The 57671-nt window shown below is 29.2% G+C and carries 59 protein-coding genes, 1 tRNA gene and 1 pseudogene (2 of these 61 cut by a window edge); 26 read left to right on the top strand and 35 right to left on the bottom strand.

All coding sequences use genetic code 11. The features are described 5' to 3' along the window. A pseudogene (locus H9W90_RS00570) lies at positions 1-859 on the bottom strand (hydroxymethylglutaryl-CoA reductase, degradative) (its annotated part extends 410 nt beyond the left edge of the window); the annotation flags it as partial. Positions 860-1002: 143 nt separating this feature from the next. Here H9W90_RS00570 and H9W90_RS00565 point away from each other — a divergent pair. The 4 genes from H9W90_RS00565 (at position 1003) to H9W90_RS00550 (ending at position 6955) form a co-directional block, all read left to right on the top strand. After that, positions 1003-3225, top strand: coding sequence for a S9 family peptidase (locus H9W90_RS00565; RefSeq protein ID WP_187482552.1), 2223 nt, complete (start codon positions 1003-1005; stop codon positions 3223-3225). 6 nt (positions 3226-3231) lie between these two features. Continuing rightward, positions 3232-4773: a peptide MFS transporter gene (locus H9W90_RS00560; RefSeq protein ID WP_187482551.1), complete on the top strand. Its 1542-nt coding sequence runs from the start codon at positions 3232-3234 to the stop codon at positions 4771-4773. Between the two features lie 69 nt (positions 4774-4842). Beyond that, complete coding sequence (locus H9W90_RS00555; protein ID WP_187482550.1) at positions 4843-6399, top strand: peptide MFS transporter; 1557 nt, start codon at positions 4843-4845, stop codon at positions 6397-6399. 37 nt (positions 6400-6436) lie between these two features. Continuing rightward, the gene (locus tag H9W90_RS00550) at positions 6437-6955 is read left to right on the top strand and encodes a thioredoxin family protein (RefSeq protein ID WP_187482549.1); all 519 of its coding nucleotides are present in this window, start codon (positions 6437-6439) and stop codon (positions 6953-6955) included. On the opposite strand, the gene H9W90_RS00545 is transcribed toward H9W90_RS00550, so the two are convergent. The 5 genes from H9W90_RS00545 to surE form a co-directional block, all read right to left on the bottom strand. Beyond that, a complete protein-coding gene (locus H9W90_RS00545; RefSeq protein WP_187482548.1) occupies positions 6956-8974 on the bottom strand; it encodes a ComEC/Rec2 family competence protein in 2019 nt (672 codons plus the stop codon). It abuts the gene before it with no gap. Positions 8975-9046: 72 nt separating this feature from the next. Beyond that, positions 9047-9526, bottom strand: a complete 480-nt coding sequence (locus H9W90_RS00540) for a C40 family peptidase (RefSeq protein WP_187482547.1) — start codon at positions 9524-9526, stop codon at positions 9047-9049. A 4-nt stretch (positions 9527-9530) separates the two neighbouring features. Then, positions 9531-10646: a lipid-A-disaccharide synthase gene (gene lpxB / locus H9W90_RS00535; protein WP_187482546.1), complete on the bottom strand. Its 1116-nt coding sequence runs from the start codon at positions 10644-10646 to the stop codon at positions 9531-9533. 1 nt (position 10647) lies between these two features. Beyond that, positions 10648-10935 carry a hypothetical protein gene (locus H9W90_RS00530; RefSeq protein WP_187482545.1) on the bottom strand — a complete coding sequence of 96 codons (288 nt, stop codon included), beginning with the start codon at positions 10933-10935 and terminating at the stop codon, positions 10648-10650. Further along, positions 10923-11693, bottom strand: a complete 771-nt coding sequence (surE, locus tag H9W90_RS00525; RefSeq protein ID WP_187482544.1) for a 5'/3'-nucleotidase SurE — start codon at positions 11691-11693, stop codon at positions 10923-10925. Before surE ends, H9W90_RS00530 begins: the two co-directional genes overlap by 13 nt. Positions 11694-11966: 273 nt before the next feature. Here surE and H9W90_RS00520 point away from each other — a divergent pair, with 273 nt between their 5' ends. The 3 genes from H9W90_RS00520 (at position 11967) to H9W90_RS00510 (ending at position 15405) form a co-directional block, all read left to right on the top strand. Continuing rightward, positions 11967-14096: a carboxy terminal-processing peptidase gene (locus H9W90_RS00520; RefSeq protein WP_187482543.1), complete on the top strand. Its 2130-nt coding sequence runs from the start codon at positions 11967-11969 to the stop codon at positions 14094-14096. Positions 14097-14164: 68 nt separating this feature from the next. Then, positions 14165-14611 carry an acyl-CoA thioesterase gene (locus H9W90_RS00515; protein ID WP_187482542.1) on the top strand — a complete coding sequence of 149 codons (447 nt, stop codon included), beginning with the start codon at positions 14165-14167 and terminating at the stop codon, positions 14609-14611. Beyond that, a complete protein-coding gene (locus H9W90_RS00510; protein WP_187482541.1) occupies positions 14611-15405 on the top strand; it encodes a DNA/RNA non-specific endonuclease in 795 nt (264 codons plus the stop codon). The genes H9W90_RS00515 and H9W90_RS00510 overlap by 1 nt, the downstream gene beginning before the upstream one ends. A 43-nt stretch (positions 15406-15448) precedes the next feature. Here the strand turns inward: H9W90_RS00510 and H9W90_RS00505 are convergent. Next, a tRNA-Leu gene (locus tag H9W90_RS00505) sits at positions 15449-15530 on the bottom strand. A gap of 106 nt (positions 15531-15636) precedes the next feature. Between H9W90_RS00505 and H9W90_RS00500 the strand changes: the two genes are divergently transcribed. The 4 genes from H9W90_RS00500 (at position 15637) to H9W90_RS00485 (ending at position 20302) form a co-directional block, all read left to right on the top strand. Then, positions 15637-17025 carry a dipeptidase gene (locus tag H9W90_RS00500; protein WP_187482540.1) on the top strand — a complete coding sequence of 463 codons (1389 nt, stop codon included), beginning with the start codon at positions 15637-15639 and terminating at the stop codon, positions 17023-17025. Positions 17026-17258: 233 nt separating this feature from the next. Further along, positions 17259-17630, top strand: a complete 372-nt coding sequence (locus H9W90_RS00495) for a BlaI/MecI/CopY family transcriptional regulator (RefSeq protein WP_187482539.1) — start codon at positions 17259-17261, stop codon at positions 17628-17630. Continuing rightward, entirely contained in the window at positions 17627-19078 is a 1452-nt protein-coding gene (locus H9W90_RS00490; protein ID WP_187482538.1) for a M56 family metallopeptidase, read from the top strand. The genes H9W90_RS00495 and H9W90_RS00490 overlap by 4 nt, the downstream gene beginning before the upstream one ends. A 123-nt stretch (positions 19079-19201) precedes the next feature. Next, positions 19202-20302, top strand: coding sequence for a DUF4407 domain-containing protein (locus tag H9W90_RS00485; RefSeq protein WP_187482537.1), 1101 nt, complete (start codon positions 19202-19204; stop codon positions 20300-20302). A 162-nt stretch (positions 20303-20464) separates the two neighbouring features. On the opposite strand, the gene H9W90_RS00480 is transcribed toward H9W90_RS00485, so the two are convergent. Beyond that, positions 20465-21061 (bottom strand): PhnA domain-containing protein, encoded by a 597-nt coding sequence (locus H9W90_RS00480; protein ID WP_187482536.1) that lies wholly within the window; start codon positions 21059-21061, stop codon positions 20465-20467. A 247-nt stretch (positions 21062-21308) separates the two neighbouring features. Then, complete coding sequence (gene ade, locus H9W90_RS00475) at positions 21309-22931, bottom strand: adenine deaminase (RefSeq protein ID WP_187482535.1); 1623 nt, start codon at positions 22929-22931, stop codon at positions 21309-21311. A 78-nt stretch (positions 22932-23009) separates the two neighbouring features. Here ade and H9W90_RS00470 point away from each other — a divergent pair, with 78 nt between their 5' ends. Next, positions 23010-23732, top strand: a complete 723-nt coding sequence (locus H9W90_RS00470) for a peptidoglycan DD-metalloendopeptidase family protein (protein WP_187482534.1) — start codon at positions 23010-23012, stop codon at positions 23730-23732. A 6-nt stretch (positions 23733-23738) separates the two neighbouring features. Here H9W90_RS00470 and H9W90_RS00465 read toward each other — a convergent pair whose 3' ends face one another. The 3 genes from H9W90_RS00465 to H9W90_RS00455 are packed head-to-tail and all read right to left on the bottom strand — an operon-like array spanning position 23739 to position 24928. Beyond that, a complete protein-coding gene (locus H9W90_RS00465) occupies positions 23739-24287 on the bottom strand; it encodes a 5-formyltetrahydrofolate cyclo-ligase (protein WP_187482533.1) in 549 nt (182 codons plus the stop codon). Positions 24288-24305: 18 nt separating this feature from the next. Next, positions 24306-24557 (bottom strand): DUF3781 domain-containing protein, encoded by a 252-nt coding sequence (locus H9W90_RS00460; RefSeq protein ID WP_187482532.1) that lies wholly within the window; start codon positions 24555-24557, stop codon positions 24306-24308. A gap of 2 nt (positions 24558-24559) precedes the next feature. After that, positions 24560-24928 (bottom strand): MmcQ/YjbR family DNA-binding protein, encoded by a 369-nt coding sequence (locus H9W90_RS00455; protein WP_187482531.1) that lies wholly within the window; start codon positions 24926-24928, stop codon positions 24560-24562. 65 nt (positions 24929-24993) lie between these two features. Between H9W90_RS00455 and H9W90_RS00450 the strand changes: the two genes are divergently transcribed. Then, a complete protein-coding gene (locus H9W90_RS00450; protein ID WP_187482530.1) occupies positions 24994-25974 on the top strand; it encodes a CorA family divalent cation transporter in 981 nt (326 codons plus the stop codon). A gap of 234 nt (positions 25975-26208) precedes the next feature. On the opposite strand, the gene H9W90_RS00445 is transcribed toward H9W90_RS00450, so the two are convergent. The 5 genes from H9W90_RS00445 to ruvC form a co-directional block, all read right to left on the bottom strand. Continuing rightward, entirely contained in the window at positions 26209-27150 is a 942-nt protein-coding gene (locus H9W90_RS00445; protein ID WP_187482529.1) for an alpha/beta fold hydrolase, read from the bottom strand. Between the two features lie 3 nt (positions 27151-27153). Further along, positions 27154-27903 carry a cyclase family protein gene (locus H9W90_RS00440; RefSeq protein WP_187482528.1) on the bottom strand — a complete coding sequence of 250 codons (750 nt, stop codon included), beginning with the start codon at positions 27901-27903 and terminating at the stop codon, positions 27154-27156. Between the two features lie 89 nt (positions 27904-27992). Next, entirely contained in the window at positions 27993-29135 is a 1143-nt protein-coding gene (hemW, locus tag H9W90_RS00435; protein WP_187482527.1) for a radical SAM family heme chaperone HemW, read from the bottom strand. Further along, complete coding sequence (locus H9W90_RS00430) at positions 29135-30268, bottom strand: leucine-rich repeat domain-containing protein (RefSeq protein WP_187482526.1); 1134 nt, start codon at positions 30266-30268, stop codon at positions 29135-29137. Before H9W90_RS00430 ends, hemW begins: the two co-directional genes overlap by 1 nt. 3 nt (positions 30269-30271) lie before the next feature. Then, positions 30272-30826, bottom strand: a complete 555-nt coding sequence (gene ruvC / locus H9W90_RS00425; protein WP_187482525.1) for a crossover junction endodeoxyribonuclease RuvC — start codon at positions 30824-30826, stop codon at positions 30272-30274. 107 nt (positions 30827-30933) lie between these two features. On the opposite strand from ruvC, the gene H9W90_RS00420 reads away from it, so the two are divergent. Further along, positions 30934-31851: a hypothetical protein gene (locus H9W90_RS00420; RefSeq protein WP_254712509.1), complete on the top strand. Its 918-nt coding sequence runs from the start codon at positions 30934-30936 to the stop codon at positions 31849-31851. Next, positions 31848-32963 (top strand): glycosyltransferase family 2 protein, encoded by a 1116-nt coding sequence (locus H9W90_RS00415; RefSeq protein WP_187482523.1) that lies wholly within the window; start codon positions 31848-31850, stop codon positions 32961-32963. The genes H9W90_RS00420 and H9W90_RS00415 overlap by 4 nt, the downstream gene beginning before the upstream one ends. A 113-nt stretch (positions 32964-33076) precedes the next feature. Here H9W90_RS00415 and H9W90_RS15470 read toward each other — a convergent pair whose 3' ends face one another. From H9W90_RS15470 to H9W90_RS00405, 3 genes are read right to left on the bottom strand one after another with little or no spacing between them, the layout of a single operon-like run. After that, on the bottom strand, positions 33077-33208 hold the full coding sequence (locus tag H9W90_RS15470; protein WP_302849809.1) for a hypothetical protein: 132 nt from the start codon (positions 33206-33208) through the stop codon (positions 33077-33079). Between the two features lie 47 nt (positions 33209-33255). Beyond that, complete coding sequence (mnmC2, locus tag H9W90_RS00410; protein ID WP_187482522.1) at positions 33256-33918, bottom strand: tRNA (5-methylaminomethyl-2-thiouridine)(34)-methyltransferase MnmC2; 663 nt, start codon at positions 33916-33918, stop codon at positions 33256-33258. Positions 33919-33942: 24 nt separating this feature from the next. Then, a complete protein-coding gene (locus tag H9W90_RS00405; protein ID WP_187482521.1) occupies positions 33943-34452 on the bottom strand; it encodes a DUF4920 domain-containing protein in 510 nt (169 codons plus the stop codon). Between the two features lie 121 nt (positions 34453-34573). Here H9W90_RS00405 and H9W90_RS00400 point away from each other — a divergent pair, with 121 nt between their 5' ends. Together H9W90_RS00400 and H9W90_RS00395 are read left to right on the top strand one after the other, a co-directional pair. Then, positions 34574-35632 carry a branched-chain amino acid aminotransferase gene (locus H9W90_RS00400; RefSeq protein ID WP_187482520.1) on the top strand — a complete coding sequence of 353 codons (1059 nt, stop codon included), beginning with the start codon at positions 34574-34576 and terminating at the stop codon, positions 35630-35632. Between the two features lie 271 nt (positions 35633-35903). After that, positions 35904-36341, top strand: coding sequence for a BLUF domain-containing protein (locus H9W90_RS00395; RefSeq protein ID WP_187482519.1), 438 nt, complete (start codon positions 35904-35906; stop codon positions 36339-36341). A 194-nt stretch (positions 36342-36535) separates the two neighbouring features. Here the strand turns inward: H9W90_RS00395 and H9W90_RS00390 are convergent, their stop codons facing one another. Both H9W90_RS00390 and H9W90_RS00385 read right to left on the bottom strand, forming a co-directional pair. Beyond that, on the bottom strand, positions 36536-36922 hold the full coding sequence (locus H9W90_RS00390; protein ID WP_187482518.1) for a pyrophosphohydrolase domain-containing protein: 387 nt from the start codon (positions 36920-36922) through the stop codon (positions 36536-36538). A gap of 42 nt (positions 36923-36964) precedes the next feature. After that, a complete protein-coding gene (locus H9W90_RS00385) occupies positions 36965-37687 on the bottom strand; it encodes an SDR family NAD(P)-dependent oxidoreductase (RefSeq protein WP_187482517.1) in 723 nt (240 codons plus the stop codon). Positions 37688-37749: 62 nt separating this feature from the next. Between H9W90_RS00385 and H9W90_RS00380 the strand changes: the two genes are divergently transcribed. After that, positions 37750-38013 (top strand): hypothetical protein, encoded by a 264-nt coding sequence (locus H9W90_RS00380; RefSeq protein WP_254712508.1) that lies wholly within the window; start codon positions 37750-37752, stop codon positions 38011-38013. Between the two features lie 64 nt (positions 38014-38077). On the opposite strand, the gene H9W90_RS00375 is transcribed toward H9W90_RS00380, so the two are convergent. Further along, positions 38078-40108: a dipeptidyl-peptidase 3 family protein gene (locus H9W90_RS00375; protein ID WP_187482516.1), complete on the bottom strand. Its 2031-nt coding sequence runs from the start codon at positions 40106-40108 to the stop codon at positions 38078-38080. A 142-nt stretch (positions 40109-40250) separates the two neighbouring features. On the opposite strand from H9W90_RS00375, the gene H9W90_RS00370 reads away from it, so the two are divergent. Both H9W90_RS00370 and H9W90_RS00365 read left to right on the top strand, forming a co-directional pair. After that, entirely contained in the window at positions 40251-40745 is a 495-nt protein-coding gene (locus H9W90_RS00370) for a hypothetical protein (protein WP_187482515.1), read from the top strand. An 18-nt stretch (positions 40746-40763) separates the two neighbouring features. After that, entirely contained in the window at positions 40764-41111 is a 348-nt protein-coding gene (locus H9W90_RS00365; RefSeq protein WP_187482514.1) for a hypothetical protein, read from the top strand. A 103-nt stretch (positions 41112-41214) separates the two neighbouring features. On the opposite strand, the gene H9W90_RS00360 is transcribed toward H9W90_RS00365, so the two are convergent. Next, positions 41215-41775, bottom strand: a complete 561-nt coding sequence (locus H9W90_RS00360) for a DNA-3-methyladenine glycosylase I (RefSeq protein WP_187482513.1) — start codon at positions 41773-41775, stop codon at positions 41215-41217. A gap of 100 nt (positions 41776-41875) precedes the next feature. Here H9W90_RS00360 and H9W90_RS00355 point away from each other — a divergent pair, with 100 nt between their 5' ends. After that, a complete protein-coding gene (locus H9W90_RS00355; protein WP_187482512.1) occupies positions 41876-42307 on the top strand; it encodes a DUF6146 family protein in 432 nt (143 codons plus the stop codon). Here H9W90_RS00355 and H9W90_RS00350 read toward each other — a convergent pair. Then, positions 42275-42790 carry a dihydrofolate reductase gene (locus tag H9W90_RS00350; protein WP_187482511.1) on the bottom strand — a complete coding sequence of 172 codons (516 nt, stop codon included), beginning with the start codon at positions 42788-42790 and terminating at the stop codon, positions 42275-42277. The two genes, H9W90_RS00355 and H9W90_RS00350, sit on opposite strands and share 33 nt — an antisense overlap. 304 nt (positions 42791-43094) lie before the next feature. On the opposite strand from H9W90_RS00350, the gene H9W90_RS00345 reads away from it, so the two are divergent. Beyond that, the gene (locus H9W90_RS00345) at positions 43095-43391 is read left to right on the top strand and encodes an isoamylase early set domain-containing protein (protein ID WP_187482510.1); all 297 of its coding nucleotides are present in this window, start codon (positions 43095-43097) and stop codon (positions 43389-43391) included. A gap of 51 nt (positions 43392-43442) precedes the next feature. Here the strand turns inward: H9W90_RS00345 and H9W90_RS00340 are convergent, their stop codons facing one another. The 10 genes from H9W90_RS00340 to H9W90_RS00295 form a co-directional block, all read right to left on the bottom strand. After that, positions 43443-44267, bottom strand: coding sequence for a thymidylate synthase (locus tag H9W90_RS00340; RefSeq protein ID WP_187482509.1), 825 nt, complete (start codon positions 44265-44267; stop codon positions 43443-43445). A gap of 185 nt (positions 44268-44452) precedes the next feature. Then, entirely contained in the window at positions 44453-45343 is an 891-nt protein-coding gene (locus H9W90_RS00335) for a hypothetical protein (RefSeq protein ID WP_187482508.1), read from the bottom strand. 11 nt (positions 45344-45354) lie between these two features. Next, positions 45355-45549, bottom strand: a complete 195-nt coding sequence (locus H9W90_RS00330) for a hypothetical protein (RefSeq protein ID WP_187482507.1) — start codon at positions 45547-45549, stop codon at positions 45355-45357. A 5-nt stretch (positions 45550-45554) separates the two neighbouring features. Next, positions 45555-46175 carry an O-methyltransferase gene (locus H9W90_RS00325; RefSeq protein ID WP_187482506.1) on the bottom strand — a complete coding sequence of 207 codons (621 nt, stop codon included), beginning with the start codon at positions 46173-46175 and terminating at the stop codon, positions 45555-45557. Between the two features lie 91 nt (positions 46176-46266). Further along, the gene (locus H9W90_RS00320) at positions 46267-47142 is read right to left on the bottom strand and encodes a nuclear transport factor 2 family protein (protein WP_187482505.1); all 876 of its coding nucleotides are present in this window, start codon (positions 47140-47142) and stop codon (positions 46267-46269) included. Positions 47143-47232: 90 nt separating this feature from the next. Then, a complete protein-coding gene (locus tag H9W90_RS00315) occupies positions 47233-48114 on the bottom strand; it encodes a helix-turn-helix domain-containing protein (protein WP_187482504.1) in 882 nt (293 codons plus the stop codon). Between the two features lie 108 nt (positions 48115-48222). Further along, on the bottom strand, positions 48223-49998 hold the full coding sequence (locus H9W90_RS00310; protein ID WP_187482503.1) for a NupC/NupG family nucleoside CNT transporter: 1776 nt from the start codon (positions 49996-49998) through the stop codon (positions 48223-48225). 13 nt (positions 49999-50011) lie between these two features. Further along, on the bottom strand, positions 50012-50620 hold the full coding sequence (locus H9W90_RS00305) for a bifunctional nuclease family protein (RefSeq protein WP_187482502.1): 609 nt from the start codon (positions 50618-50620) through the stop codon (positions 50012-50014). Between the two features lie 330 nt (positions 50621-50950). Next, positions 50951-51907 carry an electron transfer flavoprotein subunit alpha/FixB family protein gene (locus H9W90_RS00300; RefSeq protein ID WP_187482501.1) on the bottom strand — a complete coding sequence of 319 codons (957 nt, stop codon included), beginning with the start codon at positions 51905-51907 and terminating at the stop codon, positions 50951-50953. Positions 51908-52006: 99 nt separating this feature from the next. Further along, positions 52007-52753: an electron transfer flavoprotein subunit beta/FixA family protein gene (locus H9W90_RS00295; protein ID WP_187482500.1), complete on the bottom strand. Its 747-nt coding sequence runs from the start codon at positions 52751-52753 to the stop codon at positions 52007-52009. A gap of 220 nt (positions 52754-52973) precedes the next feature. On the opposite strand from H9W90_RS00295, the gene H9W90_RS00290 reads away from it, so the two are divergent. The 4 genes from H9W90_RS00290 to H9W90_RS00275 all read left to right on the top strand — a co-directional run. Then, positions 52974-53954 (top strand): pyruvate dehydrogenase complex E1 component subunit beta, encoded by a 981-nt coding sequence (locus H9W90_RS00290; protein WP_187482499.1) that lies wholly within the window; start codon positions 52974-52976, stop codon positions 53952-53954. A 177-nt stretch (positions 53955-54131) separates the two neighbouring features. After that, positions 54132-54659, top strand: coding sequence for an inorganic diphosphatase (locus H9W90_RS00285; protein ID WP_088353936.1), 528 nt, complete (start codon positions 54132-54134; stop codon positions 54657-54659). Between the two features lie 120 nt (positions 54660-54779). Next, complete coding sequence (locus tag H9W90_RS00280; protein ID WP_187482498.1) at positions 54780-57221, top strand: sodium-translocating pyrophosphatase; 2442 nt, start codon at positions 54780-54782, stop codon at positions 57219-57221. A gap of 81 nt (positions 57222-57302) precedes the next feature. Continuing rightward, positions 57303-57671: the start of an App1 family protein phosphatidate phosphatase gene (locus H9W90_RS00275; protein ID WP_187482497.1), read on the top strand. It continues 639 nt past the right edge of the window; only the first 369 of its 1008 coding nucleotides appear in the window; it begins with the start codon at positions 57303-57305; its stop codon lies beyond the right edge, outside the window.

Here is a 57671-nt window from a genome sequence, read left to right as displayed (position 1 = left end):
CTTCTACTGCTCTAAAATCGTTACCTGTTGCTAAAACAACTGCATCGATTCCGTTCATAATCCCTTTATTGTGAGTAACTGCTCTGTAAGGTTCTATTTCTGCTATTTTTACTGCTTGGTAGAATTTCTCTGCAAATTTCTGTGGATTTTCTCCACCTAAATCTTCTATTTTACAACTTACTTCTGCTCTTACCAAACATTCTGGAACGTAATTAGAAAGAATACTCATTACAATTTCTATATCATCATTTTCAAACTTTTTAGCAATTGCTTCTAAACAAGAATTGATAAAGTTTGCGCCCATAGAATCTTTCGTTTCGAAAGTTACATGCAATTGGTAATAGTTTGGTAATTTTTCGGTTTTGTCTACTAATTTTATATCTAAAATTCCTCCTCCACGTTTTTCCATGTTTTTTGTTATGGAAGCTGTAGCTGCAAATAATTCTGTTTTATTTAAGCTGAAATAATTTTCTAACTCTTTTTTATCGCCAGCAAACATAAAATGGACTTGCCCTATTTTTGTAGTTCCTAAAACTGTTGTTTTAAAGCCACCTCTTGTACTCCAATATTTTGCTACCAAAGAAGCTGCTGCAACTACAGAACTTTCTTCAACCACCATTGGAATTACATAAGTTCTACCATTTATATTAAAATTTGGTGCAACACCAAAAGGCATATAAAAGTTAGAGATTGTGTTTTCTATAAAATCGTCATGAAGTTCTTGTAAATCATTATCAACATTCCAATATTGTTTAATGACATTTATGGTTTCTTGTTGATTATTGAAGTAATTCTCTGTTAACCACTGTATTTTTTCTTCTTTGGTAAACTTCGAAAATCCTGATATTATTTTGCTCATTTATCTTTCTATAAACTATCTACAGCAAATATAATTCAATCCTATAAAACAATAGAGGATATTCAAGATTTCTCATTTTTTAGGAGTTTTTTTGCTGATTTTTCCGTAAACTTGGCAAACTTTTATTAAATACGAAGTCCATAATGAAAAAAGGAGTCATTTTAGCATCTATCCTATTATTTATCATAGGTTGTAAAGAAAATTCAGAAACAACATCAACACTTATTACTGGAAACAAAGAAATAACTCTTGAAGAGATTTGGGATGGTACTTTCTCGCCAGAAAGAATGAATTCGTTAAATTCTATGAATGGCGATTTCTATTCTTTGTTAAATACCGATAAGGAAACAAAAGCAACAACTGTAGATAAATATAGCTACAAAACTTTAGAGAAAGTTGAAACGATTGTTAGCAGTGCAGATTTAAAGGATTTAGATGGTTTTTCTTCCTACAGTTTTAATAATGATGAAACAAAAATTATTTTAGGAACTGATTTTGAGAAGATTTATAGACATTCTTATAAAGGTACTTTTTATGGTTATGATATTGCATCAAAAAAACTGACCTTAATAGGTAAAGGAATTCAAGAACCTGTTTTTTCTCCTGACAACAAAAAGGTTGCTTACGCAAAAGACAACAATCTTTTTATAAAAGATTTTTCTAAAAATAAAATTACTCAAGTTACTAAAGACGGAAAAAAGAACAGTATTATTAATGGAATTACTGACTGGGTATACGAAGAGGAATTTGCTTTTGTAAGAGCTTTTGAGTGGAGCAACAATAGTAAGTATTTAGCTTTTTTACGTTTCGACGAAACCAATGTTCCAACTTTTTCAATGGATATTGTTGGTAACGATTTATACCCTAAACAACAAGTTTTTAAATACCCAAAAGCGGGTGAAAAAAATGCAGACGTAACTTTACACATGTATGCAGTTTCTTCTAAAAATAGTAAGAAAATTTCTTTGGGAGATTATGAATATATTCCAAGAATTAAATGGTCTAATGATGATAACATTTTAGTTGCAACGACTTTAAATCGTCATCAAAATGATTTAAAATTACACACTGTAAATGCCTCAAACAACAACGCAAAAGTTCTTTTAAACGAAACTGATAAAGCTTATGTTGACATTACAGATAATCTTACTTTTTTAGATGACAACAGTTTTATTTGGACAAGCGAAAAAGATGGTTACAATCATATTTATCATTATAATTCAGCTGGTAAATTGATAAACCAAGTTACAAAAGGAAATTGGGAAGTAACTAATTACTATGGCTTTAATAAAGACAAAAATACAATTTATTATCAATCTGTAGAAAATGGATCTACAAATAGAGGGGTTTATTCTATAGGTTTAGATGGAAAAAACAAAAAACTTCTGACTAATGAAAACGGGCAAAGTAGTGCTGCTTTTAGCAACAACTTAAATTACTTTATTAGTACTTTTTCATCATCAGAAATTCCACCAATTTACTCTCTATATTCTGGTGAAGGAGAAATGCTAAAAGTGATAAAAGACAATGCTAAATTAAAAGAAAACTTGTCTGAATATAAAATGAGTCCTAAAGAATTTTCAACAATAAACATCAATGGAAATGATTTGAATATGTGGATGATTAAACCCGCAGATTTTGATGAAAGTAAAAAATACCCAATGTTAATGTTCCAATATTCTGGACCAGGTTCTCAACAAGTAGCAAACAGATGGAATGGCAGCAATGATTATTGGCATAATATGTTAGCACAAAAAGGCATGGTTGTGGTTTGTGTAGATGGAAGAGGAACAGGCTTAAAAGGTGCAGACTTTAAAAAAGTAACTCAAAAAGAGTTAGGGAAATATGAAGTTGAAGACCAAATTGCAGCTGCAAAAAAATTAGCCGAGCGTACATATATCGATGAAGACAATATTGGTATTTGGGGTTGGTCTTATGGTGGCTTTATGAGTACAAATTGCTTATTAAAAGGAAGTGATATTTTTACGACAGCAATAGCAGTTGCACCAGTAACTTCTTGGCGTTTTTACGATTCTGTATATACAGAACGTTATATGCAAACACCACAAGAAAATGCAAGTGGTTATGATGATAATTCACCAATAAATTATGCAGATAAATTAGAAGGAAACTACTTATTAGTTCATGGAACTGGAGATGACAATGTACATGTACAAAACAGTTACAGAATGATAAATGCATTAGTTGAAGCAAATAAACAATTTGATATGTTTATTGTACCAGATAGAACTCACGGAATTTATAAAGGGAAAAACACTCGATTGAATTTGTATACAAAAATGACAAACTACATCGAAGAAAACTTAAATAAAAAGTCAGATAAATCAATAGAAATTAAAGGATAATTAATTATGTTAGACAAAGGAGTTAGCACAACAGCAGAAGACCCACAAATGTTCGGTCATCCAAAAGGATTATTTTACTTATTTTTTGCAGAACTATGGGAACGTTTTAGTTTCTATGGAATGAGAGCATTATTAATGCTTTACATGGTTCAAGAAATTTTTAAAGCCCTATCAGAAAGAGACGTAGCAGCCGCTGCTGTTTACGCTTCTTATGGTTCTTTAGTATATGCCTCTACAGTGATTGGAGGAAGAATTTCTGATAAAATTTTAGGAATGCGTAGTTCTATCTTTTTAGGCGGAATTTTAATGGCAATTGGTCATTTTGTTTTAGCTATAGAAAATGATATTGCTTTCTTTTTAGCGCTTGCATTTATTATTGTTGGTAATGGTTTTTTTAAACCAAACATATCAACTTTTGTTGGTTCTTTATATAAAGATGGAGACAGAAGAAAAGATTCTGGTTTTACAATTTTCTATATGGGAATTAACATTGGAGGTTTTGCAGCACCACTTTTATGTGGATGGTTAGCTGCCTCATATGGTTGGCATTATGGATTTGGTTTAGCTGGAATTGGAATGTTAGCAGGTTTAATTTTCTTTTGGAGTGGAATAAAAAAGAATGTTTTTGGAGAAAGAGGTTTACCACCTAATCAAGAGATTTATGAAAAGAAAATATTAGGTATTCCACAAAAAACATTTATACCAATTGTTTCTCTATTAGCAACTCCTTTAATTGCATATATTTTAGCTTCTTACAAAGCTATTGCTGGAGGGGAATCATTTTTAGGAGATCAAAACTATGTAAATTTAATCTTTAAATTTATAGGTATTGGTATTGTAATTTATATGGGTACAATTATCTCTAAATCAAATCCTGATGAACGTAAAAAGCTAATTATGGCTTTACTAATCACCTTTTTCATGACACTATTCTGGGGTTTTCATGAATTATCTGGAAGTGTAATTACCTTATTCGCAGATAGAAATGTTGCTTTGGATGGTATAATGAATGCAAGTCAAACAAACTCTTTAAACTCGTTAGTAATAATTGCATTATCTATACCTGTTTCATTATTATGGGCTTACCTTTCTAAAAGAAATTTAAACCCAAGAACTCCATATAAATTTGGATTAGGTTTAGTTTTAGCCGGTGCAAGTTTTTACATTTTATCTTTAAGTGGTGGAAGCGCAGATGAAAATGGAATGGTTCCTTTTGCTTATTTATTTATAATGTATTTTATATTGTCTATTGGAGAGTTGTTTATGTCTCCTGTTGGTTTATCAAAAATTACTGACCTATCGCCGAAAAGAATTGTTTCATTTATGATGGGAGTATGGTTCTTATCTTCAGCTTTTGCTTTTCAAATTGTAGGTTTTATCTCTAAACAACTAGCAATTGAAAGTACAGATGTTAATGTTGGCGGTTTGGAAACATTGAGCACATACACAGATGGTTTTCATTTAATAGCAATGTATTCTTTAGGTGCTGGTGCAATTGTATTATTATTCTCTCCATTAATGAAAAAACTAATGGGCAACGTACATTAAAAAAAACTTTTCACAAACCTCATAAACTAAAATTTATGAGGTTTTTTTTGTTTTCTAAAATCAAATATTATGAGCACAACAGCAACATCAAAAGAATTTAGTTTACTAAACCATAAGCCAGCATTATTTGTTTTATTCTTTACAGAAATGTGGGAACGCTTTTCATACTATGGAATGCGTGCAATCTTTGTTTTATTTTTAACAGCATCTTTTTCTGATGGTGGCTGGGAATGGACCAGAGAAAGAGCTTTGGGTTTATTAGGTATCTATACAAGTTCTGTGTATTTAACTCCATTAATTGGAGGTATTATTGCTGATAAGTTACTTGGATATCAAAAAGCTGTTGCTTTAGGAGCTTTAGTTATGACTTTAGGACATGCTGCAATGTCTATGGAAACAGAAACCACCTTATATATTGGTATTGGTTTATTAATTATTGGTAATGGTCTTTTTAAACCAAACGTAACCTCTATGGTCAGTGGTTTGTATGACAAATATCCAGAACGTAAAGATGGGGCTTTTACCATTTTTTATATGGGCGTAAATGCAGGTGGCTTTTTAGGCGTTTTGCTATGTGGTTTTTTAGCAAATAATTTAAGTTACTCTTGGGGATTTGGTTTGGCAGGAATATTCATGTTCTTGGGAACTTTACAATTTTGGTTTGGTAGAGAAATTTTTGAAAGTGTAGGTATCTCGCCAAGTAAAAAAGTAGACTTATCTGATGCAATTAAAAATATAGGAGAACAAGATATTAAAGAGAATAATACGCCAGACAATGTTCAACGAGACAGGTATATTGTTGTTGGCATTTTAGCCTTTTTTACAGTTTTCTTTTGGTGGGCTTTTGAACAAGCAAGCGGTTCTATGAACATATTTGCAAGAGATTATACACAAAGAGCATTAACGGGTAATTCTGCTTTAACTTTTAAAGTTATTGATGTTTTAGTTTCAACTGTCCCATTAATTATAATTTCTTGGGTTTTATTAAAATTATTTGGACAAACGTTTAAAAAAATATCACTTTCTAATATTGTTTTAGGAATAAGTTTTTTAAGTATTTGGGGAATTGTAGTTTGGAAATTAAGCGTAATTATACCGCAACAGAATGCAGAAATAGAGGCTTCTTGGTTTCTAATTTTAAACTCTCTTTTTATCATCTTTTTAGCGCCGTTATTTTCTAAATGGTGGGAAAGTAAATTCAATCCTTCTGCAGCTGTAAAATTTGGAATAGGAATGATTTTGTTAGGAATAGGTTTTGGTGCATTAGCGTATGGCTCAAGCTCTATTCCACAAGGAGCTAAAACAGCTTCTGTTAGTTTAATTTGGTTAGTTTTAGCTTACTTATTTCACACAATGGGAGAATTATGTGTGTCTCCTGTTGGACTTTCTTATGTATCTAAATTAGTACCTGCAAAGAAAATTGGAATGATGTTTGGAATTTGGTATTTAGTAAACGCTTTGGGAAATTATCTGGCAGCCAAAACCGGTAGCTACATAGACCCAATTGTTGAAGAATATTCTATGTCTTTTTTCTTCTTAATTTTTACGATAATTCCAGCATCTGTAGGCTTAATATTTTTGATATTAAACCCAATAATAAAAAGATTAATGCATGGAATTAGATAATTTGTAAATTTGGTACACAATTTGCGACCATTAAATTATGAAAAATATAGTTTTACCTTTTACATTATTTCTTGCCACCATTACTTTTAATGCGCAAGAAAAAGTCAAGTGGTTATCTTTTGAAGAAGCAATTAAACTAAATAAAGAAAATCCAAAACCAATTATAATTGATGTCTACACAGACTGGTGTGGCTTTTGTAAAAAGATGGATTTAGAAACGTATTCAAATAATACAATTGCAACTTTTATTAATAAAAATTTTTACGCCATTAAATTAGATGGTGAAGAGAAAAAGGATATTGTTTATAAAGAGTATACTTTTAAATACCAAAAAGAAGGTAGACGTGGTTATCATCAATTACCAGCTACTTTAATGAATGGTAAATTGTCTTATCCTACCACAATATTTTTAACAAAAGACGAAGAATTATTGCAAAGTATTCCTGGATATTTAGACAAGAAAACTTTTGAAAAAGTTGTTAATTATTTTTCATCAAATGCCCACAACACAAAAAAATGGGAAGATTTTGAAAAAGATTTTAAGAGCAGTTTGTAATTATCTCTTTAAAATAAAAGCTCCATGTTTATTGGTGTCATAAAACGGAACATTTTCTGTTTGGCAAATCTTTTTCCAATGCTCTACATAACTTCTATAATTAGATCCATCTGCAATAATTTGTGATGGATTTATTGTTTTAATCAACCTTTCTAAATTAATTTTTGGTGAATATTGCAAAACTACAATTGGTTTTTGTAAACCCTTAATTTTATAGACACCTAAACTATCTATAACTAAAATATTGTCATCATAAAAATTGATAAGATTCTTAAAATTAGTTTGTTGAATTTCTTTAATATCTTCAGCAATTCTGTAAGATTTTAGACTATAATCATTATCAAAATTTACAGAATCTAAATCGTGTTGCAAATACAACTGCTCTCCTACTCTTTTTCCTATAACTGCATGTCTAGTTTTATGAAAAACAACTAACTCATTTCGGCTTTCTTTATTTTTAACTTCAATAAAATAAATAGTTTGTAGTACGAGAATAGAAGTCAAAAAATAAAGTAGTTTGTTAGGCCTCATATCAAGAAAAAAACGAACTCCAAAAACAATTAAAAGGTACCAAATAATCATCATAAAAAATGAGATTGATATCTCTTTAAAAAGAAAATCCTCTTGTTTAGAAATCCAACTCACAAAAGTATTCATCCAAGAAATTACTGTTCCATAAATGGTAACTATAAAATCTGGCAAAAAGTTAATCAGCGATAAAAAAATAACCAAAATACCACCTATTAAAACATACATTAAACAAGGAATTATCACAAAATTTGACAGAAGAAACAAGCCCGGAAATTGTTGAAAATAAAAAATACTTAAAGGTAAAACTCCTAATTGGGCAGCAACAGAAACCGTTAACAATTGCCAGAAAAAATTAGTTATTTTAAATTTAGGTTTCCATATGTCTGCTAATTTTGGTTGTACCCAAATAATACCAAAAACTGCTAAATAACTTAATTGAAAACCAACATCAAACAGAAACATTGGTTTTACAATTAACAGGAAAAACATAGAAGTAATCAAAGAAAAAGTAATGACATTTTTTCGCTGAAAAGTTTGCCCAACTGCCAAAAAAGTAAACATAGTTACAGCTCTTACTACTGAAGCTGATAAACCAGCAATAAAAGCAAACATCCATAATAATAAAACAATACAGAAAGTTTTTAAAAATCGTCCGTATTTTAATTTTTCTAAAGGCTTTAATATAAATGTTAGAAGTAATAAAATTACACCAACATGCAAACCAGATACTGCTAAAACATGAATTGCTCCAGCTCTTTGATAATCTTCAATTAGATCTTTAGAAATATCTTGTCTTTGTCCAAGTAGCAGAGCATTGATAACATTAAGTTCATCTTTTTTAAATGTGTGTTTTTCTAAAGATTTCTGAATATAATTTCTAAAACTAGAAGACAAACCAACTAAAGAAAAATCCTTACTTTCTAATTTCAAAAACTGTTCTTTTTCTATATAAACTTGTTGGTAAATTCCTTGCTTTTCTAAATATGTTTTATAATTAAATTGATGAGGATTTGAAGCTGGTTTTATTGCTAAAAAAGTAGGTTTTAGCAATAGTTTATCATCTACTTTTAAAGGAATAAATAAGCTATCTTTTTGAATATTTAAAAGAATTTCACCGCGTGTTTTTATCGAATCTACTTGAGCAACTTCAACTTGATATTTATTATGATAAACTCCATGTTTTAAAACTTTTTTAACAGTAAAAACTGTTGTCGAATTTTCTTTTAAATGATTCTGATAATAGTCTTTATGATTCCTACCATCATTTACATAAACAGTTGCAATTCCTATTAAAAAGAAAGAAATAAAAGTTAAAATTGTAGTAATTATTTTATTTCTAACTAAAAATAAAAGTACAAGTAAGGAAAGAAAAAAAATAGCAATATTAGCGACGCCAAAATTCCAAATTTGAGTATAAAATTGTGTGATAATACCAATAACCCCAAGCACAACAAAGTGCATGGGTAAATAATAAATTAACCTTTTCATAGCAAGTTAAAGATAAAAAAAATATTTTATCTTAACTATTATTTGCTCAAAATCAATATTTTAAAAAGTAATTTAAAGAATAGCTGTAGCTTTTACAAAAGCATTTTTCCAATATTTTTCTGATAATAATGAAATAATAACTCCTCTGGAAGTAGTAGAATGGATAAAACGAATCTGTCCTTTTTTAACAGAAGTTACCAAACCAACATGATTGATATTTCTTCCACTTTTACTTGTTTTGAAAAATAATAAATCGCCTTTTTTAGCTTTACTTAAAGGAATTTTCTTTCCTCTTTTAGCCATATCTCTCGAGATTCTTGGCAACTGAACATTTTCTTCACCAAAGGCAACATAAATTACCCCAGAACAATCCATTCCTCTTTTAGTTGTTCCGCCAAACTTATAACGAACACCTTTGTATTTGATAGCATTTGCAACGATTTTATCAACTTTAGAATTTGATTTCGTAGTATTTGAAACAGCTTTTTTAGATGATGAACAAGAACTCATCAAAAATGCAAAAATTGCTATAAAGAATAGTTGTTTTGTCATCTTATTATTCTGTCTTTAAATCTGCTACAATTTGTTTTGCTACTTTTCTAGACGCCCCTTTGCCTCCTAAAACTTGTTCTAATTTGTAATATTCTTCAAAAATAGTTTCTCTTTTAGTGGCATCTAAAATGTTTGTCAGTTCGTTTTTTAAGTTTTGTTTTGTAAAATCGTTTTGTATCAATTCTTTTACAACTTCTTTGTCCATAATTAAATTTACCAAAGAAATATATTTTAAAGTAATTATTCTTTTTGCAATTTGATAAGAAATATTACCACCTTTATAACAAACAACTTGTGGCACTTTAAATAACGCTGTTTCTAAAGTTGCCGTTCCAGAAGCAACAACAGCTGCAAAAGAAACACTTAATAAATCGTAAGTTTTATTGTTAATAAAACTTACTTTTTTATCTCCTATTATTTGTTGATAAAAAGACAAATCTTGACTTGGAGCACCAGCAACCACAAACTGGAAATCAGAAAAATCATCTACCAAAGAAACCATTACAGATAACATTTTGGTTATTTCTTGCTTTCTACTTCCTGGTAATAATGCAACTATTGGCTTGTTATTTAGATTATATTTTTTTCTGAATTCACTTTCTAAAACTTGTTCTCTTCCTGCGATTGCATCAATTAACGGATGTCCAACAAAGGTAACTTCATAATTATATTTCTTATAAAAATCCTTTTCAAAAGGAAGAATCACAAACATTTTATCGATATCTCTTTTAATATCTTTTACTCTGCTTGCTCTGCTTGCCCAAACTTGGGGAGAAATATAATAATTAGTTCTAAAACCTTTTTCTTTAGCCCATTTTGCAACTCTTAAATTAAATCCAGAATTATCTATAAAAATAATTACATCTGGGTTAAAATTAGCAATATCTTTTTTACAAAACTTTATAAACCCTAATACTTTAGATAAGTTTTTTAACACTTCAAAAAAGCCCATAAAAGCTCTTTCTTTGTAATGACTAACCAAAGTTCCTCCTACTTCTTGCATTAAATCTCCACCCCAAAAACGAATATCAGCAGTTGTATCTTCCCTATATAAAGCCTTCATTAAATTAGAACCATGTAAATCTCCAGAAGCTTCACCAGCAATAATGTAATATTTCATATTAGAAAAACTTTAGTATTAATGTAGTCAAAGCAATTAAAATTGTAGCAATTAAAACACCTTTTGCTCTATTATCTTGTTTCTTTTTTATAAATATAAAAAAAACAAACAAATTAGGAATTGCTGCTAAAGACAATACTTTACCATATAATTTTCCTTGCTTTATCATTTCTATAGTTTCGTAAAAACCAAAACGAGAAAAATATTCTAAATACAAAAAGATACCTCCAAATGTTGCAAATAGAGAGATTAGAATTCCAACAAATATTTCCTTTTTTACAGTTCCCAAGAATTTAATTTTTGAATCATATGATGTGCAGTCATATCAAATTGAACAGGAACAACAGAAACGTAACCATTTTCTAAAGCATAAATATCTGTGTCTTGACCTTTGTCTCTGTTTACAAACTCTCCAGAAAGCCAATAATATTCTTTACCAAATGGGCTTTTACGCTTGTCGAAATTTTCTTTCCAAACTCCATTTGCTTGTCTACAAACCTTTACCCCTTTAATTTCTTCTTTCTTTAAATTAGGAATATTTACGTTTAAAACAATCCCTTCTGGCATTCCGTTTAACAATGCATTTAAAGTTATATTTTTTACATATTCTTCAGATGGTTTAAAATCTGCATGCCATTTAAAATCTAATAAAGAAAAACCAATTGCAGGAATTCCTTCTATACCAGCTTCTACAGCTGCACTCATGGTACCAGAATAAATAACATTTATAGAAGAATTTGCTCCGTGATTAATTCCTGAAACACATAAATCTGGTTTTCTATTTAAGATTTCACTTACTGCCATTTTTACACAATCTGCAGGAGTTCCAGAACAGGTATATTCTAATTGTGGTCCATCATCAATAGTTATTGGGTTGCAATGCAAAACATTATCAACAGTAATTGCATGTCCCATTCCACTTTGTGGACTATCTGGTGCAACAACAACAACATCTCCAATTTTATTCATAATTTGTATTAAAGCTCTAATTCCTGGAGCAGTAATTCCATCATCATTGGTTACTAAAATTAATGGTTTCTCTTGCATAAAATCAATTTAAAATTAAGAAGTTAAGACAAAAACAGGTTACGAATATTGAATTTATTTTTTGATGCTTGAACCTATTTATGCAAATGTAATTTATTTTGAGCGATTTTCTTTTTAACATTTTGTAAAGAATAACGCTTTATAAATTTATGTAACATTGTAATGATTTAATAAAAAAGTAGAAAGTAAAAGTCAATTTAAAAAAATTGGCACTATTTTAGTAGTCTATCAAAAAGAATTAGTAATAAAAAAAAAAATTACGACATAAAGTTTATGAGAACGATACATAAGTATACCCTATTTTTAGCAGTTTTTTTGTTCACCGCAAACTTTACTGCAGAAGCATCAAATGTAAATGTTAATTCAGATCCAGAAAAAGACAAAGTTTTAATTTACGTTTTAAAAAACATCTTAACTCGTGGGCATTTTGTTGTGAAAGACATGAATGATGATTTTTCTGAACAAGTTTTTAATGATTTTATCGATGGTTTAGATCCAAGTAAGAGATACTTTACTCAAAAGGATATGAAAGAATTTTCTAAATTCAAGTATGAAATAGATAATCAATTATTAAACGATGATCTTTCTTTTTATAACCTAGTTTACAATCGATTTACAGATAAGATTAAAAATGCTAAATCTTATTATACTGAATTATTAGAGCAACCTTTTAATTTTAACAAAAAAGAATCTATAGATATAGATTATGATAAAGTTCCGTTTGCAAAAAATGAAAGTGAGTTAATTGATTATTGGCGTAAACAACTTAAATTAAACACTTTAAGCAGAGTTCAAGAAAAAACAGAACAACAAGAAGAAAAAGTAAAAACAGATAAGAATTTTAAGAAAAAATCTTTTAAAACTTTTGAAAAAGAAGCAAGAGCAGAAGTTCTAAAAAACATGAATGAGCTTTATTTAAGAATTGAAGAATTAGAACATGAAGATTGGTTTTCTACTTTTTTAAATAGTGTTGTTGGAGCATTCGATCCTCATACAACATATATGGCACCAAGAATTAAAGAACGTTTCGACCAAGACATGTCTGGTAAATTGGAAGGTATTGGTGCAAGACTTCAGAAAAAAGGAATTTACACTCACGTTTTCGAATTAGTATCTGGAGGTCCAGCCTGGAAACAAGGAGATCTTGAAGCAGGAGATATTATTTTAAAAGTTGCACAAGGTAAAGAAGAGCCTTTAGATATTGTTGGTATGCGTTTAGATGATGCTATAAAATTTATCAAAGGAAAAAAAGGAACAGAAGTAAGATTAACCGTTAAGAAAAAATTAGATGGTTCTACAGAAGTAATTTCTATTACAAGAGATGTTGTAGAATTAGAGGAAACTTTTGTAAAATCTACTGTGGTAGAAAAAGATGGAAAAAAATTCGGAATTATAGATTTACCTAAATTTTACATAGATTTTGATGAACAAAACTATAGAGATTCTGCAAAAGACATGGAAAAAGAAATCGAACGTTTAAAAAGCGAAGGTGTTTCTGGTTTACTTATAGATTTAAGAAATAATGGTGGTGGTTCTTTAAAAACTGCCATAGAAATTAGTGGTTTATTTATAGATAAAGGTCCAATAGTACAAGTAAAATACAGAGGCGAAAAACCAAGTGTAAAAAATGATACAGACCCAAAAGTTCAATGGGATGGTTCTGTGGTTGTTTTGGTAAATGAGTTTTCAGCATCTGCATCAGAAATTTTTGCAGCAGCAATGCAAGACTATAAAAGAGCAGTAATTATTGGTGGAAATCAAACTTATGGAAAAGGAACTGTTCAAAATATTTTACCAATAAATCAATTTTATCCAAAATATGAAAAAGATTTAGGATACCTAAAAATGACCATTCAAAAATTCTACAGAATTAATGGAGGATCTACACAAATAGAAGGCGTTTATTCAGACATTGCGATGCCAAGTAGATATAGTTATATGAAATTTGGAGAACGCGATTTAGATGGTGCTTTAATTTGGGATAAAGTTCCACAAGCAAATTATACACAAACAAATTCATACGCTAATTTTGCTGATGTAGTTTATAACAGTAAAGAAAGAATTGCTTCTAACAAAAAATTTAGACTGATAAATGAATATGCAAAATGGTTAAAAGAAAACCAAGATGACACTTCTTACTCTTTAAATTTCAAATCTTTTTCTAAAGAAACTGAAGCAAAAGAAAAAGATGCAAAAAAGTTTAAATCTGTTTTCGATTACAAATCTAATTTAACTTTTTCATCTCCAAGTTATGAAATGCAGTTCTTAAAAAAGGATTCTGTTTTAGCTGATAAAAGAATTGCTTGGCATAAAAATTTAGCAAAAGACATTTATGTTTCTGAAGCTCTTAATGTTTTAAGCGAATTAAAATTGAAAAATTCTTCCGAAGTAATAAAAAACTAACCTATAATATTCAAATCATTTAAATCGAATCTTTTTCTAAAAAGATTCGATTTTTTAATTCAACAATAATGAGTTTTAAAGTAACATTTGCAACAAAATGGGCAGATTTCGACCCAAACAGACACATGCGTCATACAGCATATAATGATTATGCAGCAGAAGTAAGGGTAAGATATTTTGCAGAACATAATTTCTCTATCCATGAGTTTACCAAACACAATCTTGGACCAATTCTTTTTACTGAAGAAACTTCTTTTAGAAAAGAAGTCCATTTAGGAGAAAATATTACTGTAAACATAAAATTAGCAGGTTTATCTAAAAATAACGAACGCTGGAAATTAGTTCACGAAGTTTTTAATGAAGCTGGTAAAATTTCCGCAGTTATAAAAGTTTATGGAGCTTGGATAGATTTAACAAAAAGAAAACTAACAATTCCTCCGAAAGAAGCACAACGTTTATTTGATGCAGCAGAAAAATCAGAAAATTTTGAAGAAATTCTATTATCTAAAAAATAATGAAACCAAAAAAAATTATTGCTCTTATTGCATTATTAATATTATTTAGTGTCTATTATTTTCAAGAAAAAAATAAAAACACATCCACTATAAATGCTATTGAAAACAATAAAGCCAACTTTAATTTTCTACCAACATCAACAACAGGCGTTGTTGTCAAACACAATGGTTATAGTTTATCTTATTCAGAAAAACATGAGCAAGCAGAATGGATTGCCTATTCTTTAGACAAAAAAGACATTGTTTACACTAATCGTAAGCGTCCTTATTTTAATGAAGACCCAAAAGTAAAAACTAAATCTGCAGATTGGAGAAGTTATAAAAATTCTGGTTATGACAGAGGTCATTTATGTCCTGCTGGAGATAGAAGATTAACATTAGATGGTTACAATGAAACCTTTTTAACTTCTAATATTTCTCCTCAAAACCACGAATTTAACGCAGGTATTTGGAACAAACTAGAGCAAAAAACACGTTATTGGGCAAAAAAATACAATCATTTATATGTTGTAACAGGTGGCATTTTAGAAAATAATCTTCCAACTATAGGAAAAGATAAAGTTTCAGTTCCTAATCAATTTTATAAAATATTATTAGATTATACAGAACCCGAAATAAAAGCAATTGCCTTTCTACTACCTCATAAAGAGAGTAATAAGCCACTAAATAATTTTGTTATTTCTATTGATGAATTAGAAGAAAAGACAGGCATTGATTTTTTTCCAAATTTACCAGACAACATCGAAAATAAACTCGAAGCTTCTAGCAATTATAAAAACTGGAGTTTTAGATAATAAAAAAAAGCTCATCTAAATTAGATGAGCTTTTTTAGTTTTGTACAGGCGGAGAGACTCGAACTCTCACACCTCGCGGCACTAGATCCTAAGTCTAGCGTGTCTACCAATTCCACCACGCCTGCAACTTATCCGATAATTCGGGATGCAAATATAAACAATCCGTAGAAACTACAAACTTGTTCATTATAATTTTTCTATTTTTGAATAGAAATTTAAAAAAACACTTAAATGAATTCAATTCAATCTTATATAAAAGAAAATAAACAACGCTTTTTAGACGAATTAATAGAGCTCTTAAAAATACCATCTGTAAGCGCGGACAAAGCATTTGAAAAAGATGTTTTATTAACGGCCGATTTTGTTGTAGAAAGTCTAAAAAAAGCAGGATGTGACAATGTTGAAATATGTGAAACACCAGGTTATCCTATAATTTATGGAGAAAAAATTATAGATAAAAATTTGCCAACTGTTTTAGTTTATGGACATTATGATGTTCAACCAGCAGACCCAATAGAACTTTGGACTTCACCTCCATTTGAGCCAGTTATTAAAACAACCGAAATTCATCCAGAAGGCGCAATTTTTGCACGTGGTTCTTGTGATGACAAAGGGCAAATGTACATGCATGTAAAAGCATTAGAATATATGACATCAACAGGAAACTTACCTTGTAACGTAAAGTTTATGATTGAAGGTGAAGAAGAAGTTGGTTCAGAAAGTTTGGCTTGGTTTGTTCCAAGAAACAAAGAAAAATTAGCGAATGATGTAATTTTAATTTCTGATACTGGAATGATTGCCAACGATATTCCATCTATAACGACAGGTTTGCGTGGTTTGAGTTATGTTGAAGTTGAAGTAACAGGACCAAATAGAGATTTACATTCTGGTTTATACGGTGGTGCAGTTGCAAATCCAATCAATATTCTAACTAAAATGATTGCTTCTCTACATGATGAAAATAATCATATAACTATTCCTGGTTTTTATGATAAAGTAGAAGATTTATCTACTGAAGAAAGAGCAGAAATGGCAAAAGCACCTTTCTCTTTAGAGGATTATAAAAAATCTATAGCTATTGGAGATGTTCATGGAGAAAAAGGATATACTACCAACGAAAGAAATGCTATTAGACCCACTTTAGATGTTAATGGAATTTGGGGAGGTTACATTGGCGAAGGTGCTAAAACTGTAATTGCAAGCAAAGCTTTTGCAAAAATTTCTATGCGTTTGGTTCCTAATCAAGATTGGAGAGAAATTACAGAATTATTTAAAAATCATTTCGAAAGTATTGCGCCTAAATCAGTAAAAGTAGTTGTAAAACCTCATCATGGTGGACAAGGTTATGTTACGCCAATAGACAATATTGCATACAAAGCTGCTAGTAAAGCCTATGAAACTACCTTTAATAAAACCCCAATTCCACAAAGAAGTGGAGGAAGTATACCTATTGTTGCACTTTTTGAACAAGAATTAAAAAGTAAAACTATTTTAATGGGCTTTGGATTAAATTCTGATGCAATTCACTCACCAAACGAACATTTTGGAGTTTGGAATTACCTAAAAGGAATTGAAACCATTCCATATTTTTATCAGTATTTTACAGAAATGTCTAAATAATATAACAATCCGTTCTGAAATGAGCGGATTTTTTTTTGGGCGTTACCAAGCAAAAAAGCTTGGTCAGGCTTTTCGTTCCAATCTTTTTATTCATACTTCATAAAAAGGATTTTCACTGCAATCCTTAACGCAGACATTCAACCAATTATTAGAAACATTTAAAATACACTTTAACTCTACATTTGTAGAATTCATTTTTTTATTCTATGTTTGTAGAGTAAAATAGAATTCTTATGCAATTATCTAAAACAGAAGAACAATTAATGCAATATTTATGGAAACGTAAAAAAGCATTTCTAAAAGATTTATTAGAAGATTTTCCAGAACCTAAACCTGCAACAACAACTGTTGCTACATTGTTAAAAAGAATTGCCGATAAAGGTTTTATAGATTATAAGTTATTTGGAAAATCAAGAGAATATTTTCCAATAATTAAAAAAACAGATTATTTTTCTAAACACGTAAACGGATTAATTAAAAACTTTTTTAACGACTCTGCAAGTCAGTTTGCATCATTTTTCACTAAAGAAACAAATCTTTCTACAGAAGAACTTGAAGATTTAAAAAAAGTTATTGATAGTCAAATTAAAAAGCAACAAAAATGATAACGTATATTATAAAATCGACAAGTTGTTTAGCACTTTTATTGTTTTTCTATCACTTTATTTTAGAAAAAGAAAAGATGCATAATTTTAATCGTTTCTATTTATTAGGTAGTATTCTTTTTTCATTTTTAGTACCATTTGTAACCATCACTGTTAATACAATTTCAGCAAATGAAGCTTTAAAGGTCACAACATTTACACAAGCCAATGTGCAAACAGAAATGAATGATTCCATCGGTTTTTCTCAATTTTTCATTCTATTCTACTTCACTATTTCAGTAATACTTGCAATTAGATTTGGAATAAATTTATTTAAAATCATTCAAAAAATAAGATTGAATGAAAAGATAAAATATAAAAAAGCAACGCTAATTTTAGTTGATGATAAAATACTTCCACATACATTTTGGAAGGCAATTTTCATCAATAAAAATGACTATAAAGAGGGTAATATTGAAGAAGAATTATTCACACACGAGTTAACGCATGTAACTCAAAAACATACATTAGATGTGCTATTAATTGAATTCTTACAAATCATATTTTGGATAAACCCATTGTTTATTTTTATAAAAAAAGCAATACAACTAAACCATGAATTTATAGCTGACTCTAAGGTTATTAATAAACATAAAAACACTTTTCAATACCAGCATTTATTATTGAATAAAGCTGCTTGGAACAACGAATATTACTTGGCCAGTAATTTGAATTATTCATTAACTAAAAAAAGATTAAAAATGATGACAACTAAAAGTTCGCAAACAAAAGTTTGGTTTAAAAAATTGGCGGTAATTCCGCTTATAATAGGTTTTATTTTCCTATTTGCAGAAAGGATTGAAGCGCAAGAAACATCAACAAAAACAGCTTTAAAAGAGTATAATACTTTAGCAAAAAAATATAATAAGCAACCAAAAGACAAACGTGTAATTAAACTTAAGGATATAAATAGATTAGAGTTCTTATACAAACAATTATCAGAAACTGAAAAGAAAAATGCAGAACCGTTTCCAGAATGTCCACCACCACCAAAAACACCTTCTAAAAAAATAAGTATTACTAATAAAAAGGATGGCAAAAAAGTTGAATTTACACCTCCACCACCACCAAGACCACATTTAGACCAAGTAATTAGTATGGCAAAAAAAGGAGCAATATTTTATTTTGAAAAAGAGCAAATAGATTCAGACAAAGCAATTTCTTTATTGAAGAAAAATAAAAATTTAAGTATTCATTCAGAAAGCACAAACAATAGTAATTACAAAGTTTGGATTTCAAAAACTGCTTTAGATTCTGCCACAAAAAATGATAACATTAAATATTATTTAGATAATAAACTTATTAGTAAAGAAGAAATGGAACTTATAAGTACAGATAAAATTGCTTCTGTAAATGTTAAAAAAAACAAAGATGGTTCTGGAGCTGTTTATATTACTAGTAAGAAATAATAATAATAATAATAATAATAATTACTTGTTTAGAACATTTTAAAAAACCTCGAATATTCGAGGTTTTTTTATGTAACAAATTCTCTACAAATACGTTATACTTTTATAACTAAACAAAATACTGTGCTTAAAAATTTCTTTCTTACTTGTTCTGGAGTCGATAAAAACCTAATTGAAAACTGTTCTAATGGAGAACAAAACAAATATGTTGGCATTGGCGCCACAGTTTTTTTCACAGCAGTTATGGCAACCATTGCAGGAAGTTATGCGCTTTTTACAGTATTTGATAATATCTTTGCTTCCATTTTCTTTGGATTAATTTGGGGATTGTTAATCTTTAATCTAGACAGATTTATAGTTTCTACATTAAAAAAATCAGATTCTAAATGGAGAGAATTCCTACAAGCTTCTCCAAGAATTTTATTGGCAGTTATTATTGCCATTGTAATTTCTAAACCTTTAGAATTAAAGTTGTTTGAGAAAGAAATAAATCAGGTTTTATTGACAGAGAAAAACCAAAAGACACTGGATAATAAAACTGAAATTGCAGCACAATTTACTCCAGAAATTGCAAGTATAAGTTCAGAAATTGAGGGCTTAAAACAAGAAATTAATACCCAAGAAGCAAAAACAAATGCTTTATATGAAACCTATATTGCAGAAGCTGAAGGTAGAAAAGGGACCAAATTATTAGGTAAAGGGCCAGTTTATAAAGAAAAAAGAGACAAACACGATGCTTCTTTATTTGCATTAAATAATTTGAAAAAAGAAAACGCAGAAAAAATTAAAAACAAAGAAGCTGATATTGCTACTTTAATAGAAAATCAGAAAATTTACGAAAGTAAAACACAACCCATTATTGCAAATTTCGATGGATTAATGGCAAGAATTAATGCTTTAGGCAAATTACCTTGGTTGCCATCTTTCTTTATATTTTTGTTGTTTTTAGCGATAGAAACATCGCCAATTTTTGCTAAATTAATTTCACCAAAAGGCGAATATGATTTTAAATTAGAAGATAATGAATCTGCTATAAAAACTTGGGTAAAACAACAAGTAGACCAAAGAAACCAATTATTACAAGCAGACATTACTGTTAACAAAAAAGTATATGAAGATATTGCTACAGAGGAAGAAATATATGCTTATAAACAAAAAATGGCTCGCGATTTAATGAAATTGCAAGCCGATTCTTTTTATAAAAAACAACAAAAAATGTTGTAAAAAGCCTCCCTTAATCCCTCCAAAGGAGGGAGAAACTGTTGTGTTTTTCTTTGCCCATAATATAGTCTCTAAACTTACTTTAAAAATATATGAAAACTAAAGTCAGTCGCAAGAGTGCTTTTTTCCCTTTGAGGAAAATGTCTGAAAGACAAAAGGGGCTTTCTATTCTTTTTCCGCCATTTTCTTAACGTAATCTGTAATAATTACAATTTGTGTCGGGCCAACTTTACCTTCTATATATTTTGCATTTTCATGGTCTAAAGAAATTCTACGAACGGCAGTACCTTGTTTTGCAACCAAACTAGAACCTTTAACTTTTAAATCTTTTATTAAAACCACAGAATCTCCAGCCTGTAAAATTGCACCATTTGCATCTCTATGAATTATCTTTTCGCTTTCGTCTAAATGATCTCCAGATTCTTTTGCAAAACGTAAATCGTCGTCTTCCAAATACATCATATCCAACAAATCTTTTGGCCAACCTTCGTTTCTTAAACGAGACAACATGCGCCAAGCAACAACCTTTACAGCTCTAAACTCACTCCACATAGAATCGTTTAAACAACGCCAATGATTTGCGTCGGTTTCTTCTGGATTATCGATTTGAGTTATACAAGTTTCACAAGCCAACAAACTTCCATCCATTCCTCCACCACCAGTTATAGTTGGTTTTACATCGTAAACAGATAAACTATCTGTTGCTGTACATAATTCGCATTTATTTCCACTTCTGTTTTCTAACTCTTCTTGTAAACTCATTTTATATATTTTAATATTGACAAAAGTACCATTTTAAATAGGATTTTTTAGAAGCTATTTCCTGCTTTCCACTATATCTTTTTTATGAAAAATAAAAAAGGATGCCGTTTCAATCAGGGCTAAACTTGTTTGCCAATTTCCGGTATTAATAAAGCAACTATTTGTCATTTTAATCTTTAGGAGAAATCTCAAAGGTTTTAAAATAAGATTTCTCTATTATGTTATCTCTTCACTAAAAAGGACACTTTTATTCTATTTCTAAAGAAGTAAACTTGAAGGAAGTTCCATCAAACAAACCTTTATCAGACAATTTTAAAGACGGAATTACCAACAAAGCCATAAAAGACAAACTCATATAAGGTGCTCTTAATTTGCTTCCCATTTCTTTTGCCATTTTATCTAATTCTGCATATTTTTCTCCAATTTCAAGAGCAGATTTGTCGCTCATAATTCCTGCAACTGGTAAAGAGACTATTTTTTCTTCAGATGAATTTACTGCACAAACTCCTCCTCTATTTTCAATAATTAAATTTACAGCTTTGCAAATTGCTTCGTCAGAAACGCCAACTGCAATAATATTATGCGAATCGTGCCCAACAGAACTTGCAATGGCGCCTTCTTTTAAACCGAAATTTTTTATAAATGCAATTGCTGGTTTATCGTTTTTATAACGATTTACAACTGTCATTTTTAAAACATCATTTTCTGTATTTGAAACTAAATTTCCATCTTTAATTAAAGAATTTGCTTCAATATTGTTTGTAACCAATTCGCCATCTAAAGCTTCAATTACTCTTATTTTTTCTGATGAAGATTCGAATCTAAACTCTTCAACTTTCTTTTTATCTGTATTAAAATTGTTTAAAACTTCGAAATCTACATGTTTCACATATGACTCTCCATTTTTAGCAACCAACTCTCCATTTATATAGGTTTCTAAAACCTTAAACTTCTTTAAATCTTCAACAATAATAAAATCTGCATCATTTCCTTTTTGCAATAAACCAACGTCTAAATTATAGTGTTTTACAGGGTTTACACAAGCAGCTTGTAATACTTTAAAAACATCAATTCCTTTAGTAACTGCTCGCTCACACAATTGATTGATATGCCCTAACAACAAATCATCTGGATGTTTGTCATCTGAACAAAACATCATTTTCTGAAAATGTTCTGGTAATAAATCTATTAAAGCTTCGAAGTTTTTTGCAGCAGAACCTTCTCTAATAATCACTTTCATTCCTTTTTGTAACTTTTCTAAAGCTTCTTCATAAGAAAAACACTCATGATCTGTAGAAATTCCTGCAGAAATGTATTTTGTAACATCTTTTCCTCGTAAACCTGGTGCATGTCCATCAATTGGTTTGTTGTTATTTTTCGCATGTTTTATTTTTGCTAAAACTTCTTCATCATCAAATAAAACACCAGGATAATTCATCATTTCTGCCAAATATTTAATGTCCGGGTTTTCCATCATTAATTTAATATCATCAGAATCTATAATTGCACCAGCACTTTCAAAAGATGTTGCAGGTACACAACTTGGTGCGCCAAAATTGAATTTCAGCGGAACTTTTTTTCCATTTTCAATCATAAAATTAACACCTTTTACACCTAAAACATTGGCAATTTCATGCGGATCAGAAACTGTTGCTACTGTTCCATGAACAACTGCAATTTTTGCAAATTCAGAAGGAACCAACATGGAACTTTCTATGTGGATATGTGCATCTACAAAACCGGGTAAAATATAGTTTTCTTTAGCATGCGCAGCTTCTCGAACTTCTAAAATCTTTCCATTTTTTACTAAAACTTCTCCTTTATAAATTCTCTTATTTTCTATATCTACAATGTTTCCTTGTACAATCATTCTAAAACTGTTTTACACAAAACTACAAATAATAAAAAGTTATTTTCTAAAACTAAAGAGAATATTCTATTTTTGAATATGGATGAAAAAAAGAGATATAAGAACTTTAAAAATTGGTCTAAAAACAAACACTTTTCTATAAAAGAATTATTTCCTACGGTTGAAAAAAGTGCTGTTTTTCATATCGATTTAAGTATCAATAACTCAACTGTTAAAACTTTTGATGAGTTTAATAATCCTGTTTATTTTGAAAGTAAACTCGATGAAATTCAGCAAAAAAATCCTACTAAAATTATTGCTGGTGGTTATTTAGAAAAACGTGCTTTATATACTTCTGACATTTATAATTCACTTGATAAAAATAGCGTAGAAAAAAGAAATATTCATTTAGGATTAGATTTTTGGCTACCAGAAAACACGCCAGTTCATGCAATTTTAGAAGGCGAAGTTGTTTGTACACTTCATCAGAAAGAATTAAAAGGTTATGGTGGTTTTATAATTCTAAAACATTTAATTGATGATGTTGAGTTTTATACTTTATATGGTCATCTTTCTGCTGAAAGTGTTTTAAAATTTTCTATTGGAGAACACATTAAAAAAGGAGAGCAAATTGGTGTATTGGGTAATTATGCAGAAAATGGTGAATGGGTTCCTCATTTACATTTTCAAATTATGTTATCGCTTTTAGATTATAAAAATGATTTTCCTGGAGTTGTTTTAGAAAGTGAAACTGAATTTTGGAAAAATATTTGTCCGAATCCGAATTTACTTTTTAAACTGAAAGGTTTTAAAGAAAATTAAGTAAAATTATTTCGGAAAAATAACAGAATCTAAAGCAACATCAAATTCGTGAACATCTTCAATTTTTGTAATCGGTTTAAAGAAGTTCAACCCTATTTTCTTGGCATCTTTTCTACAATTAGATAAAAATCGGTCGTAAAAACCTTTACCATAACCAACTCTAAAGTTTTGTTTATCAGAAATTAAAAGTGGCACAAAAATTAAATCTAAAACAGTTTCGTTAACTTGTTCTGTGTTTATTGGTTCTGGAACTCCGAATTTATTTAACTCTAAAACAGTATTTTCATCAAAATAAAAATGTGACAAAGTATTGTCTTCAAAATTACATTTACTTACAACTATTCGTTTTCCTTTTTCTCTTAAAAAACTAATAATTGATGAAGTATCTATTTCATTAAATTTTCTTAAGGAAAGAAATAAATGAACCGTTTGAACTTCAGAAAGATCTAAATTAAAAATTTGTTTATAAATATTTTCTTGAAATTCTTTAATTTCAGCATCCGTTAAATCTGTCCTTTTTTGTTTGTATATTTTTCTTAGCTCTTGCTTTTTCATGAATCTAACCTTTAGAAACTAAATTTTATCAACTGTAATAATTCTAAATGTGTTAGAATTTACTGTTATTTTTATTTGATAATTTTCATTAAAAACATAAAAATTCTTTCCTTTTTTAAAATAGTTTTCTAAAGATGTTTCTGAAAGAACCTTACATAATAATTTTTCTATTTCTGCTTTAGAAAAATTTATGCACAGCTTTTTATTAATTCTTTCATAAACTAATTCTGTATAGCAATGTTTCTTTATAATTTCTTCTTTATCAATCATATTTATAAACTCTCAAGTTCAGCTTGTAGTTTTTTGGTTAATCCTTTTACAACTAAATTATATGAATGGTTTATTAATTCTCTTACCAAATCATCTGAAACATCCGAAGAATTTATAATTACAGTATTCCAATGTTTTTTACTCATGTGAAAACCTGGCTCAATTCCTTCATATTCTCCTCGTAATTCTTCCGCTTTTTCTGGATTACATTTTAAATTTATTTTAGTTTCACCTTTTTCCCATCTTTCTAAACCTACTAAAGCAAACATTTTTCCCATCACTTTAAAAACCAAGGTTACATCATCAAAAGGAAAATGTTCTGTTACTCCTTTTTTAGCAATACAGAAATCTCTTAATTGTTCTATGTGCATAAATTATTATATTTATTACAATTTAAAAAGTACCTTTATCTATCAAATTTACAATTATTATTCAAATGGAAAATGAATTTCTAAATAGATCATCTATTATTAATTATTCGAGTAAAAACTATGAAAAAACGAATACTTCGTTAATTTCTGAAATAATTTTTACTAAAAATGATGACAACACTCAATGGCTTAATACCTATGGAATTAAGTATCAAGAGTCTTTTAAGAAGGTTATTCATCAAAATAAATTAGACGATTTTTTAATAAAATTATTGAGTGATGAAGAACACCCAAATAAAGTAATTTTATTGGATGGTTTGTTATTTGTAACTACTCGTGTCTTAATTACACAAAGTTCTAAATTTGAATCTGAACAAATGATTTTTATTGTTTCTCCTGATTATTTATGGTCTATTCAAGAAAAACAAGGAGATTATTTTAATTGGATTCGTGAACGTTTAGAAGGTAATAAAGGAATTGTTAGAAAGAAAAAAGCTGATTATTTATTATTTTTATTATTGGAATCTATAATTGATAACTACCAAGATACCTACCAAGAAAACGCTGAATTAAGTTCAGATCAATTGAGTTCTGGGAATATAAAACCTACACCAGAATTTACTTCTTTGGTTGAAAAAAGAAAGCAAGAATTATTCAATTTTAAAAAAGCGACTATTAGTTTAAAAGACACAATTGTTAAATTAGAAAAGATTGAAATTAAAGGTTTTAACGTAAAATATTTTAGCGAATTAAAAGAACAAACCAATAACTTAATTTCGAATATCGATTTTGAATTACAAGAATTAGAAAGTAAAATAAATTTAATCTTTAGTATTCAAGGTCATCGTTTAAATGAAGTAATGAAAACATTGACAATTCTTTCTGTAATCTTTATTCCGCTTACGTTTTTAGCTGGAATTTACGGAATGAATTTCGAGAACATACCAGAGTTAAAATCTCAATATGGGTATTTTATTTTATTAGGTGTTATGGTTTTAGTTACCATTATTTCTGTTTGGTATTTTAAACGAAAGAAGTGGTTTTAATTTTTTCTAATCTTAAATATTAAAATAACAATGTAAACAGAGAACATAATCCCAATAAGTTTTAAGAAATGTATAATGGTTCCAATTAAAGAACTTAACATTGAAGTAAATATTGGCCAATTTTGTGATAAATTATTTAAGAAAGATTTTATTATTGAAGTATTATCTAGAAAAAAATACGCTGCAAAAACAAATATTGTAATTACAAAAACTCTTATGATTTCTGAAACCTTTTCACTCATCCAAAAAATCTTTTAAAATATGTAAACTTTCATTTGGATTTTCTTCCATTGGAACGTGACCAGAATTTTCTAGAACAACCAATTTAGAGTTGGGTAAAATACGATCCATTCTTTTTCCATTATCTAAAGGAATCCAAGTATCTTGTGCTCCCCAAATTAATAATGTTTGTGTTTGTATACTTTTTAATTTATCTGTATTTGCTTTTTCTGTTGGTTTAAAATCAATTTTTGCTCTGTCTATAAAAGCTTCTCTATTGCCAACTCTCAAAGCCATTTTATGATAACGTGTAATTAAAGAATCTGTAATTTTAGAATCATCTGCATATACTTGTTCCATATTTTGTTTGATGACAAATTTTGGGGTAAAATATAAAAACATCGAATTTATAATTGGTGTTTTTGCCATTTTAAAAATCCAAGGTTGTGGTTTATTTGTTGGCAAACCACTTGCATCTACTAAAATTAGTTTTTCAACTTTATCTGGGTTTTCTGCTGTGTAATTCCAAGCAATATTTCCACCTAAAGAATTTCCTGCTAAATAAAATATAGAGAGATTCATTTTCTTTAAAAAATCACTTAAAAACTTTGTGTAACTCTTTATAGAATAATCTGCATTTTTATTTGGACCTGTAATACCAAAAGCTGGCAAATCCATCCTTATAACTCTGTAATTTTTTGTGAGCTCTTTTGTCCAAGAATTCCAAGTATGCAATGAAGAACCTGTTCCATGAACTAAAACTATTGGAAAACCTGTTCCTTCATCTCTATAATGAACCTGCATTCCATCGATTTCTACATACTTAGAATGTTCATTTGCAAACTCACTTTTTAAATCTTCTACAGAAATATCAGCATATATTCCACCTTTTATCAGTAGGATTAATAGAATTAAAAATCCGTAAAAAACATACTTTTTTTTAAATCTATTCTTCATAAATTAATTGATTATTTTATACAAAACTGGCTTGCTTGGAGTTGCATCATTCTCAAAAGGAGCAATCATTAAATTCAATAAATATTCTCCATCTTCAACTGAATTTGGCACATAAATAAACTCGGTAATTGTAGCATCCATTCTTAACTTTCCTGCAGTATTCCAAAATGCATTATGACATAATAATTCGCCATCATCTTTTTCCTTATCTACTGAAGGTAAATCAATTAGTAAATGTTTAATTCCTTTTTCTCGTAAATAAATAGCTGCTTCTTCTAATAAATAAGGCGGATTTGTATTCGAGTATTTCATCGATTTCTTGTCAGATAAATTCGGAATTGTTCGAATTACTATTGCATCTCTTTTCTTATTACCTAAAGCAGTTTTAAGTTGTTTTGCAGAAATTACTAAATCTTTTCCTTTACTTTCTGGCGCAACTGTAACAACTTCTGCTAGAAAAATATAATATTTTAGATTTTTGTTTACAGAGTGCACTTTTTCTGTAATATGACCAACACATTCTGTATGTGTAATGTGCGAATGAGGATTGAAATGAATATTGTTAAAGTTTACAACTGCACCTTCAGAAACCTTTACCTTTTCCCCATCAATTTCTTCTGGAAAAATTTTTGGATCTTCTACATACCAAGCATTTACATTCTCTTTAGAAACATCTATTGGAATTGAAATATCTAATGGATTAGAGATATTTACTACTATTTTTCTGGAATTGTATTCTATGGTTGCTTTCATTTATACTGAACTGGTTTCTGAAGATTTTACTAATATCTCAAATATAGCTTTTTTAAAAGATGTTTGAAAACTCTTAAAGTAATTTGATTCTAATTCAGCATAAATAAATCTGATGCAATTCCATCAACTAAAAATTTTCCTTTTTTTGTAGTTGATAATTTCTTTATTCCTGTTGAAGTAATCTTTATTTCTAACAACTCTTGCTCTATGTATTTTTTAGATTGATTCTCTAAATATTGTAGATGTTTTTCTCCAAAATCATTTTTTATTTTATCCAAAGAAACTCCCCAAATAGTTCTTAAACCAGTCATTATATATTCGTTATAATTGTCGGTTTTAGATAAAATTTCCCTTTCAACTGGCAAATTATTTTCTTGAATGGACTTTATATATTTGGCATTGTTTCGAACATTCCAACTTCGTTGTTTTCCATCGAAAGAATGTGCAGAGGGTCCAATTCCTAAATAAGATTTCCCCAACCAATAAGAAGAATTATTTTTACTGAAAAAATTTTCCTTTCCGAAATTTGATAATTCATAATGAATAAAGTTTGCCTTTTCTAACTCTTCAATTAAAACATAAAACTGTTCTTGCGCTTTTTCTTCATCAACATTTTTAATTTTTCCTTTTGCTATTAGCGTTTCTAAAGCCGTTTTTGGCTCAACTGTTAATGCGTAACTGGAAATATGTGGAATTCCAAAACTCAAAGCCGTTTGTATATTTTCTCGCCATTCTTCATTTGTGCAATCTGGAATTCCGTATATTAAATCGACTGAAATATTTGTAAAATATTGCGAAGCAATTTGCAAACAATTTTTAGCTTCTTCTGAATTGTGAGCACGGTTCATTAACTTTAAATCTTTCTCAAAAAAAGATTGAACTCCAATACTTAATCGATTAATTGGCGATTTCGAAAGTTCAATAATTTTTTCTTCAGATAAATCATCAGGATTAGCTTCTAATGTAATTTCAGGGTTTTCTACAACTTCGAAATTATTATAAACAGCATCAATTAAAACCTGAATTTCTGAGATATTTAAAACAGATGGCGTTCCTCCTCCAAAATATATAGTTTCAACAATTTTATTCTCTAATTCGTCTTTTCTGATTTCAATTTCTTTTACAAGTGAAGAAATCATTTCTTCCTTTTTTTTTAATGAAGTAGAGAAATGAAAGTCGCAATAGAAACAAGCTTGTTTGCAGAAAGGGATATGTATATAAATACCAGACATTATATTTTTCTTTTTATCTTCCCAGGAGCTCTTCTTAAAGCGTCATGTCTTTTTACTTTTAACTTTTTATTCTTTTCTTTAAGTTGGTTAATATTATCATCTGAAATAACTTCGTGATCAACATATAACAAAGATAGGAATGGAAGTTTCGCTACTTCAATAGGAATTTCTGGTATATTATTATTGTGTAGTTTTAATAATCTTAATTTATTTAATTTTAATACTGATTTTGGAAATTCTTTAAATCTATTATATTCTAAACCTATTGCATCTAAATTTTGTAGTTTAGATACAGATTCTGGTAAAAATTCAATTTCATTAGAACCTAAACTTAAATCTTCTAAAAATTCCAAATCCCCAATTGTGGTAGGAATATTTTTAAGCTTATTGTAACCAAGATTTAAGTTTCTCAAATTAAATAAATCTCCTATATTTTCTGTTATAAAACTTATTTTAGAAGCATTAGCTAATATGCTTTTAAGCTGAATACATTCAGATAATTCATCTCTCAATCTTTCAATACCACTTCCAGAAACATCAAGTAATTGCAGACATTTTAATTTATTAATTGACGATGGTAATTCTTTAAGCTTTTTATTTCTTCTAAAACTTAAATATTTAAGATTATTTAGCTCTCCTATACTTTCTGCACTCCTTAATATATTACCATCGAGTGAAATCCCTTCTAAATTATTTAATATTCCTATATTTTCTGGTAATTTCTTTAGTTTTGAATATCTAAAAGCTAGTAATTTTAAGTTTGGCAATTTCTTTAAATCTAATATAAGTTGTTCAGTATCTTCAAACTTATTATTTGATATATCTAATTCTTCCAAGTTTTCGAAAAGAAATAACTCTTGTGGAAGTGATTTTAGATTAGAAGAACTGATATCTAATCTAACAATTTTTAATTTATTAATTAAAGAATCTTTTAAACTTAATGTTTGCTTTGTTGAGTTTAACCTCCAAAAAAGTTGAGAAATATAATGGGGTTTAGACCATTTCATATCGTAATTCGAACATAAGTCTAATTCAGTCACTAAACTTATATTTTTTTTAACAACTTTATCTTTATTGTTTTTCAAACAACTGAAACAAATAAGGAGAATTAATATAGTAAGATTCTTTTTCATTATCTACTTCTTAACTCGTTTTTCATTCTGCTTTACAAAACTCGCCCAACCAGTATAATTTTTTCCGCCAACAATTTTTCCTGAATTGTAAAAATGACAAACTGCAGCTGCCAAACCATCTGTTGCATCGAGGTTTTTTGGTAACGTTTTTAAGTTTAAAAGCGATTTTAACATCAAAGCAACTTGCTCTTTACTGGCACTTCCATTTCCAGTAATTGCCATTTTAATTTTCTTTGGCAAATATTCTGTAATGGGTATTTCTCTGGACAAACCTGCAGCCATTGCAACTCCTTGTGCTCTACCCAACTTTAACATCGATTGTACGTTTTTTCCAAAAAATGGCGCTTCAATAGCTATTTCATCTGGATTGTAAGTGTCTATTAATTCGATTGTTCGTTCAAAAATTAGTTTTAATTTTAAATAATGATCGTCGTATTTTTTTAAAATTAATTCGTTCATTTGAATAAATTCCATCTTTTTACCGACAACTTTTATCAATCCGAAACCCATAATTGTTGTTCCTGGGTCAATTCCTAAAATTATTTTTTCTATGGCCACAATCGTAGATTGTTTTTTGTGATTATCGTCTTTTATACTGACGATTATTTATTACTTTGCACGAAATGTACAACTCGCTTTCATACAAATCTAAACAATTCTTTTGGTTGATAATAAAACTATCTATTGTAATTGGTTGTGGATATTTTATTTGGCAAAGATTAACTTCCAATAGTGAGTTTTCTTTTTCTGATTTTTATCAAAATTTGATTAAAAACAACGTTTTTTCTACTAAAAACATGCTTTTTCTATTGATTTTTACATTTTTTAATTGGTTTTTAGAAATTACAAAATGGGAAACACTTGCTTCTTTTTGTGTAAAAACAAGTAAGAAAAATGCAACAATTCAGAGTTTAGCTTCGTTAACGACTTCTTTAATTACGCCAAACAGAATTGGAGAATATGGCGCAAAAGCATTGTATTTTGATAAATCATTGAGAAAACAAATCGTTGGTTTGAATTTAGTAGGGAATTTTTATCAAATGATAATGACGCTTTTTTTTGGAATTATTGGTTTTGGATATTTTGTTTATAACCATAATGTTTCTATAGATTATCACAGGGTTTTACGATTTTTATTATTGGGCATTTTTATAATTTCTGCTTTCTTTTTTGGCGCAAAACATTTTAATTACAAAGGCTATTCTGCTGAAAAAGCGAGAACTTTTATCAATAAAATTCCGTTAAAATTAAATATAAAAGTTGCATTGATTTCTTTATTACGATTCGTCGTTTTTTCACATCAGTTTTATTTTTTGTTGTTCCTTTTTAAGGTTGACATTTCTTATTTAGATGCAATTTCTGCAATTACAACTGTTTATTTTATCAGTTCTATTGTGCCAATGTTGTCACTTTTTGATGTTGTTTTAAAAGGAACTGTCGCTATTTGGGTATTTTCTTTTTTTAATATTGAACCACTTGTAATTTTATCTGTCACAACAATTATGTGGATTTGTAATTTTGTATTTCCTGCAATTATTGGGAGCTATTTTGTCTTGACTTTTAAACCTAACTTCGTAAAATGATTTGGTTTTTTGTATTTATATTCATTTTGTATGCAATTTTAATTATTGCATTGGCTTTTGGTTTTGCTAAAGTTGATGAGTTTAAACCTGAAAATTTAGAACCAAAAACTTCATTTTCTGTAGTTATTCCTTTTAGAAACGAAGCTGAAAATTTACCTAAATTATTAAAATCTATTTCTTTACTAAAGTATCCAAAAGAATTGGTAGAATTTATTTTTGTGGATGATGCTTCTTCTGATGATTCTGTTAAAGTTATTGAAGATATTCTTCCAAATAATAAAATGTCCATTAATGTTATAAAAAATAATAGAACCTCAAATTCTCCAAAAAAAGATGCAATTACAACTGCTATTTCAATCGCTAAAAATAATTGGATTCTTACAACAGATGCAGATTGTATTTTACCAGAAAACTGGCTAAAAACATTTGATGCTTTTATTCAACAGAACAACCCAAAAATGGTGGTTGCTCCTGTTAATTATATTGCTATAAACAATTCTTCAGAGCAGTTTCAATTATTAGATTTTATGAGTTTACAAGGAACTACAGTTGGAAGTTTTGGAATGGGACATCCTTTTTTATGCAATGGTGCAAATTTAGCTTATCAAAAGCAAGAATTTTTAAAACTAAATGGTTTTGATGGCAATGAAAACATTGCAAGTGGCGATGATATTTTTCTGTTTGAGAAGTTTTTAGAAAATGACAAAAAATCTGTACAATTCTTAAAATCAAAAAATGCTATTGTATCTACTTTTCCCGTAAAAACAAATATCGATTTAGTTCATCAACGAGTGAGATGGGTATCTAAAACAAGTAATATTAAATCTGTTGGCGTAAAACTAATAGGTGTTTTGTTGCTTTTAGTGAACTTGAGTATTGTTTTTAGTATTTTTTTATCCGATAATATTTTTGTAATTTTTACTCCATTATTTTTTAAAATAATCATTGATATGTTTTTATTTATACCAACAATCAATTTTTATAACCATAAAAAAACATTCTACAAATGGTATTTATTTTGTAGTTTTTTCTATCCGTTTTTTAGTGTGTTTATTGTATTAAAATCTGTCTTTTCGAATTACAATTGGAAAGGAAGGAGTTTTAAAAAGTAGAAAAGTTAGCAAACAAGTTTAGCCCTGATTGTAGCATTTGTTTGAGCTCTTTTTTATTGTTTTATGAATAAAAAAAGCGAGTGCGAAAAGCAGGAAATAGCTTCTAAAAAATATTAAAACAAAGCTTCCATAATTGCATCTGCTTTAAACCAAAGTATTAAAACGACTGCTAATAAAATGACTAAAAAAAGTCCTTTTGTTGGTTTCGATTGTTTTTGTCTTCCGAATTTTCTTTTGAATTCCATTCTAATAAATTTTAATTGTTTTTATGAAAAAACATTTTAAAAATCACCTATAGTTTACTCTTTTTAATTGCTCTTAACATTTCTCTTTTTCCTGGAGGTCCAGGCAAACGTTCTACAGTAAAACCAACTGCTTGCATGGCTCTTCTAACACTTCCTTTTGCAGAATACGTTACAAGAATACCGTTTTCTTTAAGCGAAGTAAACATTTTAGCGAAGATTTCTTCTGTCCATAATTGTGGTTGCACACGTGCACCAAAAGCATCGAAATATATTAAATTGAAAGCATCTTCGTCTGTAATATCTTCGAAAAACTGCTTTCTTTTTGTGAGCGAAAAATTGTCTGTAATTTGATGTTTTTCCTCCCAAGAAACTTCGTGCATTTTATCAAAAATAGCATTCTCTTCTTTGGCATCTAAAACAGAAATAAAATTCATTTTTTCTATTTCTTCTGCAGTAACTGGATAGGCTTCTACTCCAACATAATCAATTGGTTTTTTAGCTTCTAAATAGGTAATAAAAGCGTTTAAACCTGTACCAAAACCAATTTCGAGAATGGAAACTTCTTCAGTGGAAACTAACTTTAAGCCGCTCTCTATAAAAACGTGATAGGTTTCGTTAATAGAACCATTTTTGGAATGATATTGCTCATCCCAATCTGGTAAATGTATGGTTGTAGAACCATCTGAAGTAATTAATATTTCTCTTTTCACAATTCGAAATTGGTTTTTATAAAATTACTTTGTTCCTAATAAAACACCATTTGCTTCAAAAGCAAATTCTTTTTTTGGTTCAGTAATTTTGGCTATTTCTTCTTTACTTTTTCCTGCATCTTCTGCATAATGCTGTAATTCTTCTACAGGCGTAATTTTTACGAATGCTTTACCTGCTACAATTACTTCTTTTCCTTGCGAGTCTAATGGCATAAAAAATCCGTAATCTTTAAAACGAACCATTGTTTCTGTTGCTTCGTTTAAAGGTAATTTCATCCAACAACCTTTTTTAGAGCATACTTCTTTAATTTCTGAAGTAAATTTTACATCAATTGTATCACCAACATTCATGTTTTCGAATTTCGCTAACATTTGGTCTTTTGTTAATGCGTCTTTCTCTGAAATTTTATCTCCAAAAGTTGCAAAAGCAATTTCTTGAGTTGGTGTTTCTACTTCTTTATTTTCTTTCTTTCCGTCTTTACAAGCTGTAAAAACCAATAGTGCTATTGCACAAAATTTAACGATTGTCTTCATAAATTGCATATTTAATAATAGTATAGCAAATGTACATATTTTTAATGCAAAACCCATATTTTTATGTTCTTTCAGATGAATAAATTATGTACATTTGTCTTGAATATTAATCAATTTAATTATGAGTTCTAATATAGAAATCAAACATATAGAAAAGTCTAAAATAGAAAGTGTAGACTTTAATAATTTACCTTTTGGTAGCGTTTTTTCTGATCATATGCTTGTTTGTGATTATAAAGATGGAAAATGGCAAACGCCAGTTATTGAGCCTTATGCGCCAATTTCTTTAGATCCTTCTGCGAAGATTTTTCATTACGGACAATCTATTTTCGAAGGAATGAAAGCTTACAAAGATGCTGAAGGAAATACTTTGTTGTTTAGACCTTTAGACAACTGTAAACGTTTAAATAAATCTGCAGAACGTTTGGTAATTCCGCAAATTCCTGAAGATGTATTTATGGATGGTTTAAAAGCTTTATTAAAATTAGATGAAGCTTGGATTCCAAAAAACGATGGAAGTTCTTTATACATTAGACCTTTTATGTTTGCTTCTGGAAACGGTTTTCACGCTTCGCCTGCAAATGCTTACAAATTAATTATTTGTACTGCGCCTTCTGGAGCATATTTTGCTGGTAAAGTAAAAGTTTTAATTGAAGAAAAATATGCACGTGCTGCAAATGGTGGTGTTGGTTTTGCAAAAGCTGGTGGAAATTATGCTGCACAATTTTACCCTACTCAATTAGCGATTGAAAAAGGTTATAACCAAGTAATTTGGACAGACGATAATACTCATGAGTATATTGAAGAAGCTGGTGCAATGAATATTTTCATCAGAATTAATGATACTTTAATTACAAGTCCTACAAGTGATAGAATTTTAGATGGAATTACACGTAAAAGTGTTATTCAGATTGCAGAAGACATGAATATTGATGTTGAAGTACGTAAAATTTCAGTTTCTGAAGTGATTGCTGCTGCACAATCTGGAAGTTTAAAAGAGATGTTTGGAGCAGGAACTGCTGCAGTAATTTCTCCTATTGCAGGTTTTGGTTACCAAGGAACAGATTATGATTTACCTGAATTAGACAAACCTTTTGCAGGAACTTTAAAGAAAGCAATTACAGATATTCAGACAAATAAAGCTGAAGATCCTTATGGTTGGAGAGTTGTTGTAAAATAAACTTAAAAACTTAATATTTAACAAAAGCATCAATTTACGTTGATGCTTTTTTTTGCGAATAGACAAACTTTGAATTTTGAAAAACCAAATGAACTTCTAATGCTATGTGATTAGGTTTTCATTTTACTTTTTTAAAGTATGAAACTTAAATTTTAGTTTATTTTGCTTTTAATTTAAAAAGTTTAACTTCGCTAATTAGTATTATAATTAATAGATGGTTATTTGTTTTGTTAACATTTAATTAAATAAAGGTTTAAAAATTAAAGATTAAATGTACCAATTAAATTACCATTCGAAATCAATAGATAACTTAAGTTTTACTGATTTAGAAAATATTCTTGCAGAAGCAAATACTTTTAATTCATCTAAAAATATAACTGGATGTCTTATTTACCATAACAACAGTTTTGTACAAATTCTTGAAGGGACAAAAAAAGATGTTTTAGATGTTTTTAATAAAATAAAGACAGATAAAAGACACCATACAGTAAACGTTCTTTGGGAAAACAAAGTAGATAAAAGATATTTTGAAGAATGGAATATGGCTTATTATCAGCCCAATGTTTCAAATATTAAATTATTTGTGAACAACTTATTACTTCTTTCAGAATTTTCTGATAAGTCTTCTGGAGCTTTATTAAGTTTTTGGGCAAATGTTAAAAGTGTTATTGGCAGTGGTAAAATAACTAATGAAGACTCTATAAATTAAATAATATAAAGTTTAGAAAGTCTTACATTTTATCTTAAACTTCGTCTAAACTAAAAACCTCATCATCTTTTCTTCATCTAAAAACATAGGTTAATCTCTAATAACAAATTGATTAAGTTATATCAATAAAAAACTTTAGAACAAGAAACCTTAACTGTAAGTTTATAAATCTAAATGATACTAAAAAAGTAATTTTACCTCTCTAAAATTTCTTTAATGTTGGGTTTAAAATAGTTTGGCCCTTTTAAAACTTTACCATCTTCTCTGTAAATTGGTTTTCCGTTTTCGCCTAATTTACTCATATTAGAACGTTGTATTTCATTAAAAACTTCGGTTATTTTATCTTGCATCCCATGTTCTATAATGGTTCCGCAAAGAATGTATAACATATCTCCTAAAGCATCTGCAACTTCAACTAAATCGTTATTTTGTGCGGCTTCTAGATATTCTTCATTTTCTTCTTTCATCAACTCGAAACGTAGTTTCTTTCTATCTTCTCCAATATCTGCAATTGGTTCGCTATTCATATTTAATTTAAAAGCGGTATGAAATTCAGTTACTGCTGCTATTCTTTTCTTCATTTTATGTTTTATTAATTTAAGGTAATTATTCTTGTTATGGGTTTATGTAAATTTTTTCAACAACCTCGCTGGCGATGCTTTTAAAACCCAAGCAATTAAACGCCATCTTTTAGAAATATATGCTACTCTTTTTTTATTTTTTATAGCCGTATAAATTTGTTTTGCTGCTTTATCAACAGGAACCATCCAAAAAAGTTGTTCTCCTAATGCCATTGGCGTATCTACAAAACCTGGACGAATATCTGTAATAAAAACCTTTTTCGATTTTATTGATTTTGTTTTTATGTACAAACCTTCTAAATACGATTTTTGATATGCTTTAGAAGCAAAATAAACAGGCGCAGAACGACTTCCTCTAATAGAAGCAATAGATGAAATACCAACCAAATGCCCAAATTGTTGTTGTCTGAATAAATTATAAGAGAGTGTATATAATTTGGTAACTCCTAACACATTTGTATTAATTGTTTGTGCTTCTTTTTCCCATTCTAATTTTGGATTTACAAAACCAACGCCAGAAGATTGTATAACTAAATCTACCGTAATAAGCTCAGAAACAAGTTCATTAAATACTTTTTCTAAATCTATTACATCTTGTATGTCATTTTGTTTGATAAGAATATGATCTGGAAATCTATTTTTAATTTCTTCTAACTTCTCTAATCTTCTGCCTGTAACAGCAACTTTATAACCTTCTTTGACTAAAATTTCGGTTAATGCTTTTCCTATTCCAGAAGTTGCTCCAAAAACAATGGCGTTCTTCATTTAATTTGTAATTTTGTAAAATCAAATTCAGGTTGATTCTGATAGCAATATATAGAAACTTTATGATAATTAAAGTGGCTATAGGAGCTATTAATAAACAACTTATAAAGAATAAAAAAATGTTTTTAAGCGCATATTTTACAACTGGTAGAATTATTTTTATGATTTTCTTTATTACAGCATTTATTGCTCTAATGATTTATAGTTACAGAAAAGACATTAAAAATCATGAGCGTTACTATAAAAACGCTGGTAAAAAAGTATTAATTTATGGCGGATTGATTATCGCAATTTTTGTGGCCATTAGAATTTTAGCCGGAAATTAAAAAAACCGACTCTTAAAAGAATCGGTTTATTTTAAAATTTCATTTTAAAAAATGAATCTTAATTTTAATTTTCTGTTCCTAGAAAACTATAATTTTTAGAATAATAACGCATTTGTTCTTCGAAATCTTTTTGTTGAGTTATTTCTACTTTTAAAATATTTCCTTCAGAATCCATTAATGGTTCTAAAATAGGATTTATAAAACCACTGTATGGTGCAGAAGTAAATTGCTTATTTCTTTTGATAACTTCTTTATGAATATTCTGGTCTACTTTAACACCATACCCTTCAACCAAAGCTTTAGCAGCTTCAAAATCTCCTTCAGATTTAATACGCTGTGTTTCTTTTAATAAGCGTCCAAAAATCTCTCTTAACTTATCATAATCATTAATATTAAAATAGGTTTTACCATTTTCTTTAACAATTTTCTCTATTACATTGTCTTTTTGACCTTGTTCAAAAGCCCAAGCAGAAACCCATTGTCTATTAACCATGTGATCTTCCTCTATATCATCACCCAAATTAATTCTTATTAGTTGTGTCATTAATCCGTTTCTAATGTAACCATCATAAGCTGCCATTCCTAATTCTTTGTAATTATCTGTTAAACCTAATTCTTGTAATTTAGGATCCATTAAATAATATAAACCAACCAAATCTGCTCTTCCTTCTTCCATTGTAGATGCATAATTTTGAAGTGTTTCTTTTGGTTGCCCAACTCCATCATTAATTACACCTGAAGCGTGTCCAACAACTTCGTGTAAAGAAGTATGTAATTTATCGGCAATTTTACCATATTTTTCTTCTAATCTTATTTCCTCTTCATCATTAGCAAATTCTTTTAAACGACCTGTTCCACCAGCATTATTATAAGCTCCAATAATGTTTCCTAAAGAAACAGATTTAGAACCGTGTTTTTGACGAATCCAATTATTGTTTGGTAAATTTACCCCAATTGGTGTGCTTGGTGAAGCATCTCCTGCTTCTCCTGCTACATTTACAGTTTTATAAGAAACTCCAACAACATTGGCCTTTTTATGAGAAGGATCTAAAGGTGCATTGTCTTCGAACCATTGTGCATTGTCAGATAAAACTTTCATCTTACGAGACATATCAAAATCTTTAATTTGCACAATTGTTTCATAAGAACCTCTATAGCCTTTTGGGTCATTATAAACCTCTATAAAACCATTTATCCAGTCTATATTTCCTTCTGTGGAAGTTACCCAAGCAATTGCATATTTATCCCAAACATCTAAACTTCCGGTTTTATAATATTCAATTAACAAACCTAAAGCTTCTGCTTGTTTTTCATTTTCTGCAACTTCTTTTGCTTTTGTTAACCAACCAATAATTTGGTCTATTGCATTTCCATACATTCCTCCAGATTTCCAAACTTTCTCGACCAATTTACCATCTTCACGTACTAATTTAGAATTTAAACCTGCTTCAATCGGCATTCCTTCTGGGCCTTTGTAAGCTGTTTTATAAAATTCTGATACTTCTTTATCTGTAATATCTGGGTCGTAAAAATTAATTGCAGATGATAATATATTATCAATTCCATCTTTTTTAGTTACCTTTTTATTGTCTAAATCATTAAATAAAACTTCAATAACTTCTCTTGGTAATTCTGTTCTCGATTTTTTTAATAATTGATCTTCAAAATATTCTCTTGTAAACTCTGGCTTTATTTTATCATTTGAATAATGATGATGAATTCCATTAGAAAACCAAACTCTTTTTAAATAGGTTTTAAATGCTTTAAAATCTTCAGTTTCTCTATCTCCCCCGTAATTACGATTAATTCTTTCTAAAGCTTCTCTTATTTTTAAATTATGACGATAGTTTTGATCCCACATAATATCTCTACCTGCTAAACCAGCTTGTGTTAAATAGTAGACCAATTTCTTCTCTTTTAAAGTAAGTTCTTCGAAACCTGGTATTTTATATCTTAAGACCTTTATATCTGCAAATTGCTCTACAAAATGATTAAATTCTTTTCCATTTGTTGGTGTTTCCTCATTCTTTTCAATAGCGCAAGAGGCAAATAAACCCAACATTGTAAAGGCACAAATAATATGTTTTATTTTCATTTTTAACGTTTTAAATTGATGCATAAATATACAAAAAATTAAATTTTTAATGATAAATAGGTATTAAAATACCTATTTGTAGGTTAAGATAGAATTCCCTTTTCAGATAGTTTTGTTTCATATTCATCAAAATTATTTTATTATGAAAAAATTATTTCTATTATTATTTACTTTAACCCTTTGTTTTCAGGTTAATGCTCAAGACAATAATGCAGAAAGTAGTCTTGGTATTTCATTTACTCCTTCAACTTTAAGCAAAGGATATGATTGGGGGGTTGGTTTAGTTGCCAGCCACGATTTTAGTGACACAGGTTTAGGGTTTGGTTACATGGTTCAAGTAACTTACTTACAACCTTCTGATGCCATTTCTAGCGTTATAGACTATGGTTATTCTAGTGATTTGTTAGCAAAATATGACATTGCTATAACAGACGGATTAGAGTTTGGACCTACAGTGGGTGGAGGTTATTTTGCTATACAAAGTGATCAAGGTAATGATGCAGAATTTTATTTTGCCGCTGGTGGTACTGCATCTTATTTTATTACCAATGGTATACTTTTAGGTGTAGAAGTTACTAAACCATTTCTAGAAGGTGCAGAAATATCTGCAGCATTCTCATTAAGATTTCAAATTTAATTTTTAAAAACAAACATTATGAAAAAATTTATTTTAAAAACCGTTTTAATTTTAGCAGTCTGTTTTTCATTTTCTTCTTGTGAAGATAGTGAAGATCCAGTAGAAACAAATATCACAAACAGAGTTATGTTTTGGTCAGATTTCCAAGGACCTCCAATATCAGTAACTATTGAAGGTGGAAATGGAAGTGGAACAATTACAGCTATAAACTCAAGTGCTCCAGAATGTGGCTCTTCTGGTAATTTTACAAAAATACTTTCTCCTGGTACTTACAGTTATAGTGCTAGAGATGGTAATTTAGTTTGGAACAGTTCTTTTACAATTAGAGAATCTACAAGTTGTACAACTATTGGGTTAACAGATTAAATGAATTAATAATAAAAAGGCCTCAAAATATGAGGCCTTTTTATTATTAATTATTATGGTAGTTTGTATATAATAAATTTAGCTTTATAAACAATCAATACCTTTATTGAACAGGATATTTAAAACAATCTGTTGTGTGATCATTTACCATCCCAACTGCTTGCATATATGCATACATAACTGTTGAGCCAACAAACTTAAAACCTCTTTTTTTTAAATCTTTAGATATCTTATCTGATAATAAAGTAGTTGCTGGGACATCTTCTCGTTTATGAAATTTATTTACAATTGGTTTTCCATCTACATAAGACCAAATAAATTTAGAGAATGAACCAAATTCTTTTTGAACCTCTATAAAAAGTTGCGCATTGGTAATTGCACTTCGAACTTTCAATTTATTTCTAATAATTCCTGCATCTTGTAAAAGTGATTCATATTTACTTTCTGGGTATTTTGCAATCTTTTTATAATCGAAATTATCAAAAGCTTTTCTAAAGTTTTCTCTTTTGTTTAAAATGGTTATCCAACTTAAACCTGCTTGAAAAGTTTCTAAAATTAAAAACTCGAACAAAGTTGCATCATCAAAAACTGGTTCTCCCCACTCCTTATCATGATAATCGATGTAAATCTGACTATCATTCACCCAAAAACATCTGTTTTTCATTTTCTCTTATTTTAAGATTGAAAATTAATGTTAAATGAATTAAAAATCAACCTATTTTGGAATAATTTTTGCAACTTTACTCACATAAAATCTTTTGGTTATGAAACTATTGAAGCAAATTATATTACTTTTTTCGGTTGGAATCTTTATTTGGGCTTGCGGTTCATCCCCAATTAATAATAAGAATATTGAAAAAGAAGAACCTGTAGTTATTGCAAATGACAGTTTAGAGTACGAAATTACAATTATCGATATTGGCTTCAATTTATTTTTGAATACTATTGCGCAACCAGAAGGTTATTATTCGCAAGAATATTTAGAAACTAGAAATCGAATTTTTGTAACAAATTGGAATATTAGAGCAAGAAACCCTTCTCAATTTAATGACAATATTTATGAAAACGTAATTGATTATCAACCAAATATAGATTATGGCTATGATGTTAACTATAAACTTTTTAACTATTTTATGTTTGCACAGAGGAAATATAAAATGACTTTAGGCGCTGGCTATTCTAGAAGAATTAGATGATTTTTTTTGATAACTTACAAAACTGAAATCGAATTTATTTTTTTCATCAGCTTTAAAATCTTCTCTAGAAATTTCTTTCCATGTTGAATCTATTATAGGAAAAAAAGCATCTGCATCAAATTCCTCATGAACAATTGTAATGTCTAATTGATCTACCAAGTTTTTTTGCATGGCTTCTTTATAAATTTGTGCTCCACCAATTATAAAAATCTCTTTTTCATCTGAAGCCAATTCTAAAGCTTCTTCTATACTGTGTGCAATTAGGCAACCATCTTTAAAGTAATTCTTGTTTCTTGTAATAATAATACTTGTTCTATTTGGTAAAGGCTTACCAATAGATTCAAAAGTATTTCTACCCATTAAAATTGAATGTCCTGAAGTTATTTTCTTGAAACGTTTTAAATCTGCTGGTAAATGCCAAATTAAATCGTTGTCTTTTCCTAAAGCATTATTTTTTGCAATTGCAGCAATTATTGTTATCATCTAACTTGTTGGTTTTTACGCAAAATTAATGTAAAAGTTTAAAGATTCGACGTTTTTTGTGGTTTTTGCTGTAGAAACCATGCTTTACGAATACGTTTTCGGAGTAAAAACACTGAAAATCAATACAAAAGAACTACTTACCTTTTTAAAAATTGTACAATTTACTCATCCTTTTATTTAGAATAACCTATAATTTATCCCTTCATATTATTAAACTGATAATTCTTTACTTTTCTTCTTGATTAATGTTTTTTCTTTAAAGAATCTACTATATTTTTACAGAAAATTTTGAAATAAAATAATTATGGCAATAAAAAAACAATTTTTAAAAAGTAAACCAGTTTGTAAAGTAACTTTTACAGTGGATGCTGAAGAAGCAAAAAATGTAGCAGTAGTTGGTAGTTTTAATGAATGGAATTCTAAAGCTACTCCATTAAAAAAATTAAAGAACGGATCTTTTAAAGGAACTGTAGATTTAGATGCTGCAAATTCTTATGAATTTAGATATTTAGTAGATGGTGCTTATGTAAACGAACAAGAAGCAGATGGTCTTGCTTGGAACGATTTTGCTGGCGCAGAAAACAGTGTTATAACTGTATAATAAAATCATTATAAAAAAAGAGCTTTCTAAATTTATTAGAAAGCTCTTTTTTTATATCGCTACTTTTCCTTTAATGTGTGGATGAGGATTGTAATCTGTAAGCTCAAAATCTTCGAAATCGAAATCGAAAATACTTGTAATTTCTGGATTGATTTTCATTTTTGGTAAAGGTCTAATATCTCTAGACAATTGTAATTCTAATTGCTCTACGTGATTATTATAAATATGAGCGTCTCCAAAGGTGTGAATAAATTCTCCTGCTTCATAACCACAAACTTGTGCCATCATCATTGTAAATAATGCATAACTTGCAATGTTAAAAGGCACTCCTAAAAAGATATCTGCACTTCTTTGGTATAATTGGCAAGATAATTTACCATCTGCAACATAAAATTGAAAAAATGCATGACAAGGAGGTAATGCTGCTTTTCCATTCGCAACATTTTCTGAAAAGGAAACAGAATTATCTGGTAAAACTGAAGGATTCCAAGCAGAAACTAACATTCTTCTCGAATTCGGATTCTTTTTTAAAGTTGAAATCACTTCTTTTAATTGATCGATATCATCGCTATTCCAATTACGCCATTGATGTCCATAAACTGGACCTAAATCTCCATTTTCATCTGCCCATTCGTTCCAAATTCTTACACCATTTTCTTGCAAATATTTAATGTTTGTATCTCCTTTTATGAACCAAAGTAATTCGTAAACAATCGATTTTAAATGCAACTTTTTTGTGGTTACCATTGGAAAACCTTCACTTAAATCGAAACGCATTTGATGCCCAAAAACACTTTTTGTTCCAGTTCCTGTTCTATCTCCTTTTTCATTTCCGTTCTCTAAAACGTGTTTTACTAAATCGTGATATTGTTTCATATTTTCCAATCTTCAATCTCCCCTATTTCGTCTACGCTCAATGTAAACTCGGAAAGAAAAATTTGTATATTAATTTACTGTAAAATTAAGGAATGAAATAGTGATTTCAATATTTAGTAAAGTGATTTTATTAATAGGTTATTAACTATTTTAATAAACTTTTATTTTTAACTTAAGCGTCTCATTTATTCATTTTTGATTTTCTCAACTGGCTGAAAATAAAGGAATTCATTTATTGGTGCTATAATGTCCCAATGTTCAATAATTTTGTTGTTTTCTATTCTAAAAAAATCAAAAAAAGTTGTTTTTTCTTTGCCTACATAACCTTCAGTTGCACTTAACACAAAATTACCTTCTGCAATTACGTGATAATTGTGTTTAAACGTAATTGTATTACCTTGGAAACTCATTTTAACCATTGCCCATAAAAGCCCAGAAAGTCCATCACCAACATCTCTATTGTGTTGAATATATTTCTTAAAACTAAAAAATTTCATTGCACCACCTTCTTTTCTAATCATATTCTCTTTAATAAATTTATTAATGAGCGCACGATTAATATCAGTTTTTTCTAATTGAGTAGGAATTGTTGGCCCATCAATTTCTGAATGTTTATTTGGGTTTAGACCTATTGAATCATTTACATTACTCCAGTGTTGTTGAACTTTTTGCTCTTTGAAACGTAAAATGTCCCACCTAAACCTTAAAGTATCTCCTAACATTCTACTATGAACAGCAACTAAAGAATCATCTTGTATTATTCTAACTGGTTTCATTTTACTAAAACTACTATCTGAATTCCTTTTTTGAATAAAAGTTTTTTTATCTCCTTTCCAACTTTGGTCTAGACTGTAAAAGTTTGGACTTAATATGGAATCAAATACTAAATAATTTTCTTTTGCTGATGTTATAAAACGATAAGCTATTTTCTTTTCATTAGAAAGTTCAGAAATATAATCCACTGAAAGATTAGAAGGAGCATTGTAAACAACCTTCTTTGAGCAACCTATTAAGCTCACTAAACAAGTAATTGAAATTATAAAAACTATGTTTTTAAGTGTTATTAAATGTTTCATAATTACAAGTTTTATTGCTCTTTTAATACTGCTAGCTCTTTTTCTAAGGCTTCTGCTTTTTCCTTGTATTTTTGCATCGCTTTTTTCAATTGGCCAACTTTTTTTATTATTTCTTCATCTTGTAAAGCTTCATAAATTGTTTCTCCATTTATTTCTTTAATTTTTGATTTACTGCCACAAGTTGGGCATTTTGCTACTTTACTCATTTCTCCTATTTTTTACGGCTTATTAAAACCGCTTTATTATTAAATTTTGTTTGCAATTGGTACTTATCGTCTTTAGCTATAGTATTTAAAAAAGCTTTAACTTCTGTCATATCTGCATTGTCAACATAAATTATAGTGTTGCAGTGAAAATTAGGCTCAAGCATTTGAAATAATGGTAAATACAAATATTTCCAACCATCTAATAGTAGTAAATCTACTGGTTCTTTATGATTTTTCAAAGTTTCTATGGCATCTCCAATTCTAACTTCAATAAGATTATTTACACCTGCTTTTTTAAAATTTTCAATTGCTTTTTTAGCTTTAGACTCTAATAACTCTGTGGAAATAATATGACCATTTGTATCTAAAATACCTTGAGCTAAAAACAATGTAGATATTCCAAAAGAAGTACCAAACTCAATAATATTTTTAAAATTGTTTTCTTTTATGATTTGCACTAAATGTTCTCCTTGTTCTTTAGAAATAGAAAGGTATGCTTCTTCAAAATCAGTAGGTTTTATAGGTCTAAAAATACTCTTTGCAACTCCTTTCGCAATTTTAATTCGGTCGTATTTAGAATCGTTAAACAATTCATTTAAAGTGTTTGTTATTTTTTCTTTTTGCATCCTATTTTATTTTTTTGAGTTCAAGAAGTAATACCGTTTATTAATTCGATATTACTTCTATATGTTTTAATTTTGATAGAATAAATCGAACTTAAAAGTTAAACTTTCCGTTATTATTTTTTCTATCAGCTTCTGATAAAATAGTTTCAATGGTGTCCCAATGTTCTGCAATTTTTCCGTTTTCAATTCTAAATAAATCGTAAAATGATGTTGGTTTTCCAGCAAAAGTTCCTTCAGTTACAGAAAGAACAAAATTTCCTTCTCCTAAAATAATATGACTTTTCTCAAAAGTCATTATAATTCCTTGTTTTGCCATTTCTTCGATTGCTTTACCAAAGCCAGAAAGACCATCTCCAATCATAGAATTGTGTTGGATATAATTATCTCCATCAAAATAATTTGGCAGTTTATTAAACTCTCCATTAATTAAAACGGTGTTTACAAAATCTTTTACTAATGCTTTATTTGCTTCGGTTTTTTCTAAGTCTGTAACTTTTATAACTCCATCTATTTGTGTATGACCACTTGGATTTGCAGAAGCTAAATCTGAAAAATTATCCCAATGTTCAACTATTTGTCCATCTTTAAATTTAAAAATATCAAACCCAACTTTTGGCCCAAAAAAGTCATATTTAGTATGTGTAATCGAATAATCTCCATCTTGAAAAGAACGAACAACCTTTGCTTTAAATCCTCCTTCAGGTGCGTGATGCAAAACTTCTCCAAAACCTTCTAATCCATCTGCAACAGCAAGGTTGTGTTGCTTATAGTTAGTTGGGTTAATGTATGCTATTGTAGCTTTATTTCCAGTTTCTAAACTTGTAATTAATGCTACTGCTTTTTCTTTGTTTGATAATGCTGTTTTTGTTTCCATTTTTTCTGTGTTTTTATTATTATTTTTTTTGTCTTGGATGTTGCAAGCTGTTATTAAAAGAGCAACTGTAACAGTTGTAATTATTTGTTTCATTTTTGTTTGTTTTAATATGGTACAAAGATGAAGCAAGTACAACTTTTAGAAAAGATGAAAACGAGTGTTAAAATGGTTAAAGTTGAACCATTAGTCTTTTGAGAGTGATTTTAAGAATGATTTTGGGGTTAAACCTGTATTTTTCTTAAAATATTTGGTGAAATTTGTTGGGTCTTCGAAACCTAATTTATAAGCTAATTCAGAACTTGTAGTTGTTGAATTTATTAAATTTCTTTTTGCTTGAAGAATTATAAAATCATCAATCACGTTTTTGGCGGTTTTATTTATCAATTCTTTGCAAATAGTATTTAAGTGCTTGTAACTTATAGCCAGTTCTTTGGCGTAAAAATTAGCACTTCTGCTTTTGGTTAGATTTTTTTCAATAAGTGAAATAAAATTTTGATAAACAACTACTTTAGAAGCATCAGAAATATGAAAGGTTAGATTTTGTTTTAAATTTTCTGCTTTCGATATTAAAATGGTTAATAGTGAATTGATAATATTTTTATGATTAAATGATTGGGAATTGCCATATTCGTTTAACAATAAATTAAAATAATTTACAAATTCAGATTTTTTTGGAATTTGAAGAATTGGCGAAAATAACTCCGGATTAAAAAGTCTAAATACAAAGTCATTTGTTAAATTTAAAAAGCTATTTACAAAATATTCTTCTGTAAAAATGATACAATAACCATTTAGACCTTCTGAAAACTCAAAAGCATTCACTTGATCTTTGGTAAGATATACCAAACTGTTTTTTTGCACAGAATACCATTTAAAATCAATGAAATGTCTTCCAAAACCTTCTGTAAAAAAAATTAGATTGTAAAATTTTAGTTGATGTGGTAATTCAGGATTATGCTTGTGCTCGTTTTTGCTTTTAGCGATATCTTTAATCGGAACAATTTCAAAACCAAAATTATTGGTTGTTGAAGGATTAAATTCTATATGTGGTATCTCTTTGGTCAAATCACTAATAACTACAAAAGATTATTTTTCTTAAATTGAATACAACTAAAAACTCTAAAATAGTCAATTAAGAATTAATCGTTTTTTATAATTAAGAGCATCAAAATCTTACCCAATAATCATACCTGCAATTGTTGCAGACATTAGAGAAGCAATTGTACCACCAATTAATGCTTTCATTCCAAATTCTGATAATGTTTTTCGTTGCCCAGGAGCCAAAGAACCAATTCCTCCAATTTGTATTCCAATAGAAGCAAAATTTGCAAAACCACACAACATATAAGTTGCCATAATAATAGATTTATTAAATGTTAAATGAGTTGCATTAGCAGCGTTTTTTAATTCTGCCAATTGTATATACCCTACAAATTCACTAGCTGCTAATTTAATTCCTAACAATTGCCCCATTAAAGTCATATCTGTAGATGGAACACCAATTAACCACATTAATGGCGCGAAAATATAACCTAAAATAAATTCTATAGAAAGCGCTTTGTACGCAGTTGAGTTTGCTATAATTTCATTTAATGATGTGAATTTCCAACCAAAATATTCAATTCCATCAAAACCTCCTAAACCTCCCAAAACACCATTTATCATGGCAATAAAAGCAACAAAAACCAATAACATTGCTCCTACATTAAATGCCAATTTTAAACCTTCTGAAGTTCCGTTTGCTATTGCATCTAAAATATTAGAGCCTATTTTATCTTGAGATACATGTGCATCTGTATTTACTTTTTCTGTTTGAGGATATAATATTTTAGAAATAACAATTGCTCCTGGTGCAGCCATTACAGATGCAGCTAATAAATGTTTAGCATAAAAAAGTTTTAACGTCTCATCTGTGCCTCCTAAAAACCCAATGTATGCTGCTAAAACAGCTCCAGCAACAGTTGCCATTCCACCAATCATAACTAAAAGCATTTCAGATTTGTTCATCTTTTCTAAATATGCTTTAATTAAAAGTGGTGCTTCAGTTTGACCCAGAAATATGTTACCTGCAACAGATAAACTTTCTGCTCCAGAGATTTTTAAAACTTTGCTTAACGACCAAGCCATTACTTTTACCAATTTCTGTATTAAGCCTAAATAAAATAACAGCGATGTTAATGCAGAAAAGAAAATAATTGTTGGTAAAATTTGAAATGCAAAAATAAACCCAAAAGTATCCATATCTGTAATTAGACCTTCAAATAGAAACTTGCTTCCAGCTTGTGTAAAATCTAAAATACTTACAAACCCTTTACCTACAAATTCAAAAATAGCTTGAATAAAACCAATTTTTAAAACTCCAATTGCAATTAATAATTGAAAACAAATACCTAAACCTACAATTTTCCAATCAATTGCTTTTCTGTTGGCGCTAAATAAAAAGGCGATTATTAATAAAGAAAACATACCTAAAACACCTCTCCATAAGGTATTTATAGAAAAGCCTTCACTAGGCAGAATTTTATCAGAAACTTCAGAAACTGATTCTTTTACATCTGTTTCTAATAAATTTACTTTCTTCTGAGGAATTACAATTTTTGCATATTCTGGTGAAGATAATTTATATACGTTATCATTTTCAGACAGCGTTAAACTTGCATCATCAAAAGCAACAATATTATAGTATCTTACTGTATCTTTTGGTTCTTTAAAATTAAAAATAAGTAGGTTATTCTGACGAATATAATTTCCAGTTGCTTCTCTATTTTCTGAAGAAACTGCATATTTAAATTTGCCATCTTTTAAAGAAAAAACATCTCCTTCTTGTACTTCCGTAGTTGAAGTTCCATCTAATTTCTCAATAGAAGAAAAACTCCAATCTTGTTCTAAATCTTGAGAAAAAACAGCTATTGAAAGAAAACAAAAAGCAATTAAAAATATTTTTTTCATAATATATATCGGATTAAGAGCGTTTGCTAATTTCGTCTCTAATTTTAGCAGCAAGTTCGTAATTTTCGTTATTAACCGCTGTATCTAGTTGATTATTTAATTCTTCTAAAGACATTTCTGAAAAACCAGATTCTTTTTTTGTTATTATTTCTTCTAAATCTAAATCTTCTTCTTGTGATAAAGTTTCACCAAGAGAAAGCTCTTCTTCAATTTTTAGATAAATACCTGCTTTGTCTAAAATATTTTCATACGTATAAATTGGCGCTTGAAAACGTACAGCAATTGCAATTGCATCTGAAGTTCTGGTATCTATAGTTTCTTCTACTCCATCTCTTTCGCAAATTAAACTAGAAAAGAAAACTCCGTCTACTAATTTATGAATAATTACTTCTTTTACAGTAATTAAAAATCGGTCTGAAAATGTTTTGAATAAATCGTGTGTTAATGGTCTTGGAGGTCTAATTTCTTTTTCTAAAGCAATAGCTATAGATTGTGCCTCAAAAGCACCAATAATTATTGGTAAAGTTCTACTTCCTTCCATTTCGCTTAACACTAAAGCATAAGCTCCACTTTGTGTTTGACTGTAGGAAATTCCTTTTATAGTTAGTTTTATTAAACTCATATATCTTTCTGCAGATTACAAAAAAGTAATTTATTAAATTTCAATCTACTTTTTAGTGGGCACAATTTACTAAAAATAATATAGTGAAAATGGTTATTTTTTCTGAATTTATTAATTTATATGAACGAAAGCCCGCGTGAAGGATTGAAGCATTTGTTTGAGCTCTTTTATTTTGCTTTTTTTGAGCAAAATAAAAAGCGAGTGCTGAAAGCCTGACGAAATTATTTCTAGATAAAAATGATATAAATAAAAAACGAATCAAAAAAATTTATATTCTGATTCGTTTCTTAAAATTCTATTTCTAAATAATTTGGGCACGCCCAAAAAATATTATGAAGCTTTAAAAGCTTTTAACTTCTCTATTAATTTAGGTACAACCTCAAAAGCATCGCCAACAATTCCATAATCTGCCGCTTTAAAAAATGGCGCTTCTGGATCTGTATTTATAACAACTTTTACTTTTGAAGCGTTAATTCCTGCTAAATGCTGAATAGCACCTGAAATACCAATTGCAATGTATAAGTTTGAGGCAACTGGCTTTCCTGTTTGCCCAACATGTTCTCCATGAGGACGCCAACCTAAATCTGATACTGGTTTAGAACAAGCTGTTGCTGCGCCTAAAACGTCTGCTAATTCTTCTATCATTCCCCAGTTTTCTGGCCCTTTTAAACCTCTACCTGCAGAAACAACAATGTCTGCATCTGCAATTGTTACTTGACCTGTAACTTTTTCTACTTTTTCTGATTTTACACCAGATGCTGCTATTGTAGGGCTAAATTCTTCTGATGTTCCTGAAACTTCATTCTCATGAACGCCGAATGAATTTTTAGCAACTCCAATAATTTTTACATCTGTAGAAATTACTGTATTTGAAAATGCTTTGTTAGAAAATGCTTTTCTTTTAACAGTAAAAGGTGCTGTGCTTGATGGTGCTGCTACAACATTAGATGCGTAACCTGCATCTAAACTTACTGCAACTATTGGTGCTAAATACAAACCATCTATACTAGAATCTACAACAACAACTGTTGCATTTTCTGCTTTGGCTGCTTCACTTACTACTGATGCGTACGATTTTGCATTAAAAGTTTTTAGAGAATCATTAGATACTGTAATTACTTTTTCTGCACCGTATTTATATAATTCAGAAACATCTGCTGCATTTATAGTTAATGCAACTACATTGCTTCCTAATTGTTCTGCTACTTTTTTTCCGTAAGAAACTACTTCTAAAGCAGTTTTTTTAAATTTTCCGTCTGTTGAATCGGCAAAAACTAAAACTGACATATATTTTTATTTTAAATGTGTAATTGTTGAATTGTTAATCTGTGTAATTGTTAAACTGCAAACGTTTAAATTAATAAATGCTTAAACAGTTACACATTTTTAAATCACTTTTGCTTCGTTATGTAATAAGTTAATTAACTCATCTATATTGTCTGCATCTACTAATTTTACAGCTCCTTTTGGCGCTGGTTTTTCAAAAGATTGAATCGTTGTATTTGCATCTGTACTAGTTGCTTCTACAACTTGTAATGGTTTTTTACGAGCCATCATAATTCCTCTCATATTAGGAATTCTTAAATCAGACTCTTCTACAATTCCTTTTTGACCTGCAATTACAATTGGTAATGAAGAACTTAAAGTTTCACTTCCTCCATCTATTTCTCTTGTTGCAGAAACGTTTTCTCCATCTACTTCTAAACCTACACAACCATTTACAAAGTTGAAATCTGTTAAAGACGCTAACATTCCAGGAACCATTCCTCCATTATAATCGATAGATTCTCTTCCTGCTAAAACTAAATCGTAACCTCCGTTTTTTACAACTGCAGCCAATTCTTTTGCTACTAAAAAACCATCTGTTGGTTCTGTATTTACACGAATTGCATCATCTGCACCAATTGCCAAAGCTTTACGTAATGTTGGTTCTGCAGTTGCATTACCTACATTTACAACAGTTACAGTTGCGCCTTGTTTTTCTTTAAACCACATTGCTCTTGTTAGACTAAATTCGTCATAAGGATTAATTACAAACTGTACTCCATTTGTATCAAACTTTGTATCATTATCTGTAAAATTAATTTTTGAAGTGGTATCAGGCACATGACTAATACATACCAATATTTTCATAAATTCTATTTTTTAGTTCGTTTTATTGTCAGCGAAATTACGGCTTTTTTTTAAATTTACTATGCATGCATAGTAAATTTTTTAAAAAATTAACACTTTTCGAAAACGATTGCGAAATAAATAGCGAATATTTCTAACACTTTGTACAATTGTGTTTAAAAAAATGACAATTAATTCCTTACTTTTGCAAGTGAAAAATAACAATTACAATTTATCATAGATGAAGACAGTTCAATTCAGAGAAGCAATTTGCGAAGCAATGAGCGAAGAAATGCGCAGAGATGAAAGCATTTACTTAATGGGAGAAGAAGTTGCCGAATATAATGGTGCTTACAAAGCTAGTAAAGGAATGTTGGATGAATTTGGCGAAAAAAGAGTTATAGATACTCCAATTGCTGAATTAGGTTTTGCTGGTATAGCAATTGGTTCTGCCATGAACGGAAACAGACCTATTGTAGAATATATGACGTTTAACTTCTCGTTGGTAGGAATTGATCAAATTATAAATAATGCAGCTAAAATTAGACAAATGTCTGGTGGACAGTTTAATTGTCCAATCGTTTTTAGAGGCCCAACAGCTTCTGCTGGTCAATTAGGAGCAACACACTCACAAGCTTTCGAAAACTGGTTTGCAAATACTCCTGGTTTAAAAGTTATTGTACCATCTAACCCATATGATGCAAAAGGATTATTAAAAGCAGCCATTCGTGATGACGATCCAGTTATTTTTATGGAATCTGAACAAATGTATGGAGATAAGATGGAAATTCCTGAAGGAGAATATATCATTCCTATTGGAGTTGCAGATATTAAAAGAGAAGGTACAGATGTAACTATTGTTTCTTTTGGTAAAATTATTAAAGAAGCTTACAAAGCAGCTGATGAATTAGCTAAAGAAAATATTTCTGTAGAGATTATAGATTTAAGAACGGTTCGCCCAATGGATCATGATGCTATTTTAACTTCTGTAAAGAAAACAAATAGATTGGTTATTTTAGAAGAAGCATGGCCATTTGCTAGTGTATCTTCAGAAATTACATATAGAATTCAAGATCAAGCATTCGATTATTTAGATGCACCAATTAAGAGAATTACTACTGCAGATACACCTGCACCTTATTCTCCTGTTTTATTTGAAAAATGGATTCCTAATGCAAACGATGTTATAAAAGCTGTTAAAGAAGTAATGTATAAGAAATAGCTTTCAAATTTTTTTTTTTTAAAAGAATCCTATCCATTTTTGGTTAGGATTTTTTTTTTGAAGATAAATAATAGACGTTTCGAAATCAATTGCGTAAATTAATCAATATAAGACTATCATAGAATAGTATAGTTTCACTATTTTTGACCCCGAATTTAAACATGAAAAAAGATAACCATGAGCGAGCACAAAACAAAGACTTTTGATGTATTAATAGAAATCCCTAAAGGAAGCAGAAATAAATATGAATATGATTTTGAATTAAATAAAATTCGTTTCGACAGAATGCTATTTTCTTCAATGATGTATCCAGCAGATTATGGTTTTGTACCAGAAACTTTAGCTTTAGACGGAGATCCTTTAGATGTTTTAGTTTTAGGGCATGAACCAACTTTTCCAATGTGTGTTATTGAAGTAAAACCAATTGGTGTTTTTCATATGACTGATGAAAAAGGACCAGATGAAAAAGTTATTTGCGTTCCTGTTTCTGATCCTATTTGGAATAAGAAAAATGATTTATCAGATTTAAACCCTCATAGGTTAAAAGAAATTGAGCACTTTTTTAAAGTATATAAAGATTTAGAAAAGAAAAAAGTAGATGTTGGTGGATGGGGTAATGCAGATGAAGCATGTAAAATTTTTAAAGATTGTGTTCAAAGATATGAGAATAGTGAGCATAAAAAGAACGGTAATTTTACTATTTAGACAGTAAAAGTCTTAAAATATTATCAACCTCTTAAAATTAAACATTTTAAGAGGTTTTTTATTTCACTTTGATTTTCTTACTTTTACCGCCGTTTTAAACTAATCAAATTAAATAAATATATGGAATCATTAATGATTTGGATGCCAATTGCAATGGCTATTTTAGGTTTAATCTACATGTGGATTAAACAATCTTGGGTAATGAAACAAGATGCAGGTGATGGTAAAATGAAAGAAATTTCTGATTACATCTATGAAGGAGCCTTGGCTTTCTTAAGTGCAGAATATAAATTGCTTGCAATTTTTGTAGTTATTGTAAGTGTTGCACTTGCTGCAGTGTCTTTTATTGTACCAACAACACACATTCTAATTGTTGTTGCTTTTATTTTTGGAGCTGTTTTTTCTGCTTTTGCAGGAAATATAGGAATGAAAATAGCTACTAAAACAAATGTAAGAACTACTCAAGCTGCAAAAACAAGTTTACCAAATGCTTTAAAAGTATCTTTTGGTGGAGGAACAGTTATGGGACTTGGAGTTGCTGGTTTAGCCGTATTAGGCTTAACATCGTTTTTTATCTTTTTCTTCTGGTATTTTATGGGAAGTGAATGGACTTCTACAATGGATATGACAATAGTTCTTGAAACTTTAGCAGGTTTTTCTTTAGGTGCTGAATCTATTGCTCTTTTTGCAAGAGTTGGTGGAGGAATCTATACAAAAGCAGCAGATGTTGGTGCAGATTTAGTTGGTAAAGTAGAAGCAGGTATTCCTGAAGATGATCCAAGAAACCCTGCTACAATTGCAGATAATGTTGGAGACAATGTTGGTGATGTTGCTGGTATGGGAGCAGATTTATTTGGTTCTTACGTTGCAACTGTTTTAGCTGCAATGGTTTTAGGTAATTATGTAATTAAAGATATGGGAGGAAGTATTTCTGACGCATTTGGCGGAATTGGACCAATACTTTTACCAATGGCAATTGCTGGTGCTGGAATTATTATTTCTATTATTGGAACTTTATTAGTTAAAATTAAAGATAATAGCGCAAAAGAATCTCAAGTAATGGGAGCTTTAAATAAAGGAAACTGGACTTCTATCGTATTAGTTGCACTTTCTTGTTATGGGTTAGTAACTTGGATGTTACCAGAAACTATGACAATGGAATTTTTTGGTGAAGGATTACAAGAAATTTCATCATTAAGAGTTTTCGGCGCAACAATTGTTGGATTAATTGTTGGAGCTGTAATTTCTTCAGTAACGGAATATTATACAGGTTTAGGTAAAAAACCAATCTTAAAAATCGTTCAACAATCGTCAACTGGAGCAGGAACAAACATTATTGCTGGTTTAGCTACTGGTATGATTTCTACTTTTCCATCAGTATTACTATTTGCTGGTGCAATTTGGGCTTCTTATGCTTTTGCAGGTTTTTACGGAGTTTCATTAGCTGCTTCTGCAATGATGGCAACAACAGCTATGCAATTAGCAATTGATGCTTTTGGACCAATATCAGACAACGCTGGTGGTATCGCAGAAATGAGCGAACAAGAACCAATTGTTAGAGAAAGAACAGATATTTTAGATTCAGTTGGTAATACAACTGCTGCAACAGGAAAAGGTTTTGCAATCGCTTCTGCTGCATTAACATCTTTAGCTTTATTTGCAGCTTACGTTACTTTTACAGGAATTGATGGTATTAATATCTTTAAAGCACCAGTTTTAGCAATGTTATTTGTTGGTGGAATGGTACCAGTTGTATTTTCTGCTTTGGCAATGAATGCTGTTGGAAAAGCTGCTATGGAAATGGTACAAGAAGTTAGACGTCAGTTTAGAGATATTCCTGGAATTATGGAAGGAACTGGAAAACCAGAATATGATAAATGTGTAGCAATTTCTACTGAAGCTTCTTTAAGAGAAATGATGTTACCTGGTTTATTAACTATAGGTTTCCCATTAATTATTGCTTTTGCTCCTTTAGCATTTGGAATGGATAAATTAGCTATCGCTGAAATGTTAGGTGGTTATATGGCTGGTGTTACAGTTTCTGGTGTTCTTTGGGCAATTTTCCAAAACAATGCAGGTGGAGCTTGGGATAATGCAAAAAAATCTTTTGAAGCTGGTGTAGAAATTGATGGAGAAATGACATACAAAGGTTCTGAAGCTCACAAAGCTGCCGTAACTGGAGATACTGTTGGAGATCCTTTTAAAGATACTTCTGGACCATCAATGAACATTTTAATTAAACTTACATGTTTAATTGGTTTGGTAATTGCACCTATTTTAGGTGGACATGCTATTGAAGAAAAGCGCACTGAAACCATAGAAGTAGAATTGATAAAAAATAATACAACTGCGCCCACTAAAGAAGTTGCTAAAGTTGAATTAAAAAGTAAAAACTTCGAAATTAAAAGAGATGTTACTATTGAAGTAAATCCTGATAATGAAAGTCTTGCTCAAGCAACTGTAGTAATTACCAAAATGATTGATGGTAAAGAAGTTGTTGTAACAAAAAAAATTGAAGGAACTTTAAAAGAAGTTGAAAAGAAAGCTGAAGAGATTCAGTAATAATTCTAGATAATATATTTTAAAAAGCCACAATTTATTGTGGCTTTTTTTTATGCTTTTAGTATCTTGTAAATAAAAAAAATGGGTTTATTTAGTAAAGATTCTCTACAAGTTATTGTGTTTCAAAGTTATGGCACAAATAACCATTTTTACTCAAGGGGAAGAGCTTTAGAGGATGAAAAAATAAATTTAAAAAGCAGTAATTTTTTTAAACTAATTCTAAATTCTTGGAAACGTTTTGAAACTGATGAAATAAAAAATACAGCTCTAACAATTACATTTTCTAACAATTATAAAATAAATACTAAAACTGACAATAAAGGCTATTTTATTGTTGATGAGAAAATAGAAAACCTTACTAATTTAACAAACAATGAAGATTGGCTTCACTTTACAGTTTCATATACAAATACAAATGTAGGTAGAGCAATAAATAACAAAAACAGATTT

The organism is Polaribacter pectinis, from assembly GCF_014352875.1.
Taxonomy (GTDB): domain Bacteria; phylum Bacteroidota; class Bacteroidia; order Flavobacteriales; family Flavobacteriaceae; genus Polaribacter; species Polaribacter pectinis.
The sequence above is the reverse complement of the archived record's forward strand: the minus strand, read 5'-3'. Positions and strand labels throughout refer to the sequence as shown.

Coding starts and splice junctions, on each gene's coding strand:
- H9W90_RS00565 (WP_187482552.1), top strand. CDS start 1,003: ATGAAAAAAGGAGTCATTTTAGCATCTATCCTATTATTTATCATAGGT.
- H9W90_RS00560 (WP_187482551.1), top strand. CDS start 3,232: ATGTTAGACAAAGGAGTTAGCACAACAGCAGAAGACCCACAAATGTTC.
- H9W90_RS00555 (WP_187482550.1), top strand. CDS start 4,843: ATGAGCACAACAGCAACATCAAAAGAATTTAGTTTACTAAACCATAAG.
- H9W90_RS00550 (WP_187482549.1), top strand. CDS start 6,437: ATGAAAAATATAGTTTTACCTTTTACATTATTTCTTGCCACCATTACT.
- H9W90_RS00545 (WP_187482548.1), bottom strand. CDS start 8,974: ATGAAAAGGTTAATTTATTATTTACCCATGCACTTTGTTGTGCTTGGG.
- H9W90_RS00540 (WP_187482547.1), bottom strand. CDS start 9,526: ATGACAAAACAACTATTCTTTATAGCAATTTTTGCATTTTTGATGAGT.
- lpxB (WP_187482546.1), bottom strand. CDS start 10,646: ATGAAATATTACATTATTGCTGGTGAAGCTTCTGGAGATTTACATGGT.
- surE (WP_187482544.1), bottom strand. CDS start 11,693: ATGCAAGAGAAACCATTAATTTTAGTAACCAATGATGATGGAATTACT.
- H9W90_RS00520 (WP_187482543.1), top strand. CDS start 11,967: ATGAGAACGATACATAAGTATACCCTATTTTTAGCAGTTTTTTTGTTC.
- H9W90_RS00515 (WP_187482542.1), top strand. CDS start 14,165: ATGAGTTTTAAAGTAACATTTGCAACAAAATGGGCAGATTTCGACCCA.
- H9W90_RS00510 (WP_187482541.1), top strand. CDS start 14,611: ATGAAACCAAAAAAAATTATTGCTCTTATTGCATTATTAATATTATTT.
- H9W90_RS00500 (WP_187482540.1), top strand. CDS start 15,637: ATGAATTCAATTCAATCTTATATAAAAGAAAATAAACAACGCTTTTTA.
- H9W90_RS00495 (WP_187482539.1), top strand. CDS start 17,259: ATGCAATTATCTAAAACAGAAGAACAATTAATGCAATATTTATGGAAA.
- H9W90_RS00490 (WP_187482538.1), top strand. CDS start 17,627: ATGATAACGTATATTATAAAATCGACAAGTTGTTTAGCACTTTTATTG.
- H9W90_RS00480 (WP_187482536.1), bottom strand. CDS start 21,061: ATGAGTTTACAAGAAGAGTTAGAAAACAGAAGTGGAAATAAATGCGAA.
- ade (WP_187482535.1), bottom strand. CDS start 22,931: ATGATTGTACAAGGAAACATTGTAGATATAGAAAATAAGAGAATTTAT.
- H9W90_RS00470 (WP_187482534.1), top strand. CDS start 23,010: ATGGATGAAAAAAAGAGATATAAGAACTTTAAAAATTGGTCTAAAAAC.
- H9W90_RS00465 (WP_187482533.1), bottom strand. CDS start 24,287: ATGAAAAAGCAAGAGCTAAGAAAAATATACAAACAAAAAAGGACAGAT.
- H9W90_RS00460 (WP_187482532.1), bottom strand. CDS start 24,557: ATGATTGATAAAGAAGAAATTATAAAGAAACATTGCTATACAGAATTA.
- H9W90_RS00455 (WP_187482531.1), bottom strand. CDS start 24,928: ATGCACATAGAACAATTAAGAGATTTCTGTATTGCTAAAAAAGGAGTA.
- H9W90_RS00450 (WP_187482530.1), top strand. CDS start 24,994: ATGGAAAATGAATTTCTAAATAGATCATCTATTATTAATTATTCGAGT.
- H9W90_RS00445 (WP_187482529.1), bottom strand. CDS start 27,150: ATGAAGAATAGATTTAAAAAAAAGTATGTTTTTTACGGATTTTTAATT.
- H9W90_RS00440 (WP_187482528.1), bottom strand. CDS start 27,903: ATGAAAGCAACCATAGAATACAATTCCAGAAAAATAGTAGTAAATATC.
- hemW (WP_187482527.1), bottom strand. CDS start 29,135: ATGTCTGGTATTTATATACATATCCCTTTCTGCAAACAAGCTTGTTTC.
- H9W90_RS00430 (WP_187482526.1), bottom strand. CDS start 30,268: ATGAAAAAGAATCTTACTATATTAATTCTCCTTATTTGTTTCAGTTGT.
- H9W90_RS00415 (WP_187482523.1), top strand. CDS start 31,848: ATGATTTGGTTTTTTGTATTTATATTCATTTTGTATGCAATTTTAATT.
- H9W90_RS15470 (WP_302849809.1), bottom strand. CDS start 33,208: ATGGAATTCAAAAGAAAATTCGGAAGACAAAAACAATCGAAACCAACA.
- H9W90_RS00405 (WP_187482521.1), bottom strand. CDS start 34,452: ATGAAGACAATCGTTAAATTTTGTGCAATAGCACTATTGGTTTTTACA.
- H9W90_RS00400 (WP_187482520.1), top strand. CDS start 34,574: ATGAGTTCTAATATAGAAATCAAACATATAGAAAAGTCTAAAATAGAA.
- H9W90_RS00395 (WP_187482519.1), top strand. CDS start 35,904: ATGTACCAATTAAATTACCATTCGAAATCAATAGATAACTTAAGTTTT.
- H9W90_RS00390 (WP_187482518.1), bottom strand. CDS start 36,922: ATGAAGAAAAGAATAGCAGCAGTAACTGAATTTCATACCGCTTTTAAA.
- H9W90_RS00385 (WP_187482517.1), bottom strand. CDS start 37,687: ATGAAGAACGCCATTGTTTTTGGAGCAACTTCTGGAATAGGAAAAGCA.
- H9W90_RS00380 (WP_254712508.1), top strand. CDS start 37,750: ATGATAATTAAAGTGGCTATAGGAGCTATTAATAAACAACTTATAAAG.
- H9W90_RS00375 (WP_187482516.1), bottom strand. CDS start 40,108: ATGAAAATAAAACATATTATTTGTGCCTTTACAATGTTGGGTTTATTT.
- H9W90_RS00370 (WP_187482515.1), top strand. CDS start 40,251: ATGAAAAAATTATTTCTATTATTATTTACTTTAACCCTTTGTTTTCAG.
- H9W90_RS00365 (WP_187482514.1), top strand. CDS start 40,764: ATGAAAAAATTTATTTTAAAAACCGTTTTAATTTTAGCAGTCTGTTTT.
- H9W90_RS00360 (WP_187482513.1), bottom strand. CDS start 41,775: ATGAAAAACAGATGTTTTTGGGTGAATGATAGTCAGATTTACATCGAT.
- H9W90_RS00355 (WP_187482512.1), top strand. CDS start 41,876: ATGAAACTATTGAAGCAAATTATATTACTTTTTTCGGTTGGAATCTTT.
- H9W90_RS00350 (WP_187482511.1), bottom strand. CDS start 42,790: ATGATAACAATAATTGCTGCAATTGCAAAAAATAATGCTTTAGGAAAA.
- H9W90_RS00345 (WP_187482510.1), top strand. CDS start 43,095: ATGGCAATAAAAAAACAATTTTTAAAAAGTAAACCAGTTTGTAAAGTA.
- H9W90_RS00340 (WP_187482509.1), bottom strand. CDS start 44,267: ATGAAACAATATCACGATTTAGTAAAACACGTTTTAGAGAACGGAAAT.
- H9W90_RS00335 (WP_187482508.1), bottom strand. CDS start 45,343: ATGAAACATTTAATAACACTTAAAAACATAGTTTTTATAATTTCAATT.
- H9W90_RS00330 (WP_187482507.1), bottom strand. CDS start 45,549: ATGAGTAAAGTAGCAAAATGCCCAACTTGTGGCAGTAAATCAAAAATT.
- H9W90_RS00325 (WP_187482506.1), bottom strand. CDS start 46,175: ATGCAAAAAGAAAAAATAACAAACACTTTAAATGAATTGTTTAACGAT.
- H9W90_RS00320 (WP_187482505.1), bottom strand. CDS start 47,142: ATGAAACAAATAATTACAACTGTTACAGTTGCTCTTTTAATAACAGCT.
- H9W90_RS00310 (WP_187482503.1), bottom strand. CDS start 49,998: ATGAAAAAAATATTTTTAATTGCTTTTTGTTTTCTTTCAATAGCTGTT.
- H9W90_RS00305 (WP_187482502.1), bottom strand. CDS start 50,620: ATGAGTTTAATAAAACTAACTATAAAAGGAATTTCCTACAGTCAAACA.
- H9W90_RS00300 (WP_187482501.1), bottom strand. CDS start 51,907: ATGTCAGTTTTAGTTTTTGCCGATTCAACAGACGGAAAATTTAAAAAA.
- H9W90_RS00295 (WP_187482500.1), bottom strand. CDS start 52,753: ATGAAAATATTGGTATGTATTAGTCATGTGCCTGATACCACTTCAAAA.
- H9W90_RS00290 (WP_187482499.1), top strand. CDS start 52,974: ATGAAGACAGTTCAATTCAGAGAAGCAATTTGCGAAGCAATGAGCGAA.
- H9W90_RS00285 (WP_088353936.1), top strand. CDS start 54,132: ATGAGCGAGCACAAAACAAAGACTTTTGATGTATTAATAGAAATCCCT.
- H9W90_RS00280 (WP_187482498.1), top strand. CDS start 54,780: ATGGAATCATTAATGATTTGGATGCCAATTGCAATGGCTATTTTAGGT.